The 57,671-nt window shown below is 59.7% G+C and carries 46 protein-coding genes (1 of these 46 running past the window's edge); 20 read left to right on the top strand and 26 right to left on the bottom strand.

Annotated features, from left to right (window positions below; all coding sequences use genetic code 11):
* Together GR197_RS25795 and GR197_RS25790 are read right to left on the bottom strand one after the other, a co-directional pair.
* Positions 1-454, bottom strand: partial view of a response regulator gene (locus GR197_RS25795; RefSeq protein WP_164014745.1) — the 5' portion only. It extends 209 nt beyond the left edge of the window; 454 of the gene's 663 nt are visible here — the first part of the coding sequence; it begins with the start codon at positions 452-454; the stop codon falls past the left edge of the window.
* On the bottom strand, positions 451-1,581 hold the full coding sequence (locus GR197_RS25790) for a sensor histidine kinase (RefSeq protein ID WP_246724690.1): 1,131 nt from the start codon (positions 1,579-1,581) through the stop codon (positions 451-453). The genes GR197_RS25795 and GR197_RS25790 overlap by 4 nt, the downstream gene beginning before the upstream one ends.
* A gap of 185 nt (positions 1,582-1,766) precedes the next feature.
* Here GR197_RS25790 and GR197_RS25785 point away from each other — a divergent pair, with 185 nt between their 5' ends.
* The gene (locus GR197_RS25785; RefSeq protein ID WP_164014741.1) at positions 1,767-2,222 is read left to right on the top strand and encodes an SgcJ/EcaC family oxidoreductase; all 456 of its coding nucleotides are present in this window, start codon (positions 1,767-1,769) and stop codon (positions 2,220-2,222) included.
* Positions 2,223-2,522: 300 nt separating this feature from the next.
* Here GR197_RS25785 and katG read toward each other — a convergent pair whose 3' ends face one another.
* Positions 2,523-4,709: a catalase/peroxidase HPI gene (katG, locus tag GR197_RS25780; RefSeq protein ID WP_164014731.1), complete on the bottom strand. Its 2,187-nt coding sequence runs from the start codon at positions 4,707-4,709 to the stop codon at positions 2,523-2,525.
* A 142-nt stretch (positions 4,710-4,851) separates the two neighbouring features.
* Between katG and GR197_RS25775 the strand changes: the two genes are divergently transcribed.
* Positions 4,852-5,766 (top strand): hydrogen peroxide-inducible genes activator, encoded by a 915-nt coding sequence (locus tag GR197_RS25775; protein WP_164014729.1) that lies wholly within the window; start codon positions 4,852-4,854, stop codon positions 5,764-5,766.
* Positions 5,767-5,784: 18 nt separating this feature from the next.
* Here the strand turns inward: GR197_RS25775 and panB are convergent, their stop codons facing one another.
* Positions 5,785-6,606 carry a 3-methyl-2-oxobutanoate hydroxymethyltransferase gene (gene panB / locus GR197_RS25770; protein ID WP_164014727.1) on the bottom strand — a complete coding sequence of 274 codons (822 nt, stop codon included), beginning with the start codon at positions 6,604-6,606 and terminating at the stop codon, positions 5,785-5,787.
* Complete coding sequence (gene panC, locus GR197_RS25765; protein ID WP_164014725.1) at positions 6,603-7,496, bottom strand: pantoate--beta-alanine ligase; 894 nt, start codon at positions 7,494-7,496, stop codon at positions 6,603-6,605. The genes panB and panC overlap by 4 nt, the downstream gene beginning before the upstream one ends.
* Positions 7,497-7,774: 278 nt before the next feature.
* On the opposite strand from panC, the gene GR197_RS25760 reads away from it, so the two are divergent.
* From GR197_RS25760 to GR197_RS25750, 3 genes are all read left to right on the top strand, one after another.
* The gene (locus tag GR197_RS25760) at positions 7,775-8,257 is read left to right on the top strand and encodes a ProQ/FINO family protein (protein ID WP_164014723.1); all 483 of its coding nucleotides are present in this window, start codon (positions 7,775-7,777) and stop codon (positions 8,255-8,257) included.
* 223 nt (positions 8,258-8,480) lie between these two features.
* The gene (locus GR197_RS25755) at positions 8,481-9,467 is read left to right on the top strand and encodes a cytochrome-c peroxidase (protein ID WP_164014721.1); all 987 of its coding nucleotides are present in this window, start codon (positions 8,481-8,483) and stop codon (positions 9,465-9,467) included.
* Between the two features lie 10 nt (positions 9,468-9,477).
* Positions 9,478-11,283, top strand: a complete 1,806-nt coding sequence (locus GR197_RS25750) for a methyl-accepting chemotaxis protein (protein WP_164014719.1) — start codon at positions 9,478-9,480, stop codon at positions 11,281-11,283.
* Here the strand turns inward: GR197_RS25750 and repC are convergent.
* The 9 genes from repC to GR197_RS25705 all read right to left on the bottom strand — a co-directional run bounded on the left by repC (position 11,265) and on the right by GR197_RS25705 (position 21,863).
* Complete coding sequence (repC, locus tag GR197_RS25745) at positions 11,265-12,563, bottom strand: plasmid replication protein RepC (RefSeq protein WP_164014717.1); 1,299 nt, start codon at positions 12,561-12,563, stop codon at positions 11,265-11,267. The genes GR197_RS25750 and repC overlap by 19 nt on opposite strands.
* 214 nt (positions 12,564-12,777) lie before the next feature.
* A complete protein-coding gene (repB, locus tag GR197_RS25740) occupies positions 12,778-13,755 on the bottom strand; it encodes a plasmid partitioning protein RepB (RefSeq protein WP_164014715.1) in 978 nt (325 codons plus the stop codon).
* 69 nt (positions 13,756-13,824) lie between these two features.
* A complete protein-coding gene (gene repA, locus GR197_RS25735; RefSeq protein ID WP_164014713.1) occupies positions 13,825-15,033 on the bottom strand; it encodes a plasmid partitioning protein RepA in 1,209 nt (402 codons plus the stop codon).
* Positions 15,034-15,274: 241 nt separating this feature from the next.
* Positions 15,275-16,336 carry an ABC transporter ATP-binding protein gene (locus GR197_RS25730; RefSeq protein ID WP_164014712.1) on the bottom strand — a complete coding sequence of 354 codons (1,062 nt, stop codon included), beginning with the start codon at positions 16,334-16,336 and terminating at the stop codon, positions 15,275-15,277.
* Positions 16,337-16,358: 22 nt separating this feature from the next.
* Positions 16,359-17,213 carry a TIM barrel protein gene (locus GR197_RS25725; protein WP_164014710.1) on the bottom strand — a complete coding sequence of 285 codons (855 nt, stop codon included), beginning with the start codon at positions 17,211-17,213 and terminating at the stop codon, positions 16,359-16,361.
* A gap of 48 nt (positions 17,214-17,261) precedes the next feature.
* The gene (locus GR197_RS25720) at positions 17,262-18,500 is read right to left on the bottom strand and encodes an ROK family transcriptional regulator (RefSeq protein ID WP_164014708.1); all 1,239 of its coding nucleotides are present in this window, start codon (positions 18,498-18,500) and stop codon (positions 17,262-17,264) included.
* A gap of 40 nt (positions 18,501-18,540) precedes the next feature.
* Positions 18,541-19,383, bottom strand: a complete 843-nt coding sequence (locus GR197_RS25715; protein WP_164014706.1) for a carbohydrate ABC transporter permease — start codon at positions 19,381-19,383, stop codon at positions 18,541-18,543.
* Positions 19,380-20,309 (bottom strand): carbohydrate ABC transporter permease, encoded by a 930-nt coding sequence (locus GR197_RS25710; RefSeq protein WP_164014704.1) that lies wholly within the window; start codon positions 20,307-20,309, stop codon positions 19,380-19,382. The genes GR197_RS25715 and GR197_RS25710 overlap by 4 nt, the downstream gene beginning before the upstream one ends.
* A gap of 255 nt (positions 20,310-20,564) precedes the next feature.
* Positions 20,565-21,863, bottom strand: a complete 1,299-nt coding sequence (locus GR197_RS25705; RefSeq protein ID WP_164014703.1) for an extracellular solute-binding protein — start codon at positions 21,861-21,863, stop codon at positions 20,565-20,567.
* Positions 21,864-22,212: 349 nt separating this feature from the next.
* Between GR197_RS25705 and GR197_RS25700 the strand changes: the two genes are divergently transcribed.
* Positions 22,213-23,259: a Gfo/Idh/MocA family protein gene (locus GR197_RS25700; protein WP_164014701.1), complete on the top strand. Its 1,047-nt coding sequence runs from the start codon at positions 22,213-22,215 to the stop codon at positions 23,257-23,259.
* A gap of 20 nt (positions 23,260-23,279) precedes the next feature.
* On the opposite strand, the gene GR197_RS25695 is transcribed toward GR197_RS25700, so the two are convergent.
* The 8 genes from GR197_RS25695 to GR197_RS25660 all read right to left on the bottom strand — a co-directional run bounded on the left by GR197_RS25695 (position 23,280) and on the right by GR197_RS25660 (position 32,859).
* Complete coding sequence (locus GR197_RS25695; protein ID WP_164014699.1) at positions 23,280-24,419, bottom strand: ROK family transcriptional regulator; 1,140 nt, start codon at positions 24,417-24,419, stop codon at positions 23,280-23,282.
* A 557-nt stretch (positions 24,420-24,976) separates the two neighbouring features.
* Positions 24,977-26,047 carry a GDP-L-fucose synthase gene (gene fcl / locus GR197_RS25690; RefSeq protein ID WP_164014697.1) on the bottom strand — a complete coding sequence of 357 codons (1,071 nt, stop codon included), beginning with the start codon at positions 26,045-26,047 and terminating at the stop codon, positions 24,977-24,979.
* Positions 26,040-27,143: a GDP-mannose 4,6-dehydratase gene (gmd, locus tag GR197_RS25685; RefSeq protein ID WP_164014695.1), complete on the bottom strand. Its 1,104-nt coding sequence runs from the start codon at positions 27,141-27,143 to the stop codon at positions 26,040-26,042. The genes fcl and gmd overlap by 8 nt, the downstream gene beginning before the upstream one ends.
* A 94-nt stretch (positions 27,144-27,237) precedes the next feature.
* Complete coding sequence (locus tag GR197_RS25680; RefSeq protein WP_164014693.1) at positions 27,238-29,442, bottom strand: GumC family protein; 2,205 nt, start codon at positions 29,440-29,442, stop codon at positions 27,238-27,240.
* Positions 29,439-30,581 (bottom strand): glycosyltransferase family 4 protein, encoded by a 1,143-nt coding sequence (locus GR197_RS25675; RefSeq protein WP_164014691.1) that lies wholly within the window; start codon positions 30,579-30,581, stop codon positions 29,439-29,441. The genes GR197_RS25680 and GR197_RS25675 overlap by 4 nt, the downstream gene beginning before the upstream one ends.
* The gene (locus tag GR197_RS25670; protein WP_164014689.1) at positions 30,575-31,675 is read right to left on the bottom strand and encodes a glycosyltransferase family 4 protein; all 1,101 of its coding nucleotides are present in this window, start codon (positions 31,673-31,675) and stop codon (positions 30,575-30,577) included. The genes GR197_RS25675 and GR197_RS25670 overlap by 7 nt, the downstream gene beginning before the upstream one ends.
* Complete coding sequence (locus GR197_RS25665) at positions 31,672-32,622, bottom strand: glycosyltransferase family 2 protein (RefSeq protein WP_164014829.1); 951 nt, start codon at positions 32,620-32,622, stop codon at positions 31,672-31,674. The genes GR197_RS25670 and GR197_RS25665 overlap by 4 nt, the downstream gene beginning before the upstream one ends.
* 9 nt (positions 32,623-32,631) lie before the next feature.
* Positions 32,632-32,859 carry a hypothetical protein gene (locus tag GR197_RS25660; RefSeq protein WP_164014686.1) on the bottom strand — a complete coding sequence of 76 codons (228 nt, stop codon included), beginning with the start codon at positions 32,857-32,859 and terminating at the stop codon, positions 32,632-32,634.
* A 395-nt stretch (positions 32,860-33,254) separates the two neighbouring features.
* Here GR197_RS25660 and GR197_RS25655 point away from each other — a divergent pair, with 395 nt between their 5' ends.
* Both GR197_RS25655 and GR197_RS25650 read left to right on the top strand, forming a co-directional pair.
* The gene (locus GR197_RS25655; protein WP_164014685.1) at positions 33,255-34,574 is read left to right on the top strand and encodes an O-antigen ligase family protein; all 1,320 of its coding nucleotides are present in this window, start codon (positions 33,255-33,257) and stop codon (positions 34,572-34,574) included.
* Positions 34,571-36,697 carry a right-handed parallel beta-helix repeat-containing protein gene (locus GR197_RS25650; RefSeq protein WP_164014683.1) on the top strand — a complete coding sequence of 709 codons (2,127 nt, stop codon included), beginning with the start codon at positions 34,571-34,573 and terminating at the stop codon, positions 36,695-36,697. The genes GR197_RS25655 and GR197_RS25650 overlap by 4 nt, the downstream gene beginning before the upstream one ends.
* Here the strand turns inward: GR197_RS25650 and GR197_RS32115 are convergent.
* A complete protein-coding gene (locus tag GR197_RS32115) occupies positions 36,638-36,946 on the bottom strand; it encodes a hypothetical protein (protein WP_204330391.1) in 309 nt (102 codons plus the stop codon). The genes GR197_RS25650 and GR197_RS32115 overlap by 60 nt on opposite strands.
* Positions 36,947-37,211: 265 nt before the next feature.
* Between GR197_RS32115 and GR197_RS25645 the strand changes: the two genes are divergently transcribed.
* The 5 genes from GR197_RS25645 to GR197_RS25625 all read left to right on the top strand — a co-directional run bounded on the left by GR197_RS25645 (position 37,212) and on the right by GR197_RS25625 (position 42,671).
* Positions 37,212-38,066 carry a WecB/TagA/CpsF family glycosyltransferase gene (locus tag GR197_RS25645; protein WP_164014681.1) on the top strand — a complete coding sequence of 285 codons (855 nt, stop codon included), beginning with the start codon at positions 37,212-37,214 and terminating at the stop codon, positions 38,064-38,066.
* Between the two features lie 16 nt (positions 38,067-38,082).
* A complete protein-coding gene (locus tag GR197_RS25640; RefSeq protein WP_164014679.1) occupies positions 38,083-39,576 on the top strand; it encodes a sugar transferase in 1,494 nt (497 codons plus the stop codon).
* A 39-nt stretch (positions 39,577-39,615) separates the two neighbouring features.
* Positions 39,616-40,668 carry a UDP-glucuronic acid decarboxylase family protein gene (locus tag GR197_RS25635; protein WP_164014677.1) on the top strand — a complete coding sequence of 351 codons (1,053 nt, stop codon included), beginning with the start codon at positions 39,616-39,618 and terminating at the stop codon, positions 40,666-40,668.
* 126 nt (positions 40,669-40,794) lie between these two features.
* On the top strand, positions 40,795-41,604 hold the full coding sequence (locus tag GR197_RS25630; RefSeq protein ID WP_164014675.1) for a glycosyltransferase family 2 protein: 810 nt from the start codon (positions 40,795-40,797) through the stop codon (positions 41,602-41,604).
* A gap of 74 nt (positions 41,605-41,678) precedes the next feature.
* The gene (locus tag GR197_RS25625) at positions 41,679-42,671 is read left to right on the top strand and encodes a glycosyltransferase (protein WP_164014673.1); all 993 of its coding nucleotides are present in this window, start codon (positions 41,679-41,681) and stop codon (positions 42,669-42,671) included.
* A gap of 222 nt (positions 42,672-42,893) precedes the next feature.
* Here GR197_RS25625 and GR197_RS25620 read toward each other — a convergent pair whose 3' ends face one another.
* Entirely contained in the window at positions 42,894-43,655 is a 762-nt protein-coding gene (locus tag GR197_RS25620) for a LuxR C-terminal-related transcriptional regulator (protein WP_164014671.1), read from the bottom strand.
* A gap of 564 nt (positions 43,656-44,219) precedes the next feature.
* On the opposite strand from GR197_RS25620, the gene GR197_RS25615 reads away from it, so the two are divergent.
* The 6 genes from GR197_RS25615 to GR197_RS25590 are packed head-to-tail and all read left to right on the top strand — an operon-like array spanning position 44,220 to position 49,751.
* Entirely contained in the window at positions 44,220-44,726 is a 507-nt protein-coding gene (locus GR197_RS25615; RefSeq protein WP_164014669.1) for an acyltransferase, read from the top strand.
* The gene (locus GR197_RS25610; RefSeq protein WP_164014667.1) at positions 44,723-45,760 is read left to right on the top strand and encodes a Gfo/Idh/MocA family protein; all 1,038 of its coding nucleotides are present in this window, start codon (positions 44,723-44,725) and stop codon (positions 45,758-45,760) included. The genes GR197_RS25615 and GR197_RS25610 overlap by 4 nt, the downstream gene beginning before the upstream one ends.
* Entirely contained in the window at positions 45,757-46,860 is a 1,104-nt protein-coding gene (locus GR197_RS25605; protein ID WP_164014665.1) for a DegT/DnrJ/EryC1/StrS family aminotransferase, read from the top strand. Before GR197_RS25610 ends, GR197_RS25605 begins: the two co-directional genes overlap by 4 nt.
* Positions 46,850-47,569: an acyltransferase gene (locus GR197_RS25600; protein WP_164014663.1), complete on the top strand. Its 720-nt coding sequence runs from the start codon at positions 46,850-46,852 to the stop codon at positions 47,567-47,569. The genes GR197_RS25605 and GR197_RS25600 overlap by 11 nt, the downstream gene beginning before the upstream one ends.
* Positions 47,566-48,537: an NAD-dependent epimerase/dehydratase family protein gene (locus tag GR197_RS25595; RefSeq protein ID WP_164014662.1), complete on the top strand. Its 972-nt coding sequence runs from the start codon at positions 47,566-47,568 to the stop codon at positions 48,535-48,537. The genes GR197_RS25600 and GR197_RS25595 overlap by 4 nt, the downstream gene beginning before the upstream one ends.
* Complete coding sequence (locus GR197_RS25590) at positions 48,534-49,751, top strand: DegT/DnrJ/EryC1/StrS family aminotransferase (RefSeq protein ID WP_164014660.1); 1,218 nt, start codon at positions 48,534-48,536, stop codon at positions 49,749-49,751. The genes GR197_RS25595 and GR197_RS25590 overlap by 4 nt, the downstream gene beginning before the upstream one ends.
* A gap of 85 nt (positions 49,752-49,836) precedes the next feature.
* Here the strand turns inward: GR197_RS25590 and GR197_RS25585 are convergent, their stop codons facing one another.
* Together GR197_RS25585 and GR197_RS25580 are read right to left on the bottom strand one after the other, a co-directional pair.
* The gene (locus GR197_RS25585) at positions 49,837-51,345 is read right to left on the bottom strand and encodes an O-antigen translocase (protein ID WP_164014658.1); all 1,509 of its coding nucleotides are present in this window, start codon (positions 51,343-51,345) and stop codon (positions 49,837-49,839) included.
* 79 nt (positions 51,346-51,424) lie between these two features.
* A complete protein-coding gene (locus tag GR197_RS25580; protein ID WP_204330395.1) occupies positions 51,425-52,738 on the bottom strand; it encodes a polysaccharide biosynthesis/export family protein in 1,314 nt (437 codons plus the stop codon).
* A gap of 577 nt (positions 52,739-53,315) precedes the next feature.
* Between GR197_RS25580 and GR197_RS25575 the strand changes: the two genes are divergently transcribed.
* The coding region (locus GR197_RS25575) for a N,N-dimethylformamidase beta subunit family domain-containing protein (protein ID WP_164014654.1) at positions 53,316-57,671 on the top strand (4,356 nt) is incomplete at its 3' end.

The raw sequence follows: 57,671 nt of genomic DNA, 5'->3' as shown, positions 1-57,671 counted from the left end.
GCGTCTCCAAGGCGCTGCTGTTGGTCTGCGGCTTGGTGGCGGCGCGCCGCAGCAGCCTTGCAACGAGTGGCCCATCGAAAAAGGCATCGCCCTGAAGGACGCGCCGGATCGTGCGCAGAATATCGTCGCGGCTGGCATCCTTCAGCAGATAGCCGGTGGCGCCGGCATCGATCGCCGCTTCCAGATAATCGAGGCTGTCATGCATGGTGATGATCATGACGCGTGTGCCCGGCGACACGCGCCGGATCTCCCGCGTAGCAGTGAGGCCGTCCATGCGCGGCATGCGAATGTCAAGCAAAGCCAGATCCGGCTTGTGGGTCGCACAGGCCTCCACCGCTTCCACACCGTCGCGCACATCAAAGGCGACATGGAAATCGTCCTGGCCGCCGATCATGGCGATGAGACCGGCGCGGGCAATGTCATGATCGTCGGCAACGAGAATGGCTGCGGTCATCCCAGCGTCTCCTGCTGCAGGGGCGCAACGGCGCGGACATAAGTGCCGCCTGAAGACCCAGTCCCGATCTCGATGCGGCCGCCGAGCAGCGCCAGCCGCTCGCGCATGCCGACGATGCCGAGCCGGGCTCCCCTGATGTTGGTTTTGCGCACCTCGCCGATGCCTTTGCCGTCGTCGATCACTTCGAGATGCGCTTGCCGCTCGCCGTCCTCGAAAAGGCGCACGATAAGCCGGCTCGCCTCGGCGTGTTTGAGCACATTGCTGATGGCTTCCTGGGCGACGCGGTAGAAAATGATCCCGGTCGATGCCGGCCAGCGGTCGGCGCGAACATCAAGATCAGCAATCACCACCATGCCGTCGATCGCATCGAGGCGCGTGCGCAGTGCGGCGGCGACGCCGAGATCGTCGAGTTCGGGCGGGCGAAGATCGGCGATCGCCGCCCGGAGGTCGGCGACGGATTGGCGCGCGAGCGCGGCGAGCTGGTCGATTTCGGGCTTCAGCGCATGCGCCTCGCCGATGCGGGCGGCGAGGTTTTGCAGGCGATAGCTGAGACCGGCGGCGAGCTGCGCCGAGCCGTCGTGCAGATCGAGCGCCACCCGCTGCCGCTCCTGCTCCTGCGCCTGGATGAGCTGTGCGACGAGGGCGGCAAGTTCGCTGCGCTGCCGTTCGAGATCGCCGAGCAGCGCCTGGTTTTCCGCCGCCTGCCGTTCGAGATTGCAGGCATCGGCGAGTTGCCCGGCCACCACGTCCAAGGTCTGCCGGTCGTCGGCATCGATTGCGCGCCCTCTCGACGGGCCAATGAGCGTCAGCGAGAGATCGGAACCGTCCTCGGAGGCAAACAGGATGGAGTCGTTCTCGGGGCTCCTCGACTGCCCAATCATCAGCTGCACAGGAACCTCTCCCTGCACCGGCGGAAAGACGAGCCTCGCAAGCGACGCTCCGGCAAAATCGGCAAGCCGGGACAGAACCTCGGGGGCGGCCGTTTCGAAGGCGTGTGTATCGAGAAGGTTCCGCGCTTCGATGATGAAACGCAGACGCGCCGCCCGCGCTTCCGCCGCCCGGTAAAGGGCTCTCATCTCCGCGACATCAGGCGAATGCGCGGTATCTGTGTTATGCTCCAGACCCAACGGGACTGCTCCTGAAATGAATGACGCGGGCACGATAGTCATTCCGGTGGGAATGTCATCTATGCCGTTCGGCAGTTCGGATCGAAGCCACCCGGCAGATGGGGCCGCAGCGCCGGCCGCTTAGATATTGGTCATGCGGTCGACCGAAGCGATATCCGCCGGAACCGCCAGATAGGAAGCCAAATATGCGTACCATCATTGCTGCCGCCCTCGTCCTCGGTTTCGTTCAGGTCCAGTCGGCTGCAGCGGCCGAAACCGCGACTTGCGCGCCGGTGAGCGAAGAGCAGGTCGCCAAGCTCTTCGACCGCTGGAACGCCTCGCTCGCAACGCTGAGCCCCCAGGAAGTCGCCAAGAACTACAGCGAGGACTCGGTGCTGCTCGCGACGCTCGCGAACAAGCCGCGCCTGACCCAAGAAGAGCGGATCGACTATTTCACGCACTTCCTGGAAAAGGAGCCCAAGGGTCACATCGACAGCCGTGACATCAAGCTCGGCTGCAACTGGGCCGTCGATACCGGCACCTACACCTTCACCCTGAAGGACGGCTCGAAGGTGCCGGCCCGCTATACCTACACCTATGAGTTCAAGGATGGCACCTGGCTGATCACGTCGCACCACTCGTCGATGATGCCGGAGAAGTAAGGTTTCATCGACTTATTGGTCCGGCAAAGAGGCCCCGTGTTCACCCCACACGGGGTCTCCAACCCACGCTCCCTCATTCCTGTGCTCGTCACAGGAATCCAGCGACCGCGCGTCTGCGCGGTGAATGACTCTCATCTGGGAAGGAAAGTCTCCCGCGCCCAAGGACTTGGGCGCACTGGATTCCTGTGACGAGCACAGGAATGAGGGAGGGTAAGTAATGCCTTGGAAACACAAGGCATTCCGAAAGAAACGAAATGCCCGGGTGCGGCCGAAACCGCACCCGGGTGAAATGCTTACCGATCAGACGAGGTCGAAACGGTCGGCGTTCATGACTTTGGTCCAGGCGGCGACGAAGTCCCTCACGAACTTCTCCTTGGCGTCGGACTGGCCGTAGACCTCGGCGAAGGCGCGAAGCTGCGAGTGCGAGCCGAAGATCAGGTCGACGCGGGTGCCGGTCCACTTGACTGCGTTCGTGTTGCGGTCGCGCCCTTCGTAAACGCCTTCGTTGCCAGCTGCGGGCGACCACTGCGTGGCCATGTCGAGCAGGTTGACGAAGAAGTCGTTCGTCAGCGTTTCCGGGCGGGAGGTGAAGACGCCATGATCGGGCGTGCCCGCCTTCAGGACACGAAGGCCGCCAACGAGAACCGTCATTTCAGGGCCGGTCAGCGTCAACAGCTGGGCGCGATCCACCAAGGCTTCTTCCGGCTTCATGAACTGCAGGCGCTTGCCGTTCACATAGTTGCGGAAGCCGTCGATCCGCGGCTCAAGAGCAGCGAAGGAATGCGCATCGGTCTGTTCCTGCGATGCGTCCGCGCGGCCCGGCGTAAACGGCACGCTGACGGCATGACCGCCGGCGGCTGCCGCTTTCTCCACACCGGCAGCACCGGCGAGAACGATCAGGTCGGCGAGCGAGATCTTCTTGCCCCCGGTCTGGGCGGCGTTGAAGTCCGCCCGGATGCCTTCGAGAACGCCAAGCACCTTGGCGAGTTGTGCCGGCTGGTTGGCTTCCCAGTCCTTCTGCGGGGCAAGGCGGATGCGCGCGCCGTTGGCGCCACCGCGCTTGTCGGAGCCGCGGAAAGTCGAGGCGGAAGCCCAGGCCGTGGAGACCAGTTCCTGGACGGTGAGGCCGGTTGCCAGCACCTTTGCCTTCAGCTCAGCGATGTCCGTGTCGTCAACCAGCGGATGATCGACGGCCGGGAGCACATCCTGCCAGATCAAGTCTTCGGCCGGAACTTCCGGGCCGAGGTAGCGCACCTTCGGTCCCATGTCGCGGTGGGTCAGTTTGAACCAGGCGCGGGCGAAGGCGTCGGCGAACTGATCGGGATTTTCGAGGAAGCGGCGCGAGATCTTCTCGTAGACCGGATCGAAACGCAGTGCCAGGTCGCTGGTCAGCATGGTCGGCAGATGCTTCTTGCCGGCATCATAGGCGTCCGGAATGGAGGCGTCGGCGTTCTTGGCCTGCCATTGATGCGCGCCGGCCGGGCTCTTCGTCAATTCCCACTCGAAAGCGAAGAGGTTTTCGAAGAAGTAGTTGCTCCACTTGGTCGGCGTCTGCGACCAGGTCACTTCAAGGCCGGCGGTGATCGCATCCTTGCCGGAGCCGGTGCCGAAGCTACTCTTCCAGCCGAGACCCTGATCCTCGATCGCGCCACCTTCCGGCTCGGCGCCGATGAGGGACGGATCGCCCGCGCCATGGGTCTTGCCGAAGGTGTGGCCGCCGGCGATCAGCGCCACGGTCTCTTCGTCGTTCATCGCCATGCGGGCAAAGGTTTCGCGGATGTCGCGCGCCGAAGCAATCGGATCGGGATTGCCGCCAGGGCCTTCCGGATTGACGTAGATGAGACCCATCTGCACGGCGCCGAGCGGCTCTGCCAGCTGGCGTTCGCCACTGTAGCGCTCGTCACCCAGCCAGGTGCCCTCAGGACCCCAGAACAGCTCCTCGGGCTCCCACACGTCGGCACGGCCACCGGCAAAGCCGAAGGTCTGGAAGCCCATGGATTCCAAGGCGACGTTGCCGGTGAGGATCAGGAGGTCGGCCCAGGAAATGCGGTTGCCGTATTTCTGCTTGATCGGCCACAGCAGGCGGCGGGCCTTGTCGAGGTTGGCATTGTCAGGCCAGCTGTTGAGTGGCGCAAAACGCTGCTGGCCCTGGCCGGCGCCGCCGCGGCCGTCGGTGATGCGGTAGGTGCCGGCGCTGTGCCAGGCCATGCGGATGAACAGGCCGCCGTAGTGACCGAAATCGGCCGGCCACCAATCCTGCGAATCCGTCATCAGCGCGTGAAGATCCTGCTTCAGCGCCTCGAGATCGAGCTTCTTGAACTCCTCGGCATAATCGAAGGCCTGGCCGAGCGGGTCGGCGCGGCCGGAATTGTGGTGAAGAATCTGTACGTTCAGCTGGTTCGGCCACCAGTCGCGGTTCGCCCGGGCGGCTGGAGCCTTGTGATGTGCAACAGGACATTTGCCTGTGCTGTCAGTGGGGTTGTCCATGATCGTCTCCTTCATTGCTTGATCTGTCTGCCGTTTAAAACGTTGAGCCGAGTGGGCACCCTGCTCTCCCTTGCTGTCTTCATATCGGAAGCATATGATAATTTTAAGTTGGATTTACTGATTGCGGCGATAAGCTGAGCTTATGAAGAACCTGACCTTGAAACAGCTGCGTTATTTTGAAGCCCTGGCAAGGGATCGCCGTTTCCGGCGAGCTGCCGACGCCTGCGCCATCTCCCAGCCGGCTCTCTCGATGCAGATCAAGGAACTTGAGCTAGAGTTGGGCAGCGCGCTTTTCGAGCGCAGTGCGCGTGAAGTAAAGCTGACGGCCTTCGGCCAGTCCTTCGCTCTCAAGGCCCGCGAGATCCTGCGCGGCGTAGACGAGCTGGGGGAGCTGGCGCGCGCCTCCCGCCACTCCTTTCTGACGCGGCTGCGCATCGGCATCATACCGACCATCGCGCCCTATCTGCTGCCGGTCATCATAAACGATCTGAACAAAACTTTCGCCGGAATTCAGATCGAGGTGCGTGAGACGCAGACGGCAAAGCTGGTTCAGGAGCTTACCCAAGGCCAGCTGGACACGGCAATCGTGGCTTTGCCGGTGTCGGAACCGTCGCTGACCGAACTCGAGCTCTTCAAGGAAGAATTCGTGCTGGTGCGGCGGCCCGAAGACGAGGGCAAGCCGGTGCCCGAACGCGAGGCGCTGCGCGAAATGCGGTTGCTGCTGCTGGAAGAAGGCCATTGCTTCCGCGATCAGGCCTTGTCGTTCTGCAAGATCGGCTCGGCCCGCCCCCGGGAAGTCATGGAAGGCAGCTCGCTCTCCACCCTGGTCCAGATGGTCAGCGCCGGCATCGGCATCACTTTGATCCCGGAGATGGCGGTTCCTGTGGAAACGCGCTCGGCGCAGGTTTCGATCTCCCGCTTCCAGTCTCCACAGCCGTCGCGAACGATCGGCATGGTCTGGCGCAATTCGACCCCGATGGCCAAACAGCTCCTGCAGGTTTCCGAGGCGGTTCGCCGCTCGGCCGGCATTATGCGCGAACGACAGGTCGCACGGTGATGACCGGATGTCCTGGCCTTAGGGTCGCCGCTTGAACGTGTGCTCCGCTGCCGGAAACTTTCGCGAACGCACCTCCGCGGCATAGGCGGCGGCAGCCTCGGCGACCCGCTTGCCGAGTTCGTCGTAGCGTTTGACGAAACGCGGCGTGAAATCGTTGAACAGCCCGAGAATGTCGTCGGAGACCAGAACCTGGCCGTCGCAGGCGGAAGAGGCGCCGATGCCGATGCTCGGGATGTGCATGGCCGCAGTCACCTCTCGGGCGAGCGGCTCCACCGTACCCTCGATGACGACGGCAAAGGCGCCCGAGCCGCCTATGGCGTGCGCATCACGCCGGATCTTCGACGTCTCGTGTTCCGAATGGCCGACGGACCGATAGCCGCCTGCGGTTTGGACCTGCTGCGGCATCAGGCCGATATGTCCCATCACCGGGACCCCTCGCTTCGTCAGAAAGGCGATGGTCTCGGCCATCTCCTCGCCCCCCTCCAGCTTGACGGCATCGCAGCCGGTTTCCTGCAGGGTGCGGACGGCATTGCGGAAGGCAACCTCTTTCGATTCCTGATAACTGCCGAACGGCATGTCGACGACGACGCAGGCCTTGGAGACGCCGCGCATGACAGCCTTGCCATGGGCGATCATCATCTCGAGCGTGACGCCGATAGTGTTCTCCATGCCGTAGAGCACCATGCCAAGCGAATCCCCGACCAGCAGCAGATCGCAATGCTCGTCGAGCAGCCGCGCCATCGGCGTCGTATAGGCGGTGAGGCAGACGATCGGCTTGCCGCCCTTCATGGCTAAAATGCGGGCTGGCGTCAGGCGCTTTTGAATTCCGGCCGCACTCATCTGGTCACTCCCTTTCCCGGCAAGCCCCGCCCGCCGATCACTCTGTTACCGCCGAGGACCCGGTTGTCGAGAAGCCGTGTCGAGCCGAGCCGAACGAAGAGCGCGACGACGACGGGTTCTGTGATTGAGGCGACCGGCTGCAGCGTCGAAGCATCCCTGACGGCAACGACCTCGGGCTTTGCCAGAGGCTCGCGACCGAGAAAAGCCGTCAGCTTTTTCTCGAGTTCAGCTGGATCCGTCAGGCCGCCGGCGATGAGACGCTCGGCTTCGTCGAGGGCCTGAGGCACGATCACCGCGGCACGCCGCTCCTCAGGACTGAGATAGACGTTGCGCGACGACAATGCGAGACCGTCGCCGTCCCTGACCGTCGGCACCGATATCACCCGCACCGGCATGGCCAGATCATCCACCATGCGCTTGATGATGACGACCTGCTGATAGTCCTTTTCTCCGAAATAGGCAGTCTGCGGCTGCATGATGTTGAAGAGCTTGTTGACGACGGTGGCGACACCGGCAAAGTGCCCAGGCCGGACCGCCCCTTCGAGCTCGTGTCCGAGATCGGGAACGTCGACGACGGTCAGCATTGGCCGGGGATACATGTCCTCGACGCCGGGCGAAAAAAGGAAATTGACCCCGGCCTGCTTCAGCATGGCTGCGTCGCGTTCAAGATCGCGCGGATATTTGCTTAGGTCTTCGGCCGGGCCGAACTGCAGCGGATTGACGAAAATCGAGACGACGACGATGTCGTTTTCGGCGCGGGCGCGCGCGACGAGTTCCATATGACCGGCATGAAGATAGCCCATCGTCGGAACGAGGCCGACAGTCCTCCCCTGCCGCTTCAGCGCATCGAGTGTGTGGCGCAGCTCGTCAATGCTCGAGAAAACCCGCATATATCCTCCCCGCGGCCGGTCACTCCATCTTGGGCGCGGATAAGGACTGTAATCGATGCTGCAGGTCAATGCATATTGCTCGATAAAAACGATTAGATGAAACGGCATTGCGAAAACACCAAGCGACATCAAGCCCAGGAAACGGCATTTCGCCACAGGGCTGCCACGCCGCTTCCGTGCGGCTTGCAGAGCGACCGATGATGTGCGACTTCCGTTACTCGCCCTTTTCGTCAAGATACCATCATAGTCGGTCGCTATGGAGGTTACATGGAGGACGCATGGACAAGCCCTGGAAGATCAGCCGCGGACCGATTGCGGCAACCGAGCTCGACGTTGAGAAGGCAACCGCGATCAATATGCTGTTGATCCGGCCGGTTGCCGTCCTTCCGACCAAAGCAGGTGATCCGATCCGTCCTTTTGCCGTCGGCCTTTTCAACGAACTCCGTCCGCTCTTGAAGCCCGATGCCGGCGTCACGACGCTGCGTCGGGCGACCGCCGCCTATGTCCACTGCCGGCGCTACTATTTTGCAAGCGCCCAGCCCGATTCCATGCGCCACGGCCTCGAGGGCGAACCCGTCGAACCAATATCGCCCGAAGACCGGCTGGTCGCGCAAAAGCGCTTCCTGAGTCTCAAGCAGAGCACCGGCAAGGCCGAAGCGCCCGAAGCCCCAGTACCGGTTCCTCCTCCCCTGCTGAGCAAAAGCGAACAGATCCGCGCAGCTCTTCTCGGCAAGAAGGGCGCGCCAGCCAGAGCCGGATGACATCAGGTTTGCCCATATCCGGCTCCTTCAAGTCGTTCGTGCATCCGCAACATCGATATAGGTAGGACCTGGTATTGTATTTCGCCGGGGATAATATCCGCATTGCAATGCTGACTGGCAAAACCTTCGAGTTGGCCTCAAGTATATTTTGCTTTACATACCATTAATGCAATTGCGCTAATTTTAGCATCAGCCAGAAACTTCCTCCGGATCTGCTAGAACGATGCGTCTCCTGATTGCTGCTTCCCTTTTCGCATTGGCCGCAGTCCAGCCCGGCGCGGCCGCCGATCTTTCCGCCTATAAACGGCCGCTGACGGTCCCTTTCGAGGGGGTGGCTGCCTATTCCCCGCAACTGGCGACGCTCGGCAAGATGCTGTTCTTCGATCCCCGGCTTTCCGGCAACAAGAACATGACCTGCGCCAGCTGTCATAACCCTTCCTTCGGCTTCGAGACGCCGGTGACGACGCCGATCGGCGCGGCCAATACCCCGCTGGCGCGCCAGGCGCCGACGGTTCTGAACGTTGCCTGGGTGTCGCCCTTTTTCTGGGACGGCCGCGCACCGAACCTAGAGCAGCAGGCGGCGGGGCCGATCACCGCCGCCGCCGAAATGAACGGCAAGCTCGACGATGCGGTGGCCGAGATGCAGGGCATACCCGATTACAAGAACTGGTTCGGCGAGGTGTTTCCCGACAAGGGCATCAGCAAGGAGACCCTGCTGACGGCGATCGCCACCTATGAGCGGACGGTGGTTTCCAATTGGTCGCCCTTCGATCGCTGGGTTGATGGTGACGAGAAGGCGGTCTCCGACAGCGCCAAGCGAGGCTTCGAGTTGTTCACCGGCACGGCGGGCTGTTCCTCCTGCCACACGGGCTGGAATTTCACCGACAACAAATTCCATGACATCGGCCTGCCAGGCGACGATATCGGCCGCTACAAGATCGATGCGAGCAGCCCTGGCAATAAATATGCCTTTAAGACACCCGGCCTGCGCAACACGCTCTACCGTGGCCCCTATATGCATGACGGAAGCCTGAAGAGCATGGACGAGGTGATCGTCCATTATGAAAGCGGCGGCGTCAGCCGTCCGTCGCTTGATCCGGCAATGTCGCCCTTCCTGCTGACGGAAGAGGAGAGCAAGGATCTGATCGCCTTTCTGGGAACTTTGACCGCGGAAAAGCAAGACATCCCCTTGCCGACGCTGCCGAACTGAGGTGCAGGCAATGAAACTCTCGATACGCATGCAGATTCTCGTGCCGATGGTGGCAACGATCGTCGTCGGCTTCGGCAGCGCATTCCTGATCGGCTACCAGGCGGTCACCGGCCAGACCCGGGTCGCCGCGGTCGTGCAGGAGGCGGTGAACGCCAAGCTGGCCTCCGCTCATATCGAACAGCAGTTCCGGCAAGCCACATCGGTGGTCGAGCGGGTGCTTTCGATGACGAATTTCGTGCCGACGACCGAGGTCAAGGCCGAGTTTGACGCGACCGACGGCGCGCTCTCGCAATCGCTCGACGAACTTGGCCGCATCGACCTCGCCGCTTCGCTGACCGAGGGGGTAGGATCGCTCCGCCAGGTGCATGAGGCCTGGGAAAAGGATGTCAGGATCAGCCTTGGACTGCAGCAGGCGGAAGAGGTGCCGACGGCCGAAAAGCTGGCGCGTTCTCAGCAGGCGATCCTGACCGGGATTGCTGCCGTCAATGCCATCGTCGATCAGATTGCGACGGACAGTGTGGCTGACGCCGGCAGCGCGCTGGAGACGAAGATCGAAATCGAATTGGCCTTGGCGGGCCTTGCTGCCATCATCGGTCTCGGCATTCTGATCGCCATCGCCCGGCACGTGTCGCGCCCGATCCAGCGCATTACGCACTCCATGCAGGATCTCGCGAGCGGCGAGACGGATAAGGCGATCCCCTATGCGGGGCGCCGTGACGAGATAGGCCTGATGGCGGGCTCGGTGGAAGTCTTCCGCCAGAACGCCATCGCCCGCACCCGGCTCGAAGGCGAAGCCGCGGAAAACCGGCGGCTGGCGGAGGCAAACCGGCTGGCCGACCAGGAGCAGGCGGAGGCGAGCGCGGCCGAGCGGCTGACGGTTGCCACATCGGGGCTCGCAGCCGGGCTGAAGCGGCTCGCGGAGGGCGATCTCGCCTTCAAGCTCTCGGACCGGTTCGCGCCGGAATTCGAACCCCTCCGAAATGATTTCAACGCCTCTGTCGCGCAGCTCGGCGGCACGCTCCTTTCCGTTTCCGAAAGCGTGTCAATCATCAATTCCGGCACTCGTGAGATCAGCAACGGCTCCAACGAACTCTCCGGCCGCACCGAGCGGCAGGCGGCGACGCTCGAACAGACCGCCGCGGCGCTCAGCGCCGTGACTGCCAAGGTCAACGAAGCCTCCAAGATCGCCGAAGAGGCCCGCAGTGTCGCCGACAGCGCCAATCGCAGCGCCGCAGCCTCGGGCAAGGTGGTGGCCCAGACGGTCGAGGCCATGGGGCAGATCGAGGAATCGTCCAAGCAGATCAACAACATCATCAGCGTCATCGACCAGATTGCCTTCCAAACCAACCTGCTGGCGTTGAATGCCGGTGTCGAGGCTGCCCGGGCCGGCGAGGCCGGCAAGGGTTTCGCCGTCGTCGCCCAGGAGGTGCGCGAACTCGCTCAGCGCTCGGCCAAGGCCGCCAAGGAGATCAAGGAACTGATCGGGCGGTCGTCCGCCAAGGTCACCACCGGCGTCGAACTGGTCAGCCAGACCGGTGCAGCACTTGGCGATATCGGCCGCTTCATCATCGATATCAACCGGTTCATGGAAGCCTTGGCAGGCGCGGCGCGCGAACAGTCTACCAACCTGTCGGAGGTCAATGCGGCGATGCACCAACTCGACCAGGTGACCCAGCAAAATGCCGCGATGGTGGAGGAAACCACAGCCGCCAGCGTGACGCTTGCCGGTGAGGCCGAGCGCCTGCGCGAGCTGGTTACCCAGTTCGAATTGGGCAGGGCGTCGTCCGGCACGCGGGCCTATCGCGACGCTGCCTGAGCGGGGTGCGAGGAAGATGAGCCCCTCGCCCGCAAAAGCGCCATCAGCATCGGACCGAGCGCGAATTCGCCGCGTTCGGCGCGTCGCGTCAGATCTCTGAGATAACCGCCGGCGGAGTTGATGCTCTCTCCCCGCTGCAGGATGCAGGCCATGACGGCGGCGGTGTTCTCCGGTCCCATCACTCCAGCTGCTTCCTCGTAGGCCGACGGGCCGACGCCCAGCATCGAGCGCACGACGACCGCCGCCATCATCAGGTCCCGCCAACTGGCGATCGCGCCGCCTGGCCCATAGTCGACGATATCAGGGCAGGCCTGCAGAACCATACTGAGCGGAAAGGATTTCAATCCCGCAGCATTCGTCCGGACAATGGCCAGCAATCCCTCCCCGTCCTTCCCCGCCATTCCGGGTTCGCGTCTTTCCAGCCCTGCCCACGGCTCGTAATCGCGGTTCGCCTCCTGCCTCGTTTCCAAGCTCGGTTCAGATTCAGATGTGGATTCAGGGTTCGAATTCTGTATGTGGCGCTCAATCTGGGATTCATTGGTGCTCGCTATCTGGATTTTCTCTTGCAATTCCAATGTATTGATGATGCCCAAGCGCATCGTCTCAAGCTCTTCGAGGATTGGCGCGAGGTTTTCGAGCGTTGCCGCTCTTGGCATGCGCTGCAACAGCGCCTGGAACGTCGAAGAGACACGCTCCCAGTCGCCGGGAACCGCTTCCTCGATGGCTGCGGAAACGAGCTTGGCGATGTCGCGCCGGCAGATGGTCAGCCGCTCCTTCATTGCGCGCAGCATCTGCCGGTCGGCGGCGATGCGGGCGGCGATCGTTTCGATCTCGGTAGCGCGGGCAAGAAGCGGCGCCAGGCTGAAGCCGTAGGCCTCGTCAACCCCGCCTTCCCTGTTGCGCCGGATATAGCGCTTGCCGTTCGGACTGTCCTTGCGGGAGATAAGGCCGGCTTCGACGAGACCTGCGAGATGCCGGCGCAGCGTCGCGGCGGCCATGCCGCGTGCCCTGAGGCAAAGTTGGGTGTTCGAGGGAAAGACGACCAGTCCTTTTTCGCCGGACAGCTCGTCGTCGGGAAAAAACGTCAGCAGCGCATCGAGCACCGTCAGCGCACGGTCGCTCACGCCGAGACCCGCGCGGGCCTCGCAGACCGATCTGAACAGTTTCCACTTGTTGCGCCTAGCCCCAGGCTCGATCGCTTCGCCTCGCCGCTGTTTCAGCAACATGGCAAGCGACATTGGCCGCCGCCCGAAGGGCGTCGTCACACATTCACTCTCCATTTCCTTCACCTTTCAATCAGGCAAAAGAAATCCGCTCACCAAACGGCGCGTAGCTTCAAAGCGCTACAGCCCTCCTTGCGTGTCTGAAAAAGACACGGGCGGCGCTGCAGGACTCTTGACTGGGATTCGTGAAAATGCGATTCTCTGTCTTGCTTAAGGATAGGAGAAGGGCTTCCACGACCTGGTCGTTTGGGGGCCTTTTTCTTTTGCGGTTTCAGTCTCCTTGATTGCTCTCCTCGGCGAGGAATTGCTCATAGAGCGCATCCAGCCTGCTGGAGAGAAATTTTCCGAAGCGGCCGGCATTTCTGGCTTTCATCGAAAGCGAAAATGCCTTGCCGTCATTCTTCATTTCCGCCTGAACTGCCTTGTCGCGCGGCTGCCAATTGACCTTGCCTATCGCGGCTTGGGTTTTCTTCACCGGCCGGCCGCTTTTGTTCAGCGCCGAGTAGAGCGCTTCGAAACGTTTGTCGGAGGGCAATCCAAGAAAGTCGTCGTCTTCCAGGATCCTGGCGATATCTGCCGCGTTGGATGCCTTGCCGGCGAGCAGCGAAAGCTCCACCCAACGCTCACGGCCGATGCCGGGCGCTGCGCCGATCGCCTGGACGGCCTCCGGCGAGATGCGATCCATCACCGAAATCATCTTCGAGATCGAAGCTGCATTGGTGGCGAGTGCGGTCGAGATGACCTCCCTGTCGTAGCCAAGCTCCTCCAGCCGGCTGGCAAAGAGGGCGCGTTCGATGAAGGTAAGATCGGCCCGGGCCGAATTTTCCTGCCCCTGGGCAATGACATGGGTCCGGTCATCGATCGCCTTGACGACCGCCCTGACATTGCGGCCGAGTTCGCGGGCCGCGCGCAAGCGCCGATGACCGAAGACCACCTGATAGCGTCCGTCGATCTTGCCGTGGGGACGCACCAGGATCGGCGTATCCTGGCCGCGGGCGCGGATCGCTTCGACCAGCGCGCGGAATTCCTCGTCGTCTTCGGACAGGCGATCCTTGACGAAGGAGACCTCGACGACCTCCGGGTCGAGATTGACGACCGCCTCGCCTTCCAGGAACTTTTCGGCCTGCTTGGCCAGTTCATCCAGCGAGCGGACAAGCGACCGGCCTGCCCCGCGCATCGGATAGTTCGGCGCGCCTGCGCCCTCGTCAGACATGTCGGCCAGTCCTTCCAGAAGATTCTTTCGTGCCATCACGTCCTCCGATTGCGGTCAATTAATTGATTCGGTTCAAGGAAACGATGAATTTGTCAGCCGACAAGTTCATCGTCCCCATGCCTGGTGAATGAGATCGGCAATCTCTGCGTTGACCGAGCCCATCGCCTCCAGCGCCCGATCATAGGTTCCCCGGTTCATCGACGAACGCTCCACCTCGTAGAGCGTCTGCTTGGTGATCCCGGCATCCGAGATCGCCGTCGACTTGACCATCTGATTTCGGAGCATGAACTCGTGGAACATCGTCGACATGAAGCCGACCATCTGCGCCTGCGGCACGTCGGTCGGCTCGTAGCGGGTGATCAGATAGCGGTACCAGGAGAGGTTCACTTCTGCACCGGCGGCGCGGATCGGCTTCAGGATACCGCCCAGCATCAGCAGGAACTGGCCCATCGACATGACGTCGAGCATCTGCGGATGGATGGTGATCAGCACGCTGGTCGCCGCCGTCAGCGCCGTCAGCGTGAGGTAGCCGAGCTGCGGCGGGCAATCGATGACGACGACATCGTAACGGTCATCGACTTCGGCAAGCGCGCGCGAAATACGGGTGAAGAAGGTCTTGCCGTCATTGGTCGATTTGTCGGCCATGGCGAGCGGCGTGTCGTATTCGTATTCCTGCAGGTCGAGATTGGCAGGAACGATATCGAGGCCGGGAAAATTCGTCCTCTGGATGATGTCTGCGAGTGGCTTCTTCTCGCCGTCGTAGCGGATCGCTTCGTAGATCGACGAGGCCTGGTCGAATTCCGGCTGAAAACCGTGCAGGGAGGAGAGCGATGCCTGCGGATCGAGATCGACGGCCAGCACGCGGTGGCCGGTCAGCGCCAGATGCTGGGCAAGATGGGCTGATGTCGTCGTCTTGCCGGAGCCGCCTTTGAAATTGACGACGGCCAACACCTGCAGCTTCTCATGACCGCGGCGATGGGGAACATACATCCGGCTTTCGGAGCGGCCATGGACATCGAGATATCGCCTCAGTTCCAGCATCTGCTCGGCTGTGTAAGAACGGCGCCCGGAAGGCGACGTCTGCGGGCAGGGGCCTTTGCCTTCGAGATGCAGCTTCTTCAGCGTGCTTTGCGAGGCGCCGACATAACTCGCCACCTCTGCCAGGGAGAAGCTGCGCAACGTCTTCTGCGCGTTGGGTGGAAAGCGCTGCACGCTGAGCAGATGCAGCTTCTTTGAAATCACGTCGCCCTGTTCGAGAATCTGATCCTCGAAATGCAACGGCGCCTTGTTCAAGGCGGTCAAATTAGCGTTCATCGGCAGCAATCTTTCGGATAACGATTTTCGGGATCAAAAGCCCCCTTAACCGTTATTATCCGCGATTCTCCGATGCCGGCCAAGAATTTTAAGGTTAACGCATATTAACCTTTTCGGTGCTCGTCCAGATACTTGGCCGATGCAGCATGAATATCGGGAGAGAGTGAAAGCTTCGGGGCCGGGGGCGCGGAAAACGCGCCCCCGGCCTCGCCCGGCCGAAGGGGAGGGGCAATCGGCCGGCTTAATTCAGCGGAGTTTCGCCTGATGTGACCCGCTGCTCATCGGCGGCAAAGAGGTGAACGGCATCGTGGATCGGAGCAATCCTCAGCACCTCGCCAGGGGCCGCCCTGATCCGCTCCCGAAAGACGCAGGTGAGTGTCTGCGTTCCCAGCCGGACGATCACCAGTGTTTCCGAACCCGTGGGCTCGACGACGACGGTCGTCACCTCGATGCCGTTGGGATCCAGCAGAATATGCTCGGGACGGATGCCATAGGTTACGGCATCATTCGGGCGGCGCTCGCTTGGAAGCAGCAGGCCATCGGCGGTTCGGAAACCGTCTTGCGTCATGTTGCCGTTGATGAAATTCATCGCGGGTGAGCCGATAAAACCGGCAACGAAAAGGTTGTTGGGGCGGTCGTACAATTCCAGCGGTGAGCCCGACTGTTCGATCACCCCGTCCTTCATCACGACGATCTTGTCGGCCATGGTCATGGCTTCGATCTGGTCGTGGGTGACGTAGATGGTGGTCGTCTGCAGCCGTTGATGCAGTTCCTTGATCTCGGAGCGCATCTGTACCCTGAGCTTGGCGTCGAGGTTCGACAGGGGCTCGTCGAAGAGGAATACGGCCGGGTCGCGCACGATCGCCCGGCCCATGGCGACGCGCTGCCTCTGGCCGCCCGACAGTTGTTTCGGATATCTTTCCAGAAGACTTTCCAGGCCGAGGATCTTGGCGGCATTGCCGACCCGCTGATCGATCTCCGTCTTCGGCATTCGTTTCAGCCGCAGCGAAAAACCCATATTCTTTGCAACGGTCATGTGCGGGTAGAGCGCGTAATTCTGAAACACCATGGCGATGTCCCGATCCTTGGGCGCAAGCTCGTTGACGATATGCCTGCCGATCTGGATCTGTCCCGAGGTGATGCCTTCCAGGCCGGCGATCATCCTGAGCAATGTGGATTTCCCACAGCCCGAGGGGCCGACCAGAACGACGAACTCGCCGTCGCCGATGTCGACCGATACGCCTTTGATGGCTTTGAAAGCGCCGTAATCCTTGCGCGCATTGTTGACCGAAACATGGGCCATAAGATTCCTCCTGAAATCGCTATCAAAGCCTGCTCAAGACATTTTTGAGATAATCGAGGCCGAGACGCTCGCCTTCCTTACGCGCCGACAGATCCTTGCCGGGCCAGCCATAGGCGGCGTCCTCGTGCTCGATCGACAGCGTGCCGTCGAAACCGGCCCCACGCGCCTGGCGGAGAAACCGCGGCCAGTCGATGAGGCCGAGCCCCGGCAGCTTGTATTGCCACCAGCCCTTGCCGTGATATCCCACAGCCTCTAGCACATCTTTATCGATCGCCGTATCCTTAGCGTGCAGGATGGCGATGCGATCCTTCACCGCTTCCATCGCCTGATAGGGATCGACGCCGATGCGGAGGAGATGCGAGGGATCGAATTCCAAGCCGAAGCGAGGATCCGTGATCCGTCGAAAAAGCTCCTGCCATCCTCTCGGCGTCGTACCGATGAAATTATCCCTAGGCCCCGGCCAGTTTTCGATCGCGAAGGTCAGGCCGGAGGATTGCGTCTCTGCGATCAGCTTGATTGCGAATTCGGCGAAGTCGTCATAATTGGCGTCTTCGCTGGCGCTGTCGTCGCGGCCGGGAAAAATCACGAAGATCGGAACGCCGGCCTCACCGATTGCCTTGGCAAAATCGGCGGTTTTCGTCCGAAGCTCGCGGCGTTTGTCGCGGTCGGCGTCGAGCTGATTGCCGAAATAGGTGATCGAGGAGACGGAAAGGCCGCGGCTGCGGGCAAGCGTGACGGCGGCCTCTACCCGATCTGGCGTTTTGATATGGCCGCCGACATCGATTTCGATGGCGTCGAACCCCGCCGATGCGGCGAAATCCACCACTTCTTCAAGCGGGCGATCATTGAATGTCGAGGTGTAAAAGCCGATCTTCACCAAAATCCTCCCATCTTCACCAAATCCCTGGGGCCGTACCGGCCGTTTTCAGCTGTTCAGGCGATCCATGTTTTTGAGCGGCGACCGTGTGCGTTGAGCCGCGTCAGCCGATGCGAGCATCAGCGCTGCCGCCATCGGCATGGCCGCCGCCCCCATCGCCGAAGCGTCCTCGCCGAGCGAGGCGCGATGAAGCGAGGGCAGATTCATGTCCTCGGGGTCGAGATGCTCGTGCACATAACGCAGCAACTCGTCGACGATGCGGATCGGCAGCCTGCCGCCGACGAGGACGGCGTCGGGATCGACGATCATGCCGATATGCTTGACGGCGACGGCCAGGTGCGCGCTCATTTCCTTCAGCCACTGCGAAACCAGGCGCCTGCCATGCGCATCCAGGGTCAGGAGATCGTGCGGAACACTCACTTCGACGGCGTGCCGCGCAAGAAAATCGTAAAGGGAAAACAGCGAGAATATCTCGCCGAGAAGCTGGACCTTATGGCTCTTTTCGTCCCTGCCGTCGGCAATTGGAAGCCAGCCAATCTCGCCGCTGAGGCCCATGGCGCCGCGATGACCGTTACCGTCAAGCACAAGACCTCCGCCGGGGCAGGCATTGATGGCGATGTAAAAGAAGCTGCTGCTTTCGGCACCCAGTCCATAATCGAGTTCGGCAAGGGCTGCGGCATTGGCTTCATTTTCGATGAAGACAGGATGCTGTGTCAGGTTTTCCAGTGCCGCGCGCACATCGAATGCCGTCCATTCCTGATAGGCCTTGGGCTTGCCGAGGAGCGAAATTTCCCCAAGCCAATCCGGCATCGCCAGACCGATGCCGGCCAGGCGCGCGTCGTCGATCAGCCGGCTGCGCTGGAAATGCGATATCGCATCTGATGTCAGCTGCAGGAATTCCGCCGGCAGGATGAAGCGTTTTTCATGATGCACCCGGGCACGGACATTGCCGACGGCATCGACGGCCAGGACCGTCAGATGATCGCGATCGATATTGATGCCGATCGCAAAACAGGCATCCGGATTGATCTCCAGTTCGATCGCCGGCTGTCCTCTCAGCCCATGTCGCCGGCGGGCTTCCATGATCAGGCCCTCATCCAGCAGGCGATCGACGATGCGGGCGATTGCCGGTTTGGTAAAACCCGTCTGCCGAGCGATTTCTGCGCGTGAAATCGGTGCCTGGCGATGGATGCAGCGCAGGACGACGGCCCTGTTGTGCTCGCCTGCATCTTCGACATTGGCGCCGGTCAGATCCGGAGAAAGCCTGGCGCCGAGCGTCTGGTTCATGGGGTCAAATCCTTCCTCACGTATGGAGATTGACCGACCCTCATCCCTTCACCGCGCCGCTGGTCATTGCGCCGAGGATCAGCCTCTGGAGCGACAGGAAGGCGACGATCGCGGGAACGACCGAGATCAGGCAGGCGGCAGCGAGAAGCTGGATGGACGAGTCGGTCTGCATGCCACGGAAGTTAAAGATTCCGACGCCGATCGGCATCAGGTCATTTTTGGTGAGCAACAGGAAAGGCACCAGGAATTGCGACCAGCCGGCAATCACCGTGATGATGAAGACCGAGGCGATGCCCGGCGCCGACAAGGGCAGAACAATACGCCAGAAGACCGAAAACCTGTTGCAGCCGTCGATCATGGCGGCCTCGTCGAGGCTGCGCGGAATGCCGTCGACCGTGCTCTTCAACAGCCAGGTCGCCAGCGGAACGCCAAGGGCGATATAGACCATGACGACGGCAAAATGGGTGTCCAGCATTCCGAGGCGGTTCATGTAGCGATAGAGCGGCACCATGATGACAAGCGGCGAAATCATCTGGAACAGCAGCAGACCCATCATCGACAGGCCCTTGCCGCGGAATTGAAAGCGGGAAAAGGCGTAAGCCGCCGGCAATGCAACGATCAGCACGCCGAAGCCGCTCAAGGCCGCAAGCTTGAGACCATTCCAGAGATAGATAGGAAAATAGCTGTTGTTCAAAACGGTGATGAAATTGTCGATGGTGGGATTCTGAGGAATATAGCGCGCCGCGCCGCGATAGATTTCGCGCTTGTCACGCATCGCCATCGACAGGAGGTAGGTGAGGGGGCCGGCGAAGAAGATGAACATCACCAGCATGAAGAGATAGCTGAAGGCATCGCCGAGCCGCGTTCCGGTCCGTCCGCTCATTGCTCTTCCTCCTTCGGCAGGAATGACGCGTAGACGAAGGCAAGCCCGAGGCTGATGATCAGCATAAGCACCGAGAGCACGCTGCCGCCTGATAGATCGTAGTTTCTAAAGACGATGTTGAAAACGTAGAGCGAGATGACCTCGGTCGCGCGCCCCGGACCACCGCCGGTCAGCGTGATGATCGCATCGAAAGTATTCACCGTCTGGATGGTGATGAGGATCATATTGACGAGGATCGCCGCGCGCAGCTGCGGCAGGGTGACGAAGAAGAACTGCTGCGATGCGGTTGCGCCATCGACCTCGGCGGCTTCGTAGAGCGAGGGATCGATCGCCTTCAGCGCCGCATACATGACGACCATCGAAAAGGCCGTGCCGCGCCAGATGTTGGAGATCAGCGTCGACCACGGGGCGATTGCGGGATCGGAAAGCCAGGCGACGGTGGGCATGTGCATCAACCGCAAAATGCTGTTTAACGCACCGTAAGGCGCTTCGGAAAACAGCATCTGCCAGATGATGCCGCCGGCAATGCCGGGGACGACCCAGGCGATCAGCGCCGTCGTTCTGAGGATGGTGGTGCCGAACAGGCCGCGTTTTTCGCCGCGGATGACCACGACCGCAACGGCAATGCCCAGAATTTGCTGGCCAATGACGCTGCCGCCGACGAAAATCAGCGTTGCCCATAAAATGTCGGGCAGCTGCGGCGAGCTCAAGGCATTGACGATCGAGCCCAGCGTATATTGCTGATTGTCGCCGATCAGCGTCGCATTGGTGAAGGACAGCCGGAAAACGTCGATGACTGGATAGAGATAGAAAATGCCGATGACGATGATCACGGGCATGATCCAGGGCAGGGGCGCACCGGCGAAACGGCGCATGAACGTTCTGCTTTGAGGCGGGCTGTCAGCCTCGATTGCAATGGGGCTCATTGGCTTCTCTGTCCGGGTTTGGCACTGTCGTCGGCGCCTGCGGACAGGCGCCGTCGTTGTCTGAAGCGTTGGAGGTAGCTGGCATTAAGCACAACTGGCTGCCCCTCACCCTAACCCTCTCCCCGCTCACGGGGCGAGGGGACGTGCCAAACGCAGCGTCGAGGTTAACGAAGCCGGTGCGGCATATCCCTTCTCCCCGCAGGTGGGGAGAAGGTGGGCGGCAGCCGGATGAGGGGCCGGCCGGGCACCGCAGCATCAGAGGCGCTTGTAAGCCTCCATTGCCGCGTTGAATGCGGCATTCAAAGCGTCCTCCGGCTTTTTGGTGCCGGAGAGAACGTCGCCCATCATGATCTGGATCTGGTTGGAGATCTCGGGATAGATCGGCACACCGGGGCGTGCCTGTCCGTCGACCAGAGCCGCGGCGAAGGTCTTGTTGGCCTCGGTGGAAAACACCTCATATTTGTCGAAGAGCGATTTGCGGGTCGGCAGCTGCTGCTGCAGCGCGTTTGCCGGCCCCATATAGACCTCGCGTGCGAGGTTGGCGCACATCTCGACCTTGTCCTTGTCCTTGCTGAACGAGGCAATCGTCCAGCCGCCGGTGCCGGTCGAGCGCTGATCGGCACTGGGACCGGGGATTGGCGAGAATGTCCAGTTTTTGAACTCGGCCTCGTCGAGCGTGGTCTTCAACTGCGCATATTGCCAGTTGCCGCCGATGAAGAGCGCCGTCGTCGCCGCGGCGGCGGCCGCATTCATGTCGTCGTAATTGGCGATGGTGCTGACGCGGTTGGGTGCTGCGCCGGAATCGACGAGATCCTTGAAGTAATTCAGCGCCTTGAGGAATTTCTCCTTGTTCTCGCCTTCGCCGAAGATCGGCTTGCCGGAGTCGTCGACGAGCTTGCCGCCGAGCGCCCAATAATTTGCGAGCCAGTCGAACGTCGTTCCTTCCCAGCGCCCGCCGTTGAAGAGCACGCCTTCCATGCCTTCCTTGGTGGAGGCGAGCGCGGCCTTCTTCAGGTCGTCCCAGGTCTGCGGCGCATCCGCGACGATCGACTTGTTGCGATAGAGCACCCGAAGGTCCGTGTCCCACCACCATGCCCGGACCGTCTGGTCTTTGTCGGTGATGCCGCTACGGATGAAGGGGAAAAGGTCGTCCACTTCTTCCTTCGAGAAGTAGGGTGTGAAATCCGCAAGGACGTGATTGACCATGAACTGTGAAAGCACGAAGGAATCGACGGCGGCGCAATCTGGCGCATTGCCGGCCTTGGCCTGCTCCAGCATCTTGGCCTGTTCTGTGCCGATATCAGACGACATGAACTGCATCTGCAGTTTCCAGTCGGGATGCTTCTTGATGAAATCGACGAAGAGCTTCTGATAGCCCTCGGCGATCGCCGGATCCGCATTGTTCGGACTGTCGTTCGTCAGACGGACGACGAGAGATTTTGGCGCATCGGCAAGGCCGATCCTGTCCTTGGTAGCGAGTTCCTGGGCAAATGAAACGGATGCTGAAAATAACATTGTGCTCAGCGCGAATGCACTGACGGTGGCGCTCTTCATGATGGGTCTCCTCCCCATTTGAAACGAATACAGCCTGGCGGTCGGTTGACCTCTCCTCATTTCCGTGCTGCATTAATTAGATTAAGTTACTTTGATTTGATGTCAAGCCGGAGCTTTGGGAGGCCAGACCTTGGGAGGTTGAAATGCTGGCGACATTCAACAGCAGCTAGCGCGCACGCCGGTTTTCGGAAGGGATATGCGCCAATTAAAGTGCGTGCCTTCGGACACGCGACGCATCCATCCGCAATTTCCTGAAGAAGAGCACGAGGCGATCGCGGATGGCCGCGGTGGCAAGGTGCAGTTTTTATCCGGCTACGTGGTAGCCGGAAGCGAACTCATGGAGGATCAGATGCGCTTACTCATTCTCGGCACCGGCGGCATGGCCAACCAGCACGCCGCGAGATTCAAGGCGATCGAAGGCGTCAGCGTCGTGGGGGGCGTCGATGTCGTTGCGGAAAGGCTTACCGCCTTTTGCACCGAACATGGCATCGCCAATCAATTCGCTTCCCTCGAAGAGGCTCTCGCCTGGGGCGAATTTGATGCGGTCGCCAACGTCACGCCTGATAACATCCACCACCCGACGACGCTTCTGGCGATCGCCGCCGGCAAACACGTCTTCTGCGAAAAGCCGCTCGCCACCGATGCGGTCAAGGCGATGGAGATGACCGAGGCAATCGAGCGATCGGGCAAGGTCGGCATGGTCAATTTCACCTATCGCAACTCGCCGGCGCTGCAGAAAGGCCGGCAGATGGTGCTCGCCGGCGAAATCGGCGCGGTGCGCCACGTCGAGGCCTCTCACCTTCAAAGCTGGCTGGTCGGTCGACACTGGGGCGACTGGAAGAGCGAAAGCAAATGGCTGTGGCGGCTGAGCAAGAAACATGGATCGAACGGCGCACTCGGCGATATCGGCATCCACATCGTCGATTTCGCCTCTTACGGTTCTGGGCTCGACGTCACCCATGTCTTCGCGCGGCTGAAAACCTTCGACAAGGCGCCAGGCCACAAGATCGGCGAATATGATCTCGATGCCAACGACAGCTTCACGATGAATGTCGATTTCACCAATGGCGCGATCGGCACGATCCAGGCGACACGCACGGCAGCCGGGCAGATGGATCAGCTGCGCCTCAGGGTCTATGGCGAAACCGGCTCGATCGAGATGATCTACGATACAGGACAATCGACGCTACGCGCCTGTCTCGGCGAAGACGTGCACACCGCGACCTGGCGCGACGTGCCGTTCGATCCTGTCGAGACCAATTACCAGCGTTTCGTCCAGGCCGTGCGGGCCGGCAGGACGCAGGAACCGTCGTTCCGCCGCGCCGCCAGTATCCAGAAAGTCCTCGACAAGGCGCTGGCCTCCGATCTCAGCCATGCCGATGAAGCGCTCAAGTGATGCATGTGCGTAAATGGGCGTCAGGCGGAAGCCGGCGGCAGCAGCAAAGTGTTGAGGAAGGGCAGCAGGGCGGCTCCGAGTGCCACGCCGCCCCCGCTGAAGCTCGCCGGTTTCATCGGCGAAATCCATGGTGTCAGCAACGGCCTCGTCGAGGTGTCGCGCCGCTCGATGGAAAGTTGATGGATCAGGGCTTCGATCACGCGTTGTGGCAGATCGCTGCCGATCATGACGACGCTGGGCGCAAGGAAGCCGGCCATGGCGATGATCGGGTCGAGCAGATGGCCGGCGGCCTCGCGTATCCATTGCGACAGTGACGGCGAGGAAAATTCCTCCCCGTCCAGCAAGCGCGTGAATTCCTGGTTGCCGATCCTCGACCGTAGCGACTCGAAACCGACGACGGTGTTCAGCTGGACATTGTCCGGGCCGGTCAGCATTTCGCCGATGCTGCCCGCCCGGCCATGGACGCCGGAATAGGGAATGCCGCGAATGAGAAAACCAGCCTGAACGTCATCGTCGATGATGATCATCGCCAGCCCGCCCTCCCGCGTAGAGCTGCCGATCGTGCGCTCGGCGAGAAGGCTGGCGGTGCACTCGTTCTCGACATAGGGACGCGCGATCGACGATAGTGCGGCGATTTGATCGCTTTGCTCGTCCGTCCAGTCGTTGGCGGCGATGCCGAGGCCGAGGATCGGCAAGGCGGCGTGGCGATCGGCGATATCCTTGACGGCGGCGTGCACCGCGCCGGCCCTGTCTGCGGGGTCCAGGCTGAAATAGACCCGATCATGAGCCTGGCCGCTGAGATCGATGAGCACGATCTCGCCGCGCCGCTGGCGGAGTTTGACGCCGATCGAGAAGGCGCCTTCCGGACGCAAGGCGAACTCGGTGGCAGTCGCCCCGCCACCGAGGCCGTTGCGGCGATGGGAGGTGACAAGCTTCTGGTCGGCCAATCGGCGAAGAATATTGGTGATACCGGGGCCTGACAGGCCGCTATGCCGGCCAAGCTCCATCCGCGTCAACGGACCATGGCGGCGGATGGCTTCCAGGATGACGCGGATATTTCGATCGGCGATTTCACCGGACCTGAGACCAATTGTTTTGGCGCGCGGGGCGCCCATGTCCTGGGTTTGAAGCCGACGCGGCCCTGATCGAAGATACCGCATGATCGTCTTCCCTGGAGCATGATGCCGAATAGTGTGGGCGGTTTTCTCATGACATCATTCAGATTTTAGGCCGACCGGAGCTAAATCATCCTGTTCTAGAGCACCATTTCGATGGTGTACCACGCTTGCGGTCGATGCCCGTAACAGTTTTTCCCGGGGAAGCGCGTAACCAACTGATTCTATTGCTCCAGAAACCACCCTGTCTCAAAGCGCGACCCGGCAAAGTCGGAACTGGTTTGGCAAGCCGGCTCGAGCAACGGTCAGCATGTGGGGTACGGCCACGCCTGCCGGCTTTAACACAGCGATTATCGCCCGACAGCCCGGCCGAAGGCCATCTCGTGGAGCCATCCGACGTGGATTATCCGTTTAATAGAGCGACAAGCGATATCGGCATCTCGACCGCGAAAAAATTCATTGCCACACCGATAATCAGCGCCCACGCGACTATCAGGAAAATGAGCGCTACAATCCTGATTTCTACCGGTTGCATTGGTTGCACCATCCCCGCATATGCGTCCCCCCCGAGACAACAGCTCATTGTGCCTCGCGCAAATTCGCTATGCGCGAGGATGATGTGCGACCGAAGAGAGCGTGGACGCATGCAGCGCCGAAGTCTCGGCTCTCTCAAAACCGATGTCGCTTTGGCCGATCAGGTCGCTGGAAATAATCCTGTTGCTGCGTTCGAGATAATGACCATCCAGGAAGGAGCGATAGGCGTCTTCGATACCCTCCTTCAGACCGATCTTGGGGAACCAGCCGAGCGCGCGAAGCTTGTCGATGCTCAACAGTTTACGTGGCGTTCCATCTGGCTTGGTGAGGTCGTGCTTGATCTTGCCTTCGAAGCCAACGACCTCGGAGACGAGTTGTCCCAATTCGAGGATGGAAATGTCTTCGCCGGAACCGACATTCACATGAGTTTCGGCGGAATAGGTCTTCATGAGATGGAGGCAGGCGTCGGCACAATCGTCAACATGCAGGAATTCGCGCCGCGGCGTGCCAGTACCCCAGATGCAGATCTCTTGCTGCTGGTTGACCTTGACTTCATGCGCCTTGCGTATGAGCGCCGGCATGACGTGGCTTGACCCGAGGTCAAAATTGTCCTCGGGACCATAAAGATTGGTCGGCATGGCCGAGATGAAATCTCTACCGTGCTGTTTGCGATAGGCATGGCAGAGCTTTAATCCGGCAATTTTGGCGATCGCATACCATTCATTCGTGGGCTCAAGCGAACCAGTCAGAAGGGAGTCCTCAACGATCGGCTGGTCGGCGAATTTCGGATAGATGCAGGACGAGCCCAAAAACATCAGTTTTTCGACGTCAACTCTATGGGCTGCGTGGATGACGTTCGCTTGGAGAATCACGTTGTCATAAAGGAAGTCGGCCGGATAGGTCGCGTTCGCCAGAATGCCGCCGACCCTCGCCGCAGCCAGGAAGATGGCGTCGGGACGATTCTTACTCATCCATGCCTCCACCTGCTCCTGCCGTCTGAGGTCGACCTCGGCGCGGGTGGCCGTCAAAATCTCGCAGCCCTCGGAAGCGAGACGCCGCACGATCGCAGAGCCCACCATGCCGCGGTGGCCCGCGACATAGACCCTTTTTCCGGCAAGGCTGTAGATCACCTCAGGCATGAGCAAAGCCTTTGGTCGCGCCTACCGTCGGAACATTTCGTGCCATGACTTTCAGATCCTCGCGAACCATCTCCGCAACCAGCTGATCAAGGCTGGTCTCGTGTTTCCAGCCAAGCTTGGTGTGCGCCTTCGTCGGATCGCCGATCAAAAGATCAACTTCAGTCGGACGGAAGTAGGCTGGATCAATCTCCACCACACACTGACCGGATGTCTTATCGTATCCCTTTTCCTCAACCCCGTTCCCACGCCAATCAATTGGCATGCCCACCTTGGCAAAGGCCTTGTCGACAAAGGAACGAACCGAGTGCGTTTCTCCCGTCGCCAGGACATAGTCCTCCGGTTCGTCCTGTTGCAGCATCAGCCACATGCCGCGGACATATTCTCGTGCATGTCCCCAGTCGCGCTTGGCATCCAGATTGCCGAGATAGAGCCTTTCCTGCAGGCCAAGATGGATCGCCGCCGCCGCCCGGGTGATCTTGCGTGTCACGAATGTTTCGCCGCGGATCGGGCTTTCATGATTGAACAAAATGCCGTTCGAGGCGTGCATGCCATATGCCTCGCGATAATTGACCACAATCCAATAGGCGTAGAGCTTGGCCGCGGCGTAGGGTGATCGAGGGTAGAAAGGCGTCGTTTCGCTCTGCGGGACTTCCTGGACTTTGCCGTAGAGTTCTGAGGTGGAGGCTTGATAGAAGCGGGTCTTCTTGGTCAGCCCCAGGAGGCGAATTGCTTCAAGTAGCCGAAGGGTGCCGGTTCCATCCGCGTTGGCCGTGTATTCCGGCGTCTCGAAGGAGACTTGAACATGGCTCTGTGCGGCGAGATTATAGATCTCGTCCGGCTGCGTTTCCTGAACGACACGGATGAGATTCGTTGAATCGGTCATGTCCCCGAAATGCAGGATAAAGCGCGGATTCTCGATGTGGGGATCTTCGTAGAGATGCTCGATGCGACTGGTGTTGAAGGACGATGAGCGTCGCTTGAGGCCATGAACGATATAACCCTTCTCCAAGAGCATTTCGGCCAGATACGCGCCGTCCTGACCTGTTATACCGGTAATCAGCGCAACTTTTCGGTTCTCTCTCATTCTCGTATCCATGGATCCTCCAACTCGACTACCAATGCGTAAGCAACTTATGCTGTGTATTTCGTGAAATTTCAAAAAAGAGAATTTATTCTTTCGTGTGATGTATTCACACGTTGAGTTTGTAGTATTTCATCAAGGATTTTGAAAAAAGCTCCGAGTCGCTGAAATTATACAGCGCGTGCTTTTCGGGGTTTACCTTGTTGATCGCGACAATGATCTCCGAGTTCCGCGAGCTTTTCATTTGCTGCAGGCTGAACTCTACGGCGCGGCGGCTCGTCTTTCCCCATCCAACAATTGCCAGTGTTCTTTCCGCCAGGGCAGTCAATTGCACGGTATCCGACGAGGCGAGCACAGGCGCGCTGTCGAAGATGACGACCTGGCCGGCCGCGACCGCCATCTCGATGATTTCTGCGAGGCCGTTCGGACGGACGCGCCGCTGGAGAGTGAATTTTCCAGATGGAATGAAATCGATACCGCTTGGATGGTGGTAGACGATGTCGCGGAAATCGGCCTGACCATTGAGGAATTCGTTCAATCCGTGCATGAGCTCCGACCTGAAAAACGAATCGAGTTGTCCCCGCCGAAGGTCGCCATCGACCAGCAGCACCGGAATCGCGGCAGCGGCAAGCTCGATAGCCAGCGATCGCGCGACAAGCGACTTGCCGTCTCCGCTGTGAGCCGAGGTAACGACGATGCTGTTCGGCAACTTACCGCCATTGGACTGCTTGAGTGAAAGCACCACGGTACGGATTGCTTCGTCAAACATCGGGACCGGCATATGTGCGAACATCGTCTTCGAATGTTCCCTCCGCGCCAGACGCGGGATAAGTCCAGCCGGTGTCGTGCGCGCCATTCCAGCTATCTGGTCGAAACTCCGGACCGTCCGGTCCCACATTTCGATCACGAAAGCGGCCGTTATGGCGGCCGAGATTGCGGCCAGGAGGGCGCCCACCAGATAGGAAAGCCGCCCACGTCCCTGTGATGCAAGCGGTACTGTAGCTGGTGTTAAAACTTCCAACTCCGCCCCCGGCAGCATGGCCTTCGCGGCGAGGTCACGGCGCTGGTTCTCAAGCTTGTCGAGTGCCGTTTGTTCCTTTTCGGCGATTTTCTGCAGTCGCAACAATTCCGTCTGCACCAGCGCATCACGTATGCGTTTTTCATTGGCAACAACCAGCCTGGATTGTACTGCTTCAGCTTCATGATCAAGTGCGACGAGCTTGGTTCGCATTGTCTGGAGATATTGTTTGGTCGCAAGGTCGAGATCGGCACGGGATTCTTGGATCTCTCCACGTAGCTCCACCACGGCCTCGGCATTGCCGTCATATGTCTCGAGAAGACGGGCGAGATCCTGTTCCTGTCCGCGAAGATCGCGTTGCTTTACGGCAATGCTGTCGGGGACGACGATATTCTGCGCAGCGACCGAAGCGTTATCGGCTGTTTCCAGCGTTGAGATCACCGCCTCTACCTCAACCCGGCTTTCTTCGATTTTTCCTTCTCGGCCAGTGAGTTCCAGAAATGACTTGATCCGTTCCTCTTGAGCGTCCTCTTTCGAGACGACGTCCATCGATTCTTGATAGTCGCGGGCAGCGTCTCGAGACGTGTCAGTGCGAACCTGCTGTTCCGTGATGCGCTGTCGTATCCATTCTTGCGCTGTATCCAGGCGGCTGCGGATACTGTCCTTCCGCTCATCGAGATAAACGCTGATGACCCGATTCGGAACCGCGGCTGCGAGTTCAGGATCAGTCGAATTGAAGCTGATCTGGATAACGTCACTCTTATCTTCATGCCACACGCCGAGCGCTCTAAAATATTCCGGGATGATGGCGTTGATGTTGTCCCGTGAAGGCGAGGTGGGTTTTTTGGGGTCGAACAGGCCGCGCACCTTTGTCCGGATCCTTTCGATGAACGAGGTCTTCCGCAGCGCTGGATTGAATTCCTCCCGCACGTCAAGCTGCAGTTCGCGGACAACTCGCTCTGCGATACTTCTGGATAGAAGCCGCTCAGTCTCCGATTTCGCGTCTAGTAGATCACTGTGGCTGGCATCTTCCGTATCAAGCGATGTTGCCAGCGGCTGGTGGACAATCAACCTAGCCCAGCCCTGGTAGCTGGGCTTCAGCCCAAAGATCATAATCGCCGCGGGCGCCATGAGCAGCATGGTTATCGTGATGATCATGATCATTCTTCGGCGAACGAGACGGTAAATGGATGCCAGATCGAAGTTGTCCGCCTTGGTCTCCACCTGAAACCGCGGGTCATAGCGCATCGGCGAGATCGGAAGATTGCGGTCCGGCGGAAGAGTGGAAATCGTCATCGTGCGCCGACCATTGCTTGAGGTTTCGCGGAAACGGTTTCGTATAGTGTCCCGAGCGACCGCATATAGGCCTTCATGCTGAAATGGTTGAGGTAATGCGTGCGCCCCCGGACTGAGAGGCGGATGCAGATTTCTGGATCGGTCACCAGTTTCGCCAGCGCTGCAGCCAAGGCATTCGGATCTCCGACAGGCACGAAAATCCCGGTTTCACCGTCGGTAATGACTTCGTCATGCGCTCCGACACGCGTGGTGACGACCGCGAGCCCGTGGGACAGCCCTTCGAGCAGGGCCATTGCCAGACCTTCGGCGTGCGAAGGCAGAACCAGGATATCTGCACGCGCACACAGGGCCCGCGTCTCACCGGCGTCGAGCCACCCGGGCATCTCTACGAGATCGGAAAGCGCCAGGGCGTCAGCCTGACGGCGATAATCCTCGACAGGTCCGTCGCCTGCCAAGACAGCCCGCCACTGGAGTTCTTTCATGAGCGGGTGGCTCAGGGCCAGCAAAAGCTCCGTGACGCCCTTGCGTTCGCTCAACCGGCCGAGGAATACGATCAGCGGTGTCTGGCCGAGGCGAATATCGTGCGCCCCGGGATCGGGGACGCAATTATGGGCAACGACCGTACGACGTTCGTCGACGCCCAGAAGTGTGGTCAGCGTCATACGATCGCGCCGGCCGAGCGCCACGACGCAATCGGCATTCTGAAACATCCGACGGATGAGCCGTTGCTGGCGCGGCGAGCGTTGCTCAAAGTCGCTGGCATAGTCGTAGTCGTGCAGGTGCAATATGTGGCAGCACCCGAACAAACGGGCAGCCTCGGTCAGGATCAGTTTTCGCGACGTGCTGCCGCGGCCGGCGATATGGATATGGTGAATGCGGGCCGGCGCGACAATCCGGTCCTTTGCCATCGTCAGGATGGCGCCGAGCAGGCGTGCGGGTGACGTCACCTTGGACCATCGAGCCCCTCTGGTATCGGTGACGAAATGTTTGGTGCCGGTCTCGTTCGCGGTCTCTGTTATATAGCCGACCAGCCTGCCAATGCCGCCGCCGTTCTCGCAGCCGCCCGGAACATAGTGGCGGACGCTGGCCGCGCTCCGTAGTGCCATTCGACTTCTGTCCGTCACGGCCTCCATCAGCATGACCCGATCACCTCCCGATAAACGGCCGCGGCCTGGGCGCCGACCCGTTCAGGCGAATTCGGTCCTTTGGCCCATTCGAGCGCATTGGCCCCGAAATTGTTTCTCAGTTCGCCGTTGTCTGCCAATGTTCTGATTGCTGCCGCGAGCTCTTTGGCGTCTCCCGGAGGGACCACCATTCCCAACCCGTTGGGCTGAACGGTGTCCCGCAACTCGCCGACATCCGTGACGATGACCGGTTTGCCAAATGCGGCGGCAAGGTTGAGCACACCGCTTTGTGATGCTTCCGTATAGGGAAGAACGACGATGTCGGTGTCGAGGAAAAGCTGGGCGACTTCTGCATCCTCGATAAAACGATTGCGAATGTCGTAGCGGCCGGCATCCCCCATAAGCGACTGGAATATCGCCGGATTGTCGCCACGGCCTGCGACCGTGATTCGCAGGTTGGGAAGCGCGTCCTTGAGCATCGCCTCGGCCCGAACCAGATGTTCCAGGCCCTTGTAGGCGAAAATCCGTCCGAAGAGCAGGACGCGTATGGTCCCATCCGCTTCGCGCGGCGCCATCTTCTGTCGCCGGGCGAGTTCCGCATAGCGAAGGATGGAGGGATGCGACAGGACATGGACACAGTCCGGCGATTTTGAATATCGATCGAGGACCAGCCGCTTCAGTCCCTCGCCGTGGACGACAACATGTCCGGATTGTTTCACCATCAATTCGGGGGCCCAGTCGGGCAGCGTACGCGTATCGGAATCGCCGGGATGGATTTCCACGTCATGAACGGTCGTCACAAGCGGGATCGGGCGCCAGAACGGCACGGCAAGGTTCAGCCAAAGTGTGGAATTGCTGAGGAGATGAATGAGGTTTGGCTGTTCCTGCCGGATCAGACGCGTAAGCTGGTAGAGGAACCAGGGATTGGAGAGAGAGCGGTGTCTCGGCCAGTCCAGAAGGTGCAGATCGACAGCCGGATCGAAAGAAGAGGCGAGATGTGCATATCGTCGGCGCGGCACGGCAAGCACAACGTTCAGGTGTTGGGCAACGCCGCTGGCAAAGGAGATGGTATAGTCTTCCAGTTCGGAAACCAGTAGCAGCGCCTTCATTTCGCTGCCTCCGACAAGCCAACGTCCAGACCGAGCCGTGACAGGCCGCCCGCAGAGCGCAAACTATCGCGCGTCCGTCTGAGCAGGTTCGGTTCGCCGGCAAAGAAGAGGCCTTCGACGGCGAGCTTGAACCGGGTGCGTGCATCGGCTCCCTGCAGCTTTGCCAACGCGATGCGATAGGGATGGTGATCCGTCAGACGGAGTCTTGCCGGCAGTTGATGGGTTGAGAGAAACAGGTTCGTCGCTTCGACGGTACGCTGCCAGTGCGTCATCCGTCTCCTAAGCGTGGTGGCATCCTCGGTCGAGCGATACCAGTTGTTATTGTGGATGCGGTAGAATCCAAGCGGATCCGGCATGGCAATGACATCCCCCAGAAACGGATAGATCCCCACGAGCCAGGCATCGGCCGATATGCGGAATTGTTCGGGAATGCTGCCGGCAGCATTCCATGCGCTACGCCGTACCGCGACGGCTGACGTCATCGGAAAGGGCCACCAACCAGCCGATCTGGTGAGCAGCGGCGACAAAGCGCCCGAACACAGGGTTCGAGGGATCGGCTTGGAAGTCGGTGTGCCATCGACAAGCGTTGGCTGCAGTCGGTGATAGACGAGCGATGCTTGCGGGTTAGCGCGAAACGCTGCAGCCGTCGCCGACAGCTTGCTCGGCGCCCACCAGTCGTCAGCATCCAGAAAACAGAGGATCTCGCCCGTGCTTGATCTCACCGCGGTATTGATCGCAGCCGCCTGTCCTGCGTTCTCCTGAAAGATCACCTTTACTCGGCTGTCATACGCTTCCAGAACAGACCGCGACTGGTCGGTAGAGCCGTCATCGACGACGATTATCTCGACGTTGCGCGCGTCCTGGCTCAACACGCTGTCTATCGCCCGCCCAACGAAGCGAGCGTAGTTGTAATTATTGATGAGGACACTGAGGGCCGGCCGCTCCATGGCGCGCACTCAGGCGGGTTGCCGCGATGCGCTGCTGTGCAGCAGCGCAAAGTTGCTTGAGAGGTCGACCTTTGCGCAGCCATCGGGGCTTGGAGCCTCGGTGATGGTGATATTCACAATTCCTTGCCGGCCGAACAGCATCTCGCGCAAAGCCGATGAGATCGCCGCTGATAATGCCACGACGAGCAGAGCGCCGGTCGTGTTGCATAGAGAACTAGGATCATGACGCAGAAACATAGTAATCCTAACCTTCCAGGCTTCGACTGCAGAGATAGCCTCTGTCAGAATTGTTGCCTCATTGCAGTGGAACCGCGGCTTACCCACCACGCTTCACAATAGATTCATCGCCACGGTACCGGTGAACGGACAAGCGCAACATCTGCTCTTAAGGGCAATTCGCGGGCATGAAGACCCGCCTTTTGGGTAAATACCGGCTGAAAGCTTAGGCGCAACACCGTCTTTGGGTGGAGCGAAGGTGCATTAGGCGTAGTCCGCCCTTCACTAGAACAGGTTGACCGCGGATGTGGCCGGATGATTGCTTGAGAGCAGCGCAGCCACAAAGGCCGACACCTGTTTTTTTGATCTGCCGCGATCAACAGCCGCTTGTCTGTTCAAGTCAGTCGGGACGGATAATGAGAGTAGATAGCCTCAGAACTGCCAGCGGACCAACCATCAGTTGGCGGGCCATAGAATGCTGGGGCGCCGGCATATCCCTTTTTATTCAGGCAGGCGCTCTCCTGCCGCTTATGCTGGCAGATGCAGACGGAACACTCAGCGAATCTGCTAAATCTATCCTGCGTCTTCCTTGCTTTCCTGTTTATGCATTTACAATCGTGATCCTGCTACGCAATTTTCCGCAGTTTCTAACGGCGCTCAGACGAAATCTCATTCTTCCGCTGATGCTCGTCTTGCCGTTTTTGTCTACCCTGTGGTCAATATCACCGCCAACGAGCTTGAGGCGCGCAATCGGCCTTTTGTTTTGCATGCTTCTTTCCTACGTCCTGGCGATACGTTTCACGCCAAGGCAGCTGCTGTTCCTGCTATTTGTGACGCTCGGAGCCTGTATCGGCCTGAGTGTGGTTTTCTCCGTGGTGTCACCAAGTCTCGCCAGTATGCCGGACGGTGCGATGCGGGGCGTCTTCATTCACAAGAACGTGCTGGGCTGGTACGCGGCTCTGATGATCTTGGTGGCGACGGCGGTGCTGATCGACGGGACGCTCGGTCTGCGGCGAACCGCGTTCGTTTTGCTGGCTGCAGGTGTGATCTGCCTTGCAAGCTCCGGATCGATGACCGCGATCATTGCAACGTCAGTGGCGTATTGCCTGATCGGTTTTTATTCCCTCCTGCAAAGAAGCAGCGGCATTGGCCGCGTGGTCATCGTCCTGTTTTTCGTTCAGCTGTCTGTCGGCATTCTGATTTCGCTGCACGAATTCCTGGTTCCGGCCCTTGAGGCGCTCGGCAAGGATGCGACTTTGACGGGTCGGGTGCCATTGTGGGAGCTGGTTGACCGCGAAATATCCGATCGTTGGTTGCTTGGCTACGGCTACCAGGCTTTCTGGACAGTCGCGAACACTGAAGCGACGCACATCTGGTTAAAAATCGGATGGCCGGCACCCCACGCGCATAATGGATACCGCGATATCCTGTTGAGCTTTGGCATCGTGGGAATGATTCCGTTTGCTTTGATGCTTCCCTACGCAATTCGCCAGGGCGCGTTCCTTCACTGTCATGATCGGCAGTACGGGTGGCTCTGGCTCAATGTCCTTACGATCATGATTCCGGTGATGAACCTGACCGAAAGTATTTTTTTCGTTCAGAATGACGCCATCTTCATCCTGTTTACCACAGCCATCATCATGTTTTCGCTATACGCGCCCGTCGTTTCGACCAGCCGTTCGCCAGCTTGGCAGGCGCCCGCGCGTGGACTTATGAGCGGGTTGCAGACATCATGAGACGGCGTTTTAGACTGATTTCGAGCATCTTGCCTGTCATGCTCTTTCCGCAGCCCGGCAACGCGGCTTCAGTCGGGACAGAGATAGATGCGCCCGAGCGCCTGCAGATGCTCGTCAAGGAGGCGACTTGCGCGGAAGCGTCCGCGACTTTGTCAGCTAAGTTGAAGGGGACTTCTCTAAGCGGCGAATTGAGCAGCAGCACCGAGGGGCGGACGATATTTTACGTTTCTCCCGATGGCAAAGACACCTGGAGTGGCCTCCTTCCAACGGCAACTCAGCAGGGTGGCGACGGCCCTTTCGCCAGCATCGAAAGAGCCCGTGATGCTGCCCGTGAGAAAGGCGGCACCAACACCATCGCGCTGGGTAAAGGCGATTACTATCTTACTCGGCCGATCGTCTTTGACGCCCGCGATACCGGCTTGATCCTGACGGCAAGATGCAATGAAGCGCCGATTTTGCATGGGGGGCCGCGCGTGCGCGACTTCGCGCAGCAGGCCGATGGTCGCTGGACGGCGCCGCTGAAATTGCCGCCGGATGAAGGGGTCGGCGACCTTTTCGTCAATGGGATACGCCAAACCAGAGCTCGTTTCCCCAATGTCCCCGCTGATGGCGATCCACGCAAGGGATGGTTGTTTGCCGCAAAGTGCCTGCCTGCCGTCGACGCGTCGGAAGGAAACACGCGCTTTTGTTTCCACGCCGGCGATCTTCCGGCAGTGGGTGATACCAGTGGACTGGTCGTGGACATCGTCGGGGGGTATCAGCCCGGAAGCCAGTGGGGCAATGATACGCTCCCCGTTGTATCCATCGACGATGCCGGCCGGACTGTCCATACGCAAGGCACAGGCTATTTCTTTACCGCAGAAGGCAGCCGCTATTTCCTTGCCGGAGCAAAGGCCTTGCTCGATGCTCCCGGAGAGTGGTGGTACGACCTTGTCGCGGGCAAGCTTCATTATATCCCCGTCGATCAGTCGTTGCCCAATTCCGTCGTCGTTGCTGGCATTCTGCCGACATTCTTCAAGTTGGATGGGGCCAGCGGGATGGTCGTATCGGGGCTCGAGTTTAGAGATGGAGCTCCTGCAGGCAGCGGCAAGTTCTATACGGAAACCAGAGGATTTGGCGCCATACGGATCGAGCACGCCGATGGCGTCAAGATTGTCGGCAACAGCATCGAGAATGTCGGCGTCGGGATCCATGTGACGGAAAGCAAGGATGCGTTGATTGCCGGCAATGTAATTGCGGATGTGGCCGGCAACGGGGTCTATGTCGGCACAAATTATGGCACCTTCGGCAAGTCGAACGGCGCCAGGATCCTTTCAAACCATATCCATGACATCGGAAAGGTTTACATTGAAACCGCCGGAATATGGTTCCAGGCGGCTGACAATGTCAGGATCGCCGACAACCTCATCGAAAACACGGCGCAGTTCGGAATCGCCGGCGGTTCGCTGTGGGGTTCCAATGACGCCGTCTATAACGCTGTTATCGAGCACAATGTGATCCATAACGCCAATCAGCAGACGGCAGATGGCGGCGCCATCAAGATGATGGGCGAGCAGGCCGACCCTCTGAACAGCACCATCCGCTCCAATCTCGTGACCGGCACCGGTCATCTCATGAACAGGGCCGATGGGACGTTCTGGCCTCCGGGATATGAAAATACCGGCGAATGGCCGTCCCCTATCAGCTGGGCGATCTATACGGATGGGAAGGCGAGCGGGCTGCGCATCGAGGGAAATACGCTCTCGGGCAACGTCGCGGCGATCGGTATCAACGGCGGTTGGAGCAACCTGGTGGCGGGAAACGTCATCACGAACGGATCGGGCGCTGCTTTTCGCGTTGATGACGGTACCGGCAGGGGTTGGCGTCCGTCATGGGCACGCCCCAATCGCATTGAGGAGAACGTTGTATCGGTCGATAGTGACAGCGGCATTGTCGCGTATGTCAACGCTCCCGATCTTGGGCGTGGATTTGTGCAATTCGCGCGCAACCGCTACAGCGGCAATTTGAACAACAAGAGCTTCCGAATAGATCCGAGGATCATGCGTTCGGGAGAATTTGGCAGTCTAGGCGATCTTCAGAAGGCTGGGACGGACATCGGGAGCGTGGCCGCGCCGCCCGAGTAACAAAAGGCGCGCGCGCCGCGACGAGCGGTGTTCTGCGGCGATAATGTTTGCAGGGATGCCGATCCGCCGCCAGATCGCTTCGAAGATCTGCCGGTTCCTGTCAACCAGCGTCGGCATTTGCCCGGCATGTTCCATCCGCACCTCGAAGATGATGGCATCGCCGGCTCGTACGCGCAGGCTCTTCTCTAGCAAGGCCTTTACCAGATCCTCGCGATGAGATTTCGGTCGAACCTTCAATGTCGCCGGCAAATGTTCATTCTGATCCTGGCGATAGAACGCGATCCTCCCCGGCTTTGTTCGCTCGAGCGAATATCTTCTGCAGCTCTTCGGTCATCAAAAGGAGCAACATGGCAAGCCATGGGGTACATAGACTTACTTCGAACATCGTAAGTCATCCCGGCATAAGACGTAAATATGAAGTCTCTTCTACGTCCAATAGCTGGAGCGGCAAGTATGGAGGCAATCGACCTGCCGAGATATTCTGATGACAGTTTCAGTCGCGAAAGCGTGGGTCATGAGAAAACAAACAGTCGGCAGCAACCCAACTTCAGTTCTTCATCCAGGGGGCTCCTTGGGATGGACGAATGTCCTTGGTGTTCGCGTCTCGGCAGTCAATCTCAAAAGCGCGACTGGATTTATTCAAAAAGCGATTGAAGACGGCAGGAAGGAATATGTCTGCGTTCGCGACGCACACGGCATCGTCCGATGTCAGGATGATCCCGAGCTCCGTTCGATCCATAACCGGGCGTTCCTCGTCACCCCCGACGGCATGCCGCTTGTGTGGGCGCTGAGACATGCTGGTCATGCGGAAAGCGACAGGGTCTATGGACCGGATCTCATGCTATCCGTTTTCGATGCCGGCAGCGCCAAGGGCTTGCGCCATTTCCTTTATGGCGCAACGGCCGAAACGCTCGAACAACTGCAGGCGCGCCTTCTCGTAAAATTTCCGCAAGCGCGGATCGTCGGCTCCTATGCACCGCCTTTTCGCAAACTGTCGATGCGGGAGGAAACGGATATTGCCGACCGGCTCAACCAGTCGGGCGCCGATATCATCTGGGTCGGGCTGAGCAGCCCCAAGCAGGAACTCTGGATGGCGCGCATGCGCGATCGTCTCGAAGCATCGATGCTCATCGGTGTCGGAGCTGCGTTCGATTTCCACGCCGGCCTCAAGCGGCAGGCTCCGAGATTCATTCAAAGAAGCGGCTTTGAATGGGCGTTTCGTCTTCTGTGCGAGCCGCGGCGGCTGTGGCGGCGCTATGCGCTCGTCGTGCCGACCTTCATCTCACTGTCAGCATTCCAGAGACTGGGACTTCGGAAGTTTCCGATCGAAGACGCCATTTCTGAATCGGGCGCGTCGGGACAAATATAGTAGGGGGTAAAGCGTCATGTCCATATTTGTGCCGTCAACTATGACACCGGGTCCGTCGAAGGCATCCACACCAAATGACATGACATCGCGGGCGATTTCGGCAGGGTCCGTGCCGCCCATAACAGCCAAGACTGCCGATGCCTTTGTGCCGGCAGGACTGAATATGCCCGTCGCACTGCGGCGCCGGCTTCCTCGGCTTGCAACGTCGTCCTTCCTGGTCGCCGGCGACATTGCCAGCTATCTGACGGCCTATTTCGTTCTCCTGTTCTTTCTTCCTAGTGGTGCAGAGGGCACGCTCGTGGAGCGTGCGTTCACGATCGCCGCACTGGCTGCGATTGTTCTTTACGCATCGGCCGGCCTCTATCCTGGATATCGGCTGCATGATCACGAACATCTGCGGCGGCGCACTATCGCTGCCGTCAAGGTGGCTGTCCTGGCGGTATTTGCAGCAATTGTCCTGCCCGAGGGGGGAGGGCTGCTGCTTGCCATTATCGCGTTCCTCGGTCTCGGGCTGATTGTTCAGCCATTTGTGCATTGGCTTGCACGCGGCCTGTGCTGGAGACTTGGTATTTGGGGGGAGCGCGCGGTTGTCATAGGGGGGCGCAACCTTGCTCCCGCGCTCGCGGCACATTTCACCGACCACTGGCAGTATGGCATCAGGCCGGAGCTCTTTTCCGCCGATGGTTTGGAGGCATTGCCGGGTGGCGGGCCATCCATTGCGGTGATTGCCGGCGACACAGGCTCGCTTGTGTCCGACTTGCCGGCGATGCGTCGGAGGTTCGCCGAAGTCATTTTGCTGTCCGACACGCCGAGCCTTAAGGTCAGTGGATTGCGACCTGCGGATATCGGCGGAGAGATCGGTGTTCGCCTCACCACCAGTGGGAGTTCGATCAACTCGGATCCGGTTCGCCGGATCCTCGATCTCGCAATCGCCATCCCTGCAACGATCGTGGTCGCGCCATTCATCGCGATGGCCGCCGCCGCAATCTATGCCATCGATCCAGGCCCCGTCTTCTTCCGGCATACCAGGGAAGGACGGTCCGGCAGGCCGGTGCACGTTCTGAAATTGCGGACAATGTACCAAGATGCAGAACAGCGCCTTGAAGCACTATTCCGAGACAACCCTGCCATGCGCGCCGAGTGGTTGAGCCACTTCAAGCTCAAGGACGATCCGCGCATCCTTCCGATTGTAGGCCATATGCTGCGCTCTTCGAGCATCGATGAGCTCCCGCAATTGGCGAACATCATTGCGGGCGAGATGGCCTTCGTGGGACCACGCCCGTTCCCGGAGTATCACCTTTCGGCGATGGACGGCGAATTTCGGGACAAGCGCCGTTCCGTCACGCCGGGGCTCACGGGTCTTTGGCAAATATCCGAACGAAGCGATGCGGATATCGAGCTGCAGCAGCAACTCGACGAGTTCTACATCGACAACCGGTCCCTCTGGTTCGACTGCCAAATTCTTCTCGGCACAATCCCCGCGGTCTTCAAGCGCAGGGGAGCCTGCTGAGCACTTCCACGAGGCAATCATCAACAACGGAGCACACCAATGCACGGACACAAGAGAATTATGGTTACCGGCGGCACCGGGTTTCTGGGATCATTCCTGTGCGAAAGGCTTTTGCGAGAGGGCAATGACGTCCTCTGCGTGGACAATTACTACACCGGTTCGCGCGACAACGTGCTGCACCTTCTCGACGACCCGCGCTTTGAGATTCTTCGCCACGACATTACCTTCCCGCTTTATGTGGAGGTCGACGAGATCTACAACCTCGCCTGCCCGGCATCTCCGGTCCACTATCAGCACGACCCCGTGCAGACGGTGAAGACTAATGTGCACGGGGCCATCAATATGCTCGGCTTGGCAAAACGCACCAAGGCGAAAATCTTCCAGGCTTCCACCAGCGAAGTTTATGGCGATCCGGCCGTGCACCCTCAACCCGAGGAGTATCGAGGCAGCGTCAATCCGATAGGCCCGCGGGCATGTTATGACGAAGGCAAGCGGTGTGCCGAAACGTTGTTCTTCGACTATCATCGCCAATACGGTGTGGAAATCCGCGTGGCGCGGATCTTCAATACTTATGGGCCGCGTATGCAGACCAATGACGGCCGCGTCGTCTCCAATTTCATCGTTCAGGCGCTTCAAAATGAGCCGATCACCATCTTCGGCAAGGGTACGCAGACGCGCTCCTTCTGCTACGTAGATGATCTGATCGAGGGCTTCATCCGCCTGATGGGTACGCCAGCCGGCGTCACGGGTCCGATCAATCTCGGCAACCCGGGAGAATTCCAGGTCCGGGAACTGGCCGAGATGGTCATCGAGATGACCGGATCGAAATCAAGCATCGTTTACAATCCTTTGCCGATTGACGATCCCACACAGCGCAAGCCCGACATCAGCCGGGCAAAGCAGGAGCTGGGCTGGCTGCCGACGGTGAACCTGCGTGAGGGGCTCGAGAAAACGATCGCGTATTTCGAGTGGAAGCTTTCTGGCGGAGCCAAGAGCGTGCCTGGCGTCCGGTCCTCGCGCCCGGCTTACACCTATCTGCCTACTCCGGCCGTCGGTCTTCCCGTTCCGCAAGCTGCGCCGCTCGGAACGTGAACAGAACGGCAAAGCGAAAATCAAGGCTCGGTTCTTTCAATGAACCGAGCCCCCAAACCACGGTTTGCACGAAGAGCGGCGACCGTCGGACATGCAAATCGCCGCAAAACACTGAGGACATGAAGCATGCGCATTGCTGTTATTACGCCATACTACAAGGAGCCTTACGAGCTCCTTGAGCAGTGCCGGGCGAGCGTTCTCGACCAAACCGTTGCATGCGACCACGTCTTTGTTGCCGACGGATTTCCGAACGCGATCGTCGGTGGCTGGCGCGCAAAACATTTTACCCTGCCGAATGCTCACGGCGACGCCGGCAACATGGCTCGCGTGATCGGCAGCCTCAGCGCCTTCGCCCAAGGCTATGACGCGGTGGCGTTTCTCGATGCGGACAACTGGTACAGACCCGATCACATTCAGCGCCTGCTCGAACTTCACCGCCGTACCGGTGCTGCGGTTTGCACATCGAGACGTTCGATGCACCGCGCGGACGGCAGCTATATGTTCGACGATAAAAAGAGCGACGGCCGTACGCACGTGGATACGAACTGCTTATTTCTCACGCGACCGGCCCTGCCGATCATTGCGCGCTGGGCTCACATGCCGAGGGAACTCTATCCAGTCGGAGATTCCGTATATTGGAGTTCGATCCGGAGTTCTCGGCTGTCGTGCTCTCATGAGCCGACCGCGACGGTATGCTACCGCACGACGTGGGAAACCGACTACAAGAAAATGGGAGAGCCTGTTCCTGCGGGCAGCAAGACCCTCGCATTCACCGACCAGCCATACCACTGGTTCAAGTCTCTCCCGGCTCGGGACCGCTGGCGCATCTGGCAGGATTTCGGCTTTCCGCTCAGGCGCCGCACGGTAGCAAAGCTGGTCGGCCAATATGCGCTGTCAAGGCTTTCTCCCACCTCTTATCTCGGCGCCAAAACATGAGTGCTGACAGTCTTGTCGAGCCCCTTAATCCCTCGTTGAACCAAGAGTGGCGCTGTGCGCACGGAGGAAGAAGTTTGCAACGTGTTGATGTCGTAATTCCCTGCTACAATTATGCCCATTTCTTGCAGGAATGCGTTGAAAGCGTCCTCTCGCAGACGGGCGTCGATGTGCGCGTGCTCATTATAGACGACTGCTCGCCGGACAATACGTCGGAGGTCGGAATGGTCCTGGCAGCCCGTGACACGCGGGTCACTTATCGGCGGCACGCGGCAAACATGCGGCACATCGCCACCTATAATGAGGGGATCGATTGGGCAGGCGGTGACTTATTCCTGCTTCTTTCTGCGGATGATTATCTTCTGCCGGGCGCGCTGGATCGCGCAGCGGAGCTGATGCGAAATTATCCGGATGTAGGGTTGGCGTTCGGGAACGCGATCATCGCGGAGCCAGATGGCACCATGAGCAAGCGCGCTGATCCTCTCGGCGAAAACTACGTGCACCCCATGCAGATCTTGTCCGGTCGGCAATTCATGCAGTTGAGTGGAGCGCGCAATCTCGTTCCAACGGCGACCGCTGTTGTGAGGACGGCGCTGCAAAAGCAGGTGGGCGGCTACCGCAAGGAACTGCCGCATGCCGGCGATATGGAAATGTGGCTGCGGCTCGCATCACATGCCGGCGTAGGGTTCATCAATGCCGATCAAGCAGTCTATCGCCAGCATGCTTCGAATATGTCCCTGCAATACTATGGAGAAAATATCCTCTCCGACCTTCTGCAAAGAAAAATGGCTTTTGATATGCTGTTTAACCAAGCGGCCGATAGCCTCGGGAAAGATGAGATGTTGCGACGCTTTCTTGCCAGAGATCTCGGAAGACAGGCACTTCAGCAGGCCGGTATTGCATTCAACAACTTCGACGTTGCGACGGCCGTGGCTATTCAGCGTTTCGCACTGGAGGTTTCTCCTGAGGTGCGAAATTCGTTGCCCTGGATCAAGTTGGTTTGCAAGCAAACGATCGGGCCAAAATGCTGGTATGCCTTGAATTCTGTGCGGCGAAGAGTTGCAGCATGAAGGGGCAGGACCGGGCTGGGTCAGTTCATCCGAAAAACAGGCCGTGGTTGAGCGCCCGATTGCTACTCATGCCAAAATCGCGGGAAGCGGAACAGATCGCCCTTGAATAAGAAGAGGAATAAGAAGACCCGGTGACGCATTCGCGGCACCGGGGTGATTTGAGCAAGAACGTGGTTACAAGAAAAGATTTGTCAAAGCCATAGTATCATTACAGCGTATTATTCACGCTAACGCCGGAATTCCACTCTGGAACAGGTCGTTAAGCTTGAACACGACTTCCGTCCTGTTGGTTGCCTTGACCTTTTTCATGATGTTGCGAACGTGCACCTTGACGGTGCTTTCTCGCAGGTTGAGCTCATAGGCAATGATCTTGTTCGCCTTTCCGCGCCGCAGTGCCGCCACGACTTCGGCCTGGCGATCCGTGAAGATCCCGGCCAGCGGGTGCGTTGTCGGGTTGTTCGACTGCAGCAAGTGACGCATGGCGAACAGGGCGCTTGCAGGCACGAAAAGTCCTCCTGCTACCGATAGCGCAATCAGCTCCATGCAGACGCTAATGCTGACGGAGGCAGGTATGTAACCCTTGGCTCCGTAATCAATCGCCCTCACGATCTGGGCGAAGTCGTCACTATCGGACAATACGATGACCGGTGTCGACAAGAATTCCGACGAAAGACTCTTGATCTGCTCCGAAACGACGGGGTCGTCGACCGTCTTGCCACCGACGTTCAAGAGGATTGCCGAAAGCGGAGGATATTCTTCACGCTTTTGCTTCCACTCTTCAATCGATCCGAACGCCAGAATCGTGAAATCAGCCGTGTTGGCGGCCATGCATTGCGCAAGGCAGTGCCGGTCAAGTTCCCTTTTGTCAAGAATGACGAGCGATTGCTTTGACTTTGACCGTCCGGCAAACGCAGTCGAACCATCTTCTATCTCTAACGGGAGAGATATGTTTTCCTGCCTGTGGCTTATATTTATTGTATCCAATGCCCCATCCTCCCAGTCCTTTTTTTACGCGGTACTTCAAAGTCGAATGTAAAACTCCTCTGTAAATAGGGGAGTTTAATTACCAGAAGTGCTAATTTAATAACACAGTTCCGGGGATGTTAAACTAATTAATAGTGGTTACCCCAACACATAAGTTCCCTGAATAGACACAAATGCTCGCATCGTTGAAACTGATCGATCTGTGTCTAATTCATTTGTATGTCGATCCATGAGGTTGCTAGCAATATTCAATTGGACTCTCTAAACCCATGTAAACTATGCACGTCTTCGACGTGCAGGGTCAGGATCGATCGGTGCGTGACCTATCGCTGCTGATGATCGGTGGCCTTAGACGTTCGCATGCGATGGTCATCCAATTTTCGTACGCAGATACGCCTTTAGGTGAATGAACTTCAACGTTTTGTTTCTTTACTAAAATGAAGAAAACAATTCTTTTTGAAGGGAAGGAAATATTTGCTCTGACGAAATGAAACCTTGGATGCATTCTTGCGATTGTTGGTTTCACCCAAATCAGGGTGTGTGAGGAGTAGGGGGCGAGTTGGGATGATTGCATCGAACGTCAACCTGGGTGACGGCTGCGTTATCCACCATCGGGATCTTGTCAATCTCTACGGCTGCACGATCGGCGCGGGAACGCGCATCGGCACGTTCGTCGAAATCCAGAAAAACGTTCTCGTCGGAAAAGACTGCAAGATCTCCAGCCATTCCTTCCTCTGTGAAGGCGTGACGCTGGAGGACGGCGTTTTTATCGGCCACGGGGTGATGTTCACCAATGATACCTACCCGCGCGCCGTCAATTCGGACGGCAGTCTTCAGACAGAGGCCGACTGGGTTGTTATCCCCACTCTGGTCAAGCGCCACGCGTCGATCGGCAGCAACGCCACCATTCTGCCTGGCGTGACCATCGGAGAGGCCGCACAAGTCGGCGCCGGCGCGGTTGTAACCAAGGATGTGCCTGACGGCGCAATTGTTGCCGGCGTTCCGGCGAGAGTCACCGGTCGCGTTCATGACCGGTCAGTTAACATGCAAGCGTGGGGAGGAATGCGATGATCGGCATTGCTGTTGTTGGATATGGGTATTGGGGCCCGAACCTGGTTCGTAACATCTCGGAAGCGGCCGGCGCGCAGCTCCTTTCAGTTTGCGACCTGAATGTCGAACGGTTGGCGGCGGTTAAAAGCCGGTATCCCGCGGTGACGATCACCGACAATTTCGAGGAAGTCCTACGCGATCCGAAAGTGGATGCAATCGCCATCGCAACCCCGGTCTCGACCCATTTCAAGCTCGCAATGCAGGCGATGATGGCCGGGAAGCATGTCTTTGTCGAAAAGCCGATGGCATCGACGACGGAGGAAGCGGCGCGGATGGTCGAGGAAGCCGCGCGCAGACGTCTCGTGCTGGCCGTGGATCATACCTTCGTCCACACGGGCGCCGTCCGCAAGATGCGCGAACTGGTCGAAAGCGGCTTGGGCGACATGTATTACTACGACTCGGTTCGGGTCAATCTGGGGCTCTTCCAGCACGATGTCAGCGTTATCTGGGATCTCGCGGTGCACGACCTGTCCATTCTGGACCATGTTGTGCAGGAAAGGCCGGTGGCTGTTTCTGCGACGGGCATGAGCCATGTGCTCGGCGAGCCGGAGAACATCGCCTATCTGACGCTCTTCTTCGAGAGCAAGCTTATCGCCCACATCCACGTCAACTGGCTGGCGCCGGTCAAGGTGCGCCGCACGCTGATCGGCGGCAGCAACAAGATGATCGTTTACGACGATCTGGAGCCCAGCGAAAAGATCAAGGTTTACGACAAGGGCATCACGCTGAACCCGAATTCCCAGGCCTACGGCGAGAAGGTGCATCAGATGATGGTCGGCTATCGCAGCGGCGACATGTGGGCGCCGAAGCTCGATATGACCGAAGCGTTGAAACGCGAACTGGATCAGTTCGTCGATTGCATCGAGCAGAATTCGCGGCCCATTACCGATGGGCAAGCCGGGTTGCGCGTTGTTCGCATCCTTGAATCCGCAAGCCGGTCGCTCGCCCAGCGCGGTCGCATCATCGAGCTCGAAGAGGCGAGGCGCATTGCATGATCCCGTTCCTGGACCTCAAAGCACAATATCAATCGATCAAGAGCGAAATCGACGCCGCCGTGCTCGGCGTGCTCGCCTCGGGGCAATACATACTGGGCGAGGAGGTCGCCCGGCTCGAGCAGGAATTCGCGGATTATTGCAACGTCAAACATGCGATAGCCGTCAATACCGGCACGAGCGCCCTGCATCTGTCGCTGCTGGCGGCAGGCGTCGGCCCCGGCGATGAAGTCATCACCGTGCCTTTTACCTTCGTCGCGACCGTATCGGCGATCTGCTACGCAGGCGCACGACCGGTATTCGTCGATGTCGAGCCCGTGACGCTGACGATGGACCCGGCTCAGCTCGAGGCAAAGATCACACCCAGAACCAAGGCCATTATTCCCGTCCATCTCTATGGTCAGATGGCCGATATGGACGCGATCAAAGCGATTGCCGACCACTACCGGATACCGGTCATCGAGGACGCCTGCCAGGCGCACGGGGCGCAATACAAAGGCGCGCGTGCCGGCAGCATCGGCGCATCCGGCTGTTTCAGCTTCTATCCGGGCAAGAATCTCGGCGCCTGCGGCGAGGGCGGTATCGTCGTCACGAACAGCGACGATCAGGCCAAGACGATGCGCATGTTGCGCGACTGGGGTCAGGAACAGCGTTATCACCATCTGCTGAAGGGCTTCAACTACCGCATGGATGCCATTCAGGGTGCGATCCTGCGCATCAAGCTCCGGCATCTCGAAGCCTGGACAGAAGCGCGGCGCGCCCATGGACGCCGCTACTCCTTGCTGCTTGGCGGTTCGCCGAATTTGACGACGCCTGTCGAAATCACCAACCGGCGCCACGTCTATCACGTCTATGCCATCAGAAGCCGCGATCGCGACGAGCTTCAACGCGTGCTGAGCGCTGAGGGCATCCAGTCCGGGCTGCACTATCCGATCCCCGTTCACCTGCAGAAGGCCCATGCCGACCTTGGTTACCAGGCCGGCGATTTCCCAATCTCGGAAGTCGCCGCACGGGAGGTCCTCTCGCTGCCGATCTATCCCGAGATGCCGGCGTGGCACGTCGATCAGGTGGCCGCCGCGCTGGAGTATGCCTATGTCAGCTAGTCATGCCGGCGAGGCCCGGGTCGTGCAGGCGGTCCATGGCCGTCATGAAAGGCCGGCGGACCCTGCCTACCAGGCGGGGTTGGCCGAAGAACTCAGGGAGTCGTACGGGCGCGCTGGCCTGATTGAACTCTACGGTCGTTTCGCCACTGGTGACGGTGTCATCGATACGCTGATGCGAAAAGCCATCTGGAAAGCCATTACGCGGAGCTGCGGCACGGGATTGCAGGTTGCAGGCGGCGCCGGTTTCAAACATCCGGAAACTTTCGAAATCGGCGATGGAGTGTTCCTTGGCGCCCAGGCCTATATCCAGGGACGCTTCGACGGCCGATGCAAGATCGGCGACAATGTCTGGATTGGGCCGATGGCTTATTTCGACGCTCGCGATCTGGTGATCGAGGATTCCGTCGGGTGGGGACCTGGCGCCAAGGTGCTTGGCTCGACCCACACGGCACTGCCGATGAATGTGCCGATCATTTGCACGGATCTTGAAATCAAGCCGGTACGCATCTGTGCAGAGGCCGATATTGGGACGAATGCGACCATTCTACCCGGTGTGACCATCGGGAAGGGAGCGATCGTTGGAGCGGGGGCAGTTGTCGTTTCAGACGTCGAGCCGTTCTCAGTTGTCGCAGGTGTACCTGCGAAATTCATACGTTGGCGTTCGGATAATGATCCGATGACGAACATGTCGCGTGAGGGAAGATCATGAGAAATCAACGGGTGCTCATTACCGGCGGAGCCGGCCTGATCGGGTCGCATATTGCCGATCTCGTCGCATTGGAAAAACCGCGTGAGATCATCATCCTCGACAATTTCGTGCGCGGACGCCGGGACAATCTCAGCACCGCAATAGCCAGCGGGTGCGTTAACATCATCGAGGGAGATATCCGCGACAGAGCGCTTCTGGCAAAAGTCTTCGAAGGCGTCGACATCGTCTTTCATCAGGCCGCAATCCGCATCACGCAATGCGCGGAAGAGCCACGACTGGCTTTCGATGTCCTTGCGGAGGGCACGTTCAACGTTCTCGAATCTGCCGTCAAGGCAGGTGTCTCGAAGGTGGTCGCTGCTTCCTCGGCTTCCGTGCTGGGGCTGGCCGAGAGCTTTCCAACGACCGAAGAGCATCACCCCTACAATAACCGGACGATCTACGGCGCGGCAAAGACATTCAACGAGGGGTTGATGCGCAGCTTTGCGGAAATGTACGGCCTGCGCTATGTCGCGCTCCGCTATTTCAACGTTTACGGGCCGCGCATGGACGTCTATGGCGCCTATACGGAAGTTCTGATCCGTTGGATGGAACGTCTGATGGCGGGAATGCCGCCCCTCATCTATGGAGACGGTACCCAGACGATGGACTTCGTCGATGCCCGCGACATCGCCCGCGCAAACATTCTGGCCGCGAAAAGCGATGTTACGGACGAGGTGTTCAACGTTGCGAGCGGCAAGGAAATAAGCCTGCTGGAACTCGCAAGGATGCTGAGCGACATTATGGGTTCTTCACTGGAGCCGGAGCACAAGGAAGCCCGCACGGTCAACGGCGTAACCCGTCGCCTTGCCGATATCAGCAAGGCCGAGCGGCTCCTCGGCTTCAAGGCGGAGATCTCCATGGAGCAAGGGCTTCGTGATCTCGTTGCCTGGTGGCAAAAGCAGACCGATGCAGGGGGGCAGGCAGCATGAGCTCATCTCAATCGACAATTCCGGTCGCCAAACCCGTCCTCGGCGAGGAAGAGGCTGAGGCTGCGCGCCGCGTTATTCTGTCGGGATGGGTAACGCAGGGGCCGGAGGTCGCGGCTTTCGAGCGTGAATTCGCTGCCTTTGTGGGCGCCGCGCATGCCTGCGCCATGTCCAACTGCACAACTGCGCTGCATCTGGCGCTGAAGGCGGTCGGCGTATCCGCCGGTGATGAAGTCGTGACGGTCAGCCATTCTTTCATCGCGACTGCAAACGCGGTTCGGTATTGCGATGCGGTGCCCGTTTTCGTCGATATCGAAGAAGATGGTTACAACATCGAAGCCAGCCTGATCGAAAGGGCGATCACGCCCCGCACCAAGGCAATTCTCTGCGTGCATCAACTCGGCATGCCTTGCGATCTCCGTGCCATCGTGGAGATCGGCAAGCGCCATCAGATACCGGTCATCGAAGATGCAGCCTGTGCGACGGGAAGCGAAATCCTGTGGGACGGCCGTTGGGAAAAGATCGGCAAAGCGCATGGCGACATTGCCTGCTTCTCCTTCCACCCCCGAAAGGTCGTCACGACGGGCGATGGCGGCATGCTGACCACGGCCAATCCCGAATATGACCGGAAGTTCCGGCTCTGGCGCCAGCACGGCATGAGCGTCACCGATGCCGTTCGTCACGGCTCGAAGCAGGTCATCTTCGAAGATTATGACGAGTTGGGTTACAATTACCGGATGACCGATCTTCAGGCGGCCGTCGGACGCGAGCAACTGCGGCGGCTGCCGGAGTTGGTTGCCCAGCGCAGGCTGCTTGCCGAGCAATATTGCGAACGTCTGCAGACGATTGCCGGGCTATCTCTGCCGGCCGAACCGGGCTGGGCTCGCAGCAACTGGCAGAGCTTCTGTGTGAGATTGCCCGATACGGTCGATCAGCGGGCGGTCATGCAGACCCTGCTCGATCAGGGTATCTCGACCCGGCGTGGGGTGATGAACATTCATCTGGAGGGAGCCTATTCAGGTGAGAACTCCTACCGCGCTGCCACGAGCCTGATGCGAAGTGTATCTGCGCAGCAGCAAACGATCATCCTGCCGCTTTACGCCCAGATGACGCTGTCTGACATGGACCGGGTTGTCGGGGCACTTGGCGCAGCGCTTGCGGAAGCGACCGTGGGAGCCGCCAGCGTGCAACGGGCCATGGATGTCGCTGTCGCCTGAACCCGCATTTGTCTGACGCAACAATCGACATAACGAACAATGCGCGTATCTTCGGATGCGCGCATTGTTCGTTATGCTGGGTTCGTTATGCTGATTTCGTGATCCATCCGCGGATGATTGCCGGCACGGATTCCGGCGGAAGCAGGTCGATCAGCATGCGCAGCGAATAGAGCCCGCAGAGAACGACGGCGACGAAGCCCATCATCGTTGCCGGCCATAGCGGCAAAATCGAGAACATCAGGAACACCAGTCCCGATGCAGGCAGGAAGAGCAGCGCGTGCCTGCGATTGGCGGCGGACCAGCGAAAACCGGTCAACTTCCGCACGATCACATAGATCAGGATGCTGTGCCAGACATAGAGGCCAAAAAACGCCATGCCGGCTCCGCGCGTACCGAGCAGCGATACGAAGAGCCAGGCAAGCCCTACATGCACGACCGCCGCCGCAACCTCCGTCCAGAAGAAAATCGCCTGGGTCCGCTTCGCCACGACGATGAAACCCATCGGCCAAGAAATAATCCGCAGCATCATTCCAAGGCAGATCCAGCGCAGAAGCTCGACTGCCCCATGAAATTCTGCCGAATAGAACAGGCTCATCATCAGCGGCGCGAGCGTCAACGTGCCGAGCAGACCGGGGCCAGCGAGCAGCATGCTGATTTCCGCCTGTTCATTGACCAGCCGATTGCATTCGGCACTGTTGTCGATCGTTGCGGTCAGGCGCGGATAGAAATCCGTTCCCATGGCCTGCAGGATGAAACCGGCGTATAGACCGCCGAGGCCCCAGGCCGCTTGATACAGTCCCGCCGCCATGACGCCGCCCTCCTTCAGCACGATGAGGCGGATGGCATAGGCCGCACCGAAGGTCAGAAGCCCGCTTGCCATGAAGACGAAACCGAGCCGGAGCAGTGCCGACACCTCCCGGCTGAACTGGCGCGTCGACATGGGCGAGGGATGCGGGAAGATCCGCCGGCTGTACCACCAGGTCGGAAGGATCGAGGCAGCTGCAATGACCACGAGCGACGGTGCGATCGCCTGGACCCCGAACAGGTAGATCAGCGGGATACTCACGGCTGTACCGAAGAGCCCGGCAAGAACGTTGATGCGGGCAAGGTCCGCAATGCCGCGCAGTCCCTGGATCAATGCGCTCTGCCCCGCAGACACCAGCCGGAAGAAAACGGCGAGCGACAGCAGCACAATGCCACCGACGTGCTGGTAATCACCGAAAGTGAAACTTGAGACAGGATATGCCAATGCGGCGAGAAGAAGCCCGCCAAGCAGCGCCAGCACCACCGATATGCGTCTCAGGACGGTTGCCGATTGAGCAATCCTCGCTGCGTCACCGGTGCCGGCTGCCTCCGCGACCTGGCGCACGCCACTGCCGCCGACGCCCAAACCCGCGATAGACTGCGCGATATCGACAATCGAGCTATAAAGGCCCATAAGCCCGATGCCTTCCGGCCCGAGCAGGACGGCCATCGCCTTGTTTCTGATAATGCTGAGTGCGACATTCACGAGCGAAGCGCCGCCCATCAGCATCGTCGATTTGAGGATCTCAGTGTAGGTCTGGCTGCCGGGTGGGGTCATGCGCAAAGTCATCGGAAGCCCCTAGCCGTGTTTCCCGTGCCGGCGTTCAATCCCCGCCGCAGGCTCGATTGCAGCACATGCTTTTCGCGTATCACCGGCTTACCTGACTGACATGCGCCTCTGTCTGAACAGGCAGAGCAGCGGCGTCTTCGGACGGCGCATCGGCGATGCTGCGGCTCCGGGTTACCCTGATCACGTCGCCCGGCGCTAGCTCGGTCGTTTCCAAGGCCTGGAATTGATTGACCTCACCCTTGTCCCGCCGGTTCACGACGAACGCCAGGGGAAGTTCTTCAACGCGGTTACTCACGTTGGCGCCGTTCGCCAGGTCTTCGAGAAGCAGTTGTTGTGTGGTGTCGCGCTTCAATTTCAGCTGATCGAGATTGGCTCTTTCCGCCTGCACCTCGGACGCGACCTCGCTCCGGCGGGTGTCGGAAAGCCCCTCGAGACTGCGCGTCGTCTCGTTGATCGCCTGGCGGCCCCGCATGATGGCGGTGACGAGATCGAGCCGGTCGGAGCGATAGGTGGTGAGCAATCGTTCCAGATCCATCTGGCGTGAGCTGATTGTCAGGCCCTTCTGGACCAGCGTCTTCACGCTCGTCAGTTGCTCTTCGACCGACTGGATATTGTCATCCGAGCCTTTCAGCTTTTCTTCCAGTGTTTCGATTTCCGCCGTCAAGAGATTGCGCAATTCGACGAGCGCCACCGACTGCTTGTCCAGCGCGTTTGCACGGGCCTGAAAAATAACCCGCTCCTCCTGGTAGAGGCTCTCGGCATATTGCCGATCGGCAGCGGGCGGCTGATCGAAGGCGATCTCTTTCTCCCCGGCCATCTCCGCTTGCAGCCGCGCGAGCTTTGCCGAACCGCGCAACAGCGAATGGTCGATGTCCCGCAAGTCGCCGACAAGCCTGATCGTCTGCGATTGCTGCTGTGCCGCAGCCCGCAATGGGCCGCCGCTCATGGCCAGGGATTGCAGGACGCTAAGGCCGGAGCGAAACTTGTATTCTCCCGGCGCTACCACGTCTCCGACGACGTAAATGGAGGGATAGTCGAGGATATCGATGGTCACCGCAGGTGCCTGGGCCAGACCCATCTTCGCCTGAAGGCGCTTGCCGATCTCGTTGGTGAGGCCCTCATTGTCCAGATTTCCAACCGACAGCGACCCCAGAAAAGGCAGGGAGACCGTACCTGCATCCGAAACCGTATAGTCGCCGCCAATCCCGTCCCATCGCTCAAACTGGCCTTTGGACTGGATCCATTGGACGATCGTCAGGCGGATTCTCGTTTGTGGAGCCAAGAGGGAGCTGTCGGCGACAGCGGGCGACACCGCTCCGGCGAGAAAGGCGAGTGCGCTGATGACAAACGTCGCGCGAAAGAACACGCGAGGGGCGCGGTGCGATAGATTCATATACATGTCTCGCCTGCAAAACATTCTTACACGGACGCTGATACGATACCTTGAACTCTGCTTGAACGCCGGAAAGCCACTTCCGAAGCTGCATCGCCAGTGTGCAGTCTAGCGATGCCTTGAGGAAGGTGGAGGTCGTCTGCTTTGCCACATCAATATTGATGAGGTGGGGAGGGTGTTCAGGCTAAATTGAGTAGAAACATACATCGGCGATGCGGCACACAGGTGTCGTCTTGGAAAATCAACAGGTTCTGCACGCAGAAATAGGCACGCTTGCGTCGGTAAAGCGCAACCCCTCCGGCAGCGCCTTTATGTCGGGATCGTCGATTTTACCGCACGATGACCTGCCGCTTCGCTATCTTGCGGCTGCGAGCCTTGCCCAGGAACGGTGAATCTCTGCCATCACGCATCTGATCCATCGCGTGGGCGACGCAACACGGCCGCTTGCCCAAAGGATGCAGCCAGTAGAGCGAAAGGCGTAGGATATACTCTGCCAATTTTCGACTATACTTCAGAGCTTCGCGTTTAAGCGATCCTCATAGATTCGACCCTGACAATCTCGCGAGAGGTACCTGCCATGTATCGTAATGCTCGCCGGTGGACTTCGCGCTCACTCCTGCTGGATTCATTGGTTCCCCGATGGCTGACTGTCGGCGGAAAGGAAAGGCCGCGCAAGCCTGCCGGAAAGCATGGGGATGATGCTCAACTCGCGGTAGGGGTGCAAACGGCGGATGGAAACAAGCAGCCCCCCCTCGTCGGTGATCTCCATAAGGACGGGGCGCTCAACGAGCATGAGGTTGGGCAGAGCGCGGGCGTCAACCGCAACGCTGACGATCGGGCCGACGACGGCCCGGCAGCGCCGCCCCTGCCTGACGCTTTCACAATCAATCGCGAAATCGGAGAGCGAAGCGGTGATAGAGCCGCGTCCGTATTGTCAGTTCATACGCCGGATTCTGCCCATTTCGAGGGGAATGCGAACGGAGTTACATTCGGGGCGGCATCACCCCTTTATCGCACCTACGCTGGAATGAACCTCATAGGCGACGATCCTTTGGCGCCGTATCTGCCGCAAAGCCCTTCACCGACGGCTTCGGGGCAAGCTTCCGCTGCGGTGGCGGCTGAGCGCACGCACTCGGGCAAAGTCGTCATTCTCGAATCGACGCCGTCGGCGCAGTCGGCCGGGCAGCATGCTGGAGCAAATGCGCTGGCGGTTGGCATGCCCTTTGGTGTGTGCGGGTGCGGCTACTATACGTCTCCCACACGGATTCTCGATTGGGCCCATGGCGGCGCCTTGCTTCAGCAGGATGGTCAGTTGCCGGGAACAAGGCTGACCGAAGGGCCGGACTATGTGGAGACGATCAAGAAGGCCATCGGAGCCTCGGTCAGCGACCCGCTTCTCGATCGTAGCCTGTCTCCCCTCTCGGGCTGGCGCGGAACCGCAACGTGGACAGAATCAACGGCCCTGAACGGATCGTTGCCCGGCGGCGGAGAGACCGGAAAGGGCACCACCACGAAGGGTGTCGGCATCCTTTCCGGCTCGGTGATGACACCGCCTCAACCCTCTGCGCAGCGCTCGTTGACGACGCAAGATCTGGCGGCCGCTGCGGCGGCGACCAGCAACGCGATCGTCCTGGAAAACCAGAAGCAGGGCAATCCGGAGAGCGAGTGGGGCATCGACGGTGCCGGCAGCACCAACATCGAGGGGTTTGCGACCGACATCAGCGTCGACAACGGCAAGACCGTCAGCTTCAAGATCAACACGAATTCCACCAACTACCGGATCGACATATACCGGCTCGGCTATTATGGCGGCATGGGCGCCCGCAAGGTCGCGACCATGCAGCATACCGGATTGCAGACCCAGCCCAGTCCGTTGCGCAATGCTACGACCGGCACGGTCGATGCCGGCAACTGGGCGGTCTCAGCTTCGTGGACCGTACCTGATGACGCCGTCTCGGGCGTCTATATCGCCAAGCTCGTGCGCCAGGATGGCACCTCTGGCGAAAATCAAATCCCGTTCATCGTGCGCGACGATGCCAGCCACAGCGACATCGTCTTCCAGACTGCAGACGAGACGTGGCAAGCTTACAACGGCTGGGGTGGTGCAAACTTCTATGGCGGCAACGGCCCCGCGACGGGCCAGGGCGCTGGTCGCGCCTATGCGGTGAGCTACAACAGGCCGATTGCGACCCGCGGCGGGGTGGGCACCTATGCAGGCCCGCAGGACTATCTGTTCGGCGCCGAATATGCGGGCATCTACTGGCTGGAACAGAACGGTTATGACGTCTCCTATATGTCGGGCGTCGACGTCGACCGCTATGGCAGTCTCCTGCTCAATCACAAGACCTATATTGATGCCGGGCACGACGAATACTGGTCGGGACAGCAGAGGACCAATGTCGAAGCCGCGCGCGACGCGGGCGTCAACCTGATGTTCTGGAGCGGCAACGAGGTCTATTGGCGCACCCGTTGGGGCAATGCCTACAGCGCCGACGGCACGCCTTATCGGACCCTCATCTCCTACAAGGAGACATGGGCACCCGGCAGCAGCATCGACCCTTCCAACGAATGGACGGGCACCTTCCGTGATCCGCGTCTCAGCCCACCGGCTATCGGCGGCGGAAACCCGGAAAACTCGCTGACCGGGCAGTTGTTCAAGGTCGACGATGTCGGCAGCAATCTCAGCGCGATCACGGTCGGATATGACGACGCCAATCTGCGCTTCTGGCGCAATACGAGCGTCGCCAATCTCCAACCTGGCCAGACGGCAACGCTCACCAAAAACTATCTCGGTTACGAATGGGACGAAGCGCCTGATAACGGCTTCGATCCGGCTGGCCTCGTCAAGCTGTCGTCGACGACGCTGCCGGTCAGCACTTACTTGCTCGACTACGGAAACACGACCGGCAATGCCACCGCGACCCACAATCTGACGCTCTATCGTGCGCCGAGCGGTGCACTGGTGTTCGGGGCCGGCACGGTCTACTGGACATGGGGCCTGAGCGACAATCACGACAATCAGGCGACCGCGACCGATCCCCGCGTGCAGCAGGCAATGATCAATCTGCTGGCCGACATGGGCATTCAGCCTGGGACGCTGCAATCCGGACTCGTCGCCGCGACCGCGTCGACGGACCATGTTGCACCGACTTCCATCATCACGTCGCCGTCAGCGGCGACCGTTGGCTCCACAGTCACGATTACAGGTACGGCCACCGATTCCGGCGGCGGGGTCGTCGCCAGTGTCGAGGTCTCGATCGACAATGGGGCGAGCTGGCATCCGGCGACGGGCGATGAGAACTGGACCTATAGCTGGTCGCCGCAGGTCGCGGGCAGCTACACGATCCGGTCGCGGGCCGTTGACGATAACATCAACCTTGAAACACCCTCGGCAGGACGCACGGTCACCGTCACCGGGGCAAGTTTTACCTCTCTGTTTGGCGCGGCGACGCCGGCGGTCGTCAATACCGCTGATTCGTCAGCCGTCGAGCTCGGTGTCAAATTCCAGACCTCCGTGGCAGGCACCGTCACCGGTATTCGTTTCTACAAGGGCAGCCTGGACACCGGTACGCATACAGGCTCGCTGTGGTCGAGCACCGGTACGCGGATTGCGACTCTCACATTTACAAACGAGACCGCCAGCGGCTGGCAGACGGCCTATTTCACCAGCCCGGTGAGCCTGACGCCCGGGCAAACCTACACGGCATCCTATCACACCAATACCGGCAATTACTCGACAACTACCGACTACTTCATCGCCAATGTGACGAGCGGACCGCTGACGGCGCCAGCCAGCGGCAACGGCGTATACACCTATGGCAGCGCCAGCCTGTACCCGACGACCACCTTCGAGTCGACGAACTATTGGGTCGATGTGATGTTCACGACGCCGAGTTCGAACACGACACCGACGGCAGTTGCCGATGCGGGTGACGCGACCGAGAAGGGCGGGGTGGCCAATGGCTCGGGCGGCGTGGTTGCGAGCGGCAACGTGCTGACCAACGACACCGATGCGGATGCCGGAGACACCAAGACCGTCACGGCGGTCGGCTTCGGTGCGACCTCAGGCACGCTCGGCACGGCGCTCGCCGGCACCTATGGCAGTCTCGTGCTCAGTGCATCGGGCGCCTATAGTTATGCCGTCAACGAGGCCAATACCGCCGTCCAGGGGCTGCGGCAGTCGATCAACACGCTGAGTGACGTCTTCAGCTACACGATGCGCGATACCGCCGGCGCGACCGCCACGGCCAATATCACCATCACCATCCATGGCGCCAACGATGCGCCGGTGCTGGCTGTCCAGACGGTGGGCCAGAATGCCACCGTCGGCACCGCCTTCTCCTTCGTGCTGCCGACGACGACCTTCACCGATGTCGACAGCGGCGAGACGCTGACCTATTCGGCAACGGCCGCCGACGGCACGGCGCTGCCCGGCTGGCTGAGCTTCAATGCCACGACGCGGACCTTCTCCGGCACGCCGACGACATCAGGCACTTACGGCGTCAAGGTGACGGCGACAGACCTTGGCGGCCTTGCCGCCAACGAGAGCTTCAACATCGCCGTGTCGACGCCTGGCAATACGCCGCCGACGGCAGTTGCCGATGCGGGTGACGCGACCGAGAAGGGCGGGGTGGCCAATGGCTCGGGCGGCGTGGTTGCGAGTGGCAACGTGCTGACCAACGACACCGATCCGAACGCCGGAGACACCAAGACCGTCACGGCGGTCGGCTTCGGTGCGACCTCAGGCACGCTCGGCACGGCGCTCGCCGGCACCTATGGCAGTCTCGTGCTCAGTGCATCGGGCGCCTATAGTTATGCCGTCAACGAGGCCAATACCGCCGTCCAGGGGCTGCGGCAGTCGATCAACACGCTGAGCGACGTCTTCAGCTATACGATGCGCGATACCGCCGGCGCGACCGCCACGGCCAATATC

This window comes from Rhizobium phaseoli, assembly GCF_010668805.1.
Classification (GTDB): Bacteria; Pseudomonadota; Alphaproteobacteria; order Rhizobiales; family Rhizobiaceae; genus Rhizobium; species Rhizobium phaseoli_A.
Note: the sequence above shows the minus strand (reverse complement) of the source record. Positions and strands in the feature narration are given on the sequence as shown.

Coding starts and splice junctions, on each gene's coding strand:
- GR197_RS25680 (WP_164014693.1), bottom strand. CDS start 29,442: ATGACGATTTCCACTCTTCCGCCGGACCGCAATCTTCCGATCTCGCCG.
- GR197_RS25630 (WP_164014675.1), top strand. CDS start 40,795: ATGCGCATTGCTGTTATTACGCCATACTACAAGGAGCCTTACGAGCTC.
- panB (WP_164014727.1), bottom strand. CDS start 6,606: ATGAGTGCGGCCGGAATTCAAAAGCGCCTGACGCCAGCCCGCATTTTA.
- GR197_RS25705 (WP_164014703.1), bottom strand. CDS start 21,863: ATGAAGAGCGCCACCGTCAGTGCATTCGCGCTGAGCACAATGTTATTT.
- GR197_RS25595 (WP_164014662.1), top strand. CDS start 47,566: ATGAGAAATCAACGGGTGCTCATTACCGGCGGAGCCGGCCTGATCGGG.
- GR197_RS25670 (WP_164014689.1), bottom strand. CDS start 31,675: ATGAAGGCGCTGCTACTGGTTTCCGAACTGGAAGACTATACCATCTCC.
- GR197_RS25760 (WP_164014723.1), top strand. CDS start 7,775: ATGGACAAGCCCTGGAAGATCAGCCGCGGACCGATTGCGGCAACCGAG.
- GR197_RS25635 (WP_164014677.1), top strand. CDS start 39,616: ATGCACGGACACAAGAGAATTATGGTTACCGGCGGCACCGGGTTTCTG.
- GR197_RS25645 (WP_164014681.1), top strand. CDS start 37,212: ATGAGAAAACAAACAGTCGGCAGCAACCCAACTTCAGTTCTTCATCCA.
- GR197_RS25775 (WP_164014729.1), top strand. CDS start 4,852: ATGAAGAACCTGACCTTGAAACAGCTGCGTTATTTTGAAGCCCTGGCA.
- GR197_RS25640 (WP_164014679.1), top strand. CDS start 38,083: ATGTCCATATTTGTGCCGTCAACTATGACACCGGGTCCGTCGAAGGCA.
- gmd (WP_164014695.1), bottom strand. CDS start 27,143: ATGGATACGAGAATGAGAGAGAACCGAAAAGTTGCGCTGATTACCGGT.
- GR197_RS25605 (WP_164014665.1), top strand. CDS start 45,757: ATGATCCCGTTCCTGGACCTCAAAGCACAATATCAATCGATCAAGAGC.
- GR197_RS25585 (WP_164014658.1), bottom strand. CDS start 51,345: ATGACTTTGCGCATGACCCCACCCGGCAGCCAGACCTACACTGAGATC.
- GR197_RS25675 (WP_164014691.1), bottom strand. CDS start 30,581: ATGCTGATGGAGGCCGTGACGGACAGAAGTCGAATGGCACTACGGAGC.
- GR197_RS25580 (WP_204330395.1), bottom strand. CDS start 52,738: ATGAATCTATCGCACCGCGCCCCTCGCGTGTTCTTTCGCGCGACGTTT.
- katG (WP_164014731.1), bottom strand. CDS start 4,709: ATGGACAACCCCACTGACAGCACAGGCAAATGTCCTGTTGCACATCAC.
- GR197_RS25785 (WP_164014741.1), top strand. CDS start 1,767: ATGCGTACCATCATTGCTGCCGCCCTCGTCCTCGGTTTCGTTCAGGTC.
- GR197_RS25610 (WP_164014667.1), top strand. CDS start 44,723: ATGATCGGCATTGCTGTTGTTGGATATGGGTATTGGGGCCCGAACCTG.
- repA (WP_164014713.1), bottom strand. CDS start 15,033: ATGAACGCTAATTTGACCGCCTTGAACAAGGCGCCGTTGCATTTCGAG.
- repC (WP_164014717.1), bottom strand. CDS start 12,563: ATGGAGAGTGAATGTGTGACGACGCCCTTCGGGCGGCGGCCAATGTCG.
- GR197_RS25590 (WP_164014660.1), top strand. CDS start 48,534: ATGAGCTCATCTCAATCGACAATTCCGGTCGCCAAACCCGTCCTCGGC.
- GR197_RS25715 (WP_164014706.1), bottom strand. CDS start 19,383: ATGAGCGGACGGACCGGAACGCGGCTCGGCGATGCCTTCAGCTATCTC.
- GR197_RS25615 (WP_164014669.1), top strand. CDS start 44,220: ATGATTGCATCGAACGTCAACCTGGGTGACGGCTGCGTTATCCACCAT.
- repB (WP_164014715.1), bottom strand. CDS start 13,755: ATGGCACGAAAGAATCTTCTGGAAGGACTGGCCGACATGTCTGACGAG.
- GR197_RS25600 (WP_164014663.1), top strand. CDS start 46,850: ATGTCAGCTAGTCATGCCGGCGAGGCCCGGGTCGTGCAGGCGGTCCAT.
- GR197_RS25660 (WP_164014686.1), bottom strand. CDS start 32,859: ATGTTTCTGCGTCATGATCCTAGTTCTCTATGCAACACGACCGGCGCT.
- GR197_RS25755 (WP_164014721.1), top strand. CDS start 8,481: ATGCGTCTCCTGATTGCTGCTTCCCTTTTCGCATTGGCCGCAGTCCAG.
- panC (WP_164014725.1), bottom strand. CDS start 7,496: ATGCGGGTTTTCTCGAGCATTGACGAGCTGCGCCACACACTCGATGCG.
- GR197_RS25695 (WP_164014699.1), bottom strand. CDS start 24,419: ATGCGGTATCTTCGATCAGGGCCGCGTCGGCTTCAAACCCAGGACATG.
- GR197_RS25750 (WP_164014719.1), top strand. CDS start 9,478: ATGAAACTCTCGATACGCATGCAGATTCTCGTGCCGATGGTGGCAACG.
- GR197_RS25700 (WP_164014701.1), top strand. CDS start 22,213: ATGCGCTTACTCATTCTCGGCACCGGCGGCATGGCCAACCAGCACGCC.
- GR197_RS25665 (WP_164014829.1), bottom strand. CDS start 32,622: ATGGAGCGGCCGGCCCTCAGTGTCCTCATCAATAATTACAACTACGCT.
- GR197_RS25650 (WP_164014683.1), top strand. CDS start 34,571: ATGAGACGGCGTTTTAGACTGATTTCGAGCATCTTGCCTGTCATGCTC.
- fcl (WP_164014697.1), bottom strand. CDS start 26,047: ATGCCTGAGGTGATCTACAGCCTTGCCGGAAAAAGGGTCTATGTCGCG.
- GR197_RS25720 (WP_164014708.1), bottom strand. CDS start 18,500: ATGAACCAGACGCTCGGCGCCAGGCTTTCTCCGGATCTGACCGGCGCC.
- GR197_RS25730 (WP_164014712.1), bottom strand. CDS start 16,336: ATGGCCCATGTTTCGGTCAACAATGCGCGCAAGGATTACGGCGCTTTC.
- GR197_RS25710 (WP_164014704.1), bottom strand. CDS start 20,309: ATGAGCCCCATTGCAATCGAGGCTGACAGCCCGCCTCAAAGCAGAACG.
- GR197_RS25655 (WP_164014685.1), top strand. CDS start 33,255: ATGAGAGTAGATAGCCTCAGAACTGCCAGCGGACCAACCATCAGTTGG.